This window comes from Mycobacterium marinum (assembly GCF_003391395.1).
Classification (GTDB): Bacteria; Actinomycetota; Actinomycetes; order Mycobacteriales; family Mycobacteriaceae; genus Mycobacterium; species Mycobacterium marinum.
Map to the genome: position 1 here is coordinate 4,891,607 of NZ_CP024190.1, position 56,689 is coordinate 4,948,295.

The window sequence follows — 56,689 nt, forward strand, 5'->3', positions numbered from 1 at the left end:
GACCCCAGAGACCTGGGCCGCCACAGCGCGGTGCCTCCGGCCGGCCGCGCCTAGGCTGACCAACCCCCGATCGGATCAGCGGGGGATCTTGGCGCTACCCAACCGGCGCCCAGTCGCTCCACGAGTTGCCGAAGTCGAGCGCGACCAACGATGACCGGTCCACGTTGACGATCTCGCGGAAATGGTCTTGCCACCCCCACCACGCGCTGACGAAGAACACATGATCAAACCAGCTGAGCTGGTAATCGGGGGGAATCACTTCGCCCTTGTTCTCCGGGGCAAACACCGCGATGGCCAACAGCCCCAGGATGGCAGTTTTCGGTAGCTGGATCTTCCCGTCACTGGCGACCCGTAGTGCCGCACTCCCGTTCACGTACGGAGATACTTCGAACCCGGTAGCCGATTCCTCATCGTGTCCGTGCAACCAACGGTGAATCCCGTACAGGACGTCCGCGATGTCAGGGCGCATCTCGGGCGTCAGGTCCGATCTCACCGCAACCGGAAAGCGCGTATTTTCCAGGTCGACCCCGGGGGTGGCCATCACACCGTAAATGTCGACCGCATCTCGGATCACCCGCCGAAAGCGCGTGCCGGCGCCGAGCGAGGGATAGCGCTTCCTGCTGGTGTCATCCACGGCGTTACATGCGTGAAGCATCGCCACATCCCACATTTTGCGGTCCCACTGTTCGAGCGACTGCTTGACTGATGCACCGACGGTCATGCCGAAAAGGGTATCGGCCGCCGGCAGTTACCCCGATATTGCACCCACCCCACGCCCATTACCGTGTCGCCGCTGGATGGCGAATCACTGCCACTCCGACGGGCAGCGACGTCCTCACGATCCAGCGGGAAGCGCCGCTACCGGCATTTGCACCGTGCCCTGGCATGGGCCGCCGACAATGTCGGTGTGCCAGGTGCCGCGCAGCGACCCGTCCGGCTGAGGCGCGTAATAGGCCCACGACCTCGCCGGTGCCCACACCTTGGCAGCGCCTTCACCCATGTAGCAGTCCCATTGAAAGTCGAAGCGCTCCACCCACTTGGCCCCATCCCAGGAGTAGCGGGACGGCTGGGGCAAGGTCGGATTCTTCGGGGTAGGCCCGTTGGTGGCGGTGGCAACGCACTGTTCGCCCGAACAGGCGGTGACAAAGACGTAGTCGGCGCTAAACGTTGGTTCCATCTGGCTGGCGGCCATGCTGGTGCCGGCTTTTTGTTCGGCGTAGCGCACGAGCGAGTATTTCCCGTTCCACACCGGCATGGCCCCGTGTGCCGGAGTGGCCGGGAGCGCGAACATCGCGGCCGCGATGCCGCCGAGCACCCCTAACACCTGAAGGCGAAGCCTCGATCGCGCACACATCGTGTCCATGGTGCGGTTTACAGGACGCGGTGCGATCTCAGCGGGGACACGATCGTGTGCAACAACTACGGCCGGATGGGTGGGGCACGCACGCGACAACTCCGATCGCGTTGGCGCAACGAGGTTGCGCCGCCAGCCAGACGCCGGCGGCAGGACTATCCCCGATGCAGCAGGAACATACCGTAGGCGGCGATCGACTGGGAGTCGACGATCCCTCCGGTGCGGATCATCTGCTCGACTTCGTCGCGCGCAAACCACGCACTGCGCATGTCCTGTTCTTCGTGCTCGCGTTCCGACTCCCCCTCGGTTATTCCGGTAGCCAGGAACACCCAACCGCGCTGGCTGGTCATTCCCGGGGCGGTATCGAGCTGACCGAGCGACACAAACGACGCCGCTCGTAGTCCGGTCTCCTCACGCAGTTCGCGCGCCGCCAGCTCGGCCGGCTCGACGTCCGACAAGTCGGGAGCGGTCCCTTGCGGAAACTCCCACCGCCGCGCACCGACGGGATAGCGGAACTGCTCGACCAATCGGAAGCGGTTCCCATCGTGCGCGATCACCAGCGCATAGGCCGGTTTGTCCACCACGCCGTAGATGCCGGGACTGCCGTCCGGGCGGCGAATGTCGTCCTCACGGAGCACCATCCAGCGGTTGCGGTAGATCTCGCGGGAAGCGACGGGTTCGATGAAGGGCACACAGCCAGTATCTCTACCGACACTCGTGGCGCCGGCAACCGCATCGGGTGGGACCCAGGCGGGGTCGAGAAGGCCCCCTCGTCGCCGATCCGGCGGCGCCGGCACGTTGCGCCCGTCTCTCAGCGACGGTTGCGGTTGCGGTTGCGCAAACCGTGCGGTCTGGTTGAAATCTGTACGGTGCGCATAAGTGAGCGCGAACAGCGAGCACCAACAAAGGTGGGTGTACCTATGCCGGACGATCCCGGACCACGGCGGGACCAGTGAGCATGCGCCGTCACATCATCGTCAGCGGCGACGACGCGCTAGCGAACACCATTGTCGAGGAGCTGAACAGCGCCGGCGTCACCATCCTCAAGCTGGCCAGCGACGAGCTCAATGACGCCCAGCTCGCCCAGGCCATCGCGGTCATCTGCGCCGGCGACGACGACGCGCGAAACCTCGAAATCGCATTGTTGGCAAGAAGAGCCGACCCACACGTACGAGTGGTGGCCCGATTGGCCAACGATGTGCTGCGTGAAGCGATGGCCGCTGACAACGGTCCGGGTGCGATCCTTGACGTTGCCGACCTTGCCGCGCCATCGGTCGTCGAGGCATGTCTGGCCCGCACCGTGCACCCGTTCGAGGCCGCCGGCATCGAGTTCGTCGTCTGGCGCGCGGAGGCACCGCGAGACGCGACCCTTCGTGAGATCTACGGCGATCTGGCCCCCGTGGCGGTGGTCCGGGGAAAAAGCGCGCCCACCCCCGGAGAGGTATTGACCTGCCCGGGGCGCGACCTGCGGGTCCATGCCGGCGACGAGACGGCGATGATCGGCACCGCAGCAGACCTGGCCGCCCACGGCATCAAGGTTCCCCGACCAACCTCGGCTCGCTTTCGGCTGCTGCGGTTACGACAAATCTCCGATGCGGCACGCACGCTGCGCAACGACGTCAACCCGATGTTCTTCAAGGCTTTGGCCGCGATGGTGACGCTGCTGGCCGTATCGACGACCTTGTTGCGCTTTGCCTACCGCCACCCACCGGGGATGACGTGGCTCGATGCGCTGTACTTCAGCACCGAGACCATCGCGACAGTAGGCTACGGCGACTTCAGCTTCTCCCACCAGCACCCCTGGCTGCGAGTATTCAGCATTACGTTGATGTTCGCCGGTGTGACCACCACCGCCATCCTGGTGGCATTCATCGCCGACCTGCTGCTGTCGCGCCGCTTCACCCGCTCAGCGGGCCGGCGGCGGGTACGCCAGCTGCGCAACCACGTGATCGTCGTCGGACTGGGTTCATTCGGCATCCGGGTGGTCAGGGATCTGATCGCCGCCGGTTACGACGTCGCGGTCATTGAGCTCGACGAAAACAGCCGCTTTCTGGAGTCTGCGGCCGAGCTGGACGTGCCCGTCATCTTCGGCGACGCAACGCTGCCGCAAACGCTGGAATCGGCTTGCATCGCCCACGCCCGCGCGATGGCGGTACTGACCCAAGATGACATGGTCAATATCGAGACCGGCATCGTGCTGCGGGAAATGTTGGGCACGGTGAAAGCCAAACGTCGCGATGTCCCGCTTGTCCTGCGCGTCTATGACCGTGAGCTGGGAGGCGCGGTTGCCCAGCGGTTTGACTTCGAGAGCGTGCGCTCCACCGTCGAATTAGCCGCGCCCTGGTTCATTGGCGCCGCGATGGGGTTGCAGGTGCTGGGCACGTTTTCGGTAGGACAAAGCTCATTCATGGTGGGTGGGATGCACGTGTCAGCGCAAAGCGAACTCGATGGTCTGTCAATGCGTGAGCTTGTCACCGGAACCCGCGTCATTGCGATCACCCGTCCGGACGAGCCGCCACAGTTGCATCCGCGCCGCGACACCCGGCTGCGGGCCGGAGACACCGCCTATCTCGTCGGCCCGTATCGCGAACTGTTGGCGACGTTGCGCAAGGGACAGCCTCCCCAGCCGCCCGCCAGCGGCGATGGGCACTGGCCAGAAGTGGCGACGGTCGACAACGTTGGCCCGCTGGACCGACCGAACTGAACCGGCTCTCACCCCGATGCGCCGGTAGCGCCGGGAGTACCGGACAGCGTTCCGCCGGCACCGCCAACCCCGCCGTCGCCGGGCGGCGCGCTGTTGCCGCCGGGCGCCCCGGCTCCACCGTCGCCACCGTGGCCGATCAGCCTGGCATCACCACCGCGCCCGCCGGACCCGCCAGTGCCACCGATCGTCCCGAATCCGTCCGCACCGGATCCGCCGGCACCGCCGCCGCCGCCGTCGCCATAGAGCCACCCACCCGTGCCACCCGCCCCGCCATCGCCGCCGAACCCACCTGGCCCCACGGAAATGCTGAGGTGGCGCCCGCCGTCGCCACCAGCGCCTCCAGCCCCGCCGGCACCCACCAGCAGACCGCCCGCGCCTCCGCCGCCACCGTTGCCGCCGTCCTCACCCAAGACGCCCAGACCGGCCCCGCCGTTCCCGCCGGCGCCTCCGGCGCCCACCAGTCCGGCCGCCCCGCCGCCACCACCAGCTCCGCCGGCGCCGCCCACCCCGCCGTCCCCACCGAATCCGCCGGTCCCGCCGGCGCCATAGAGCAGCCCACCGTGGCCTCCGGCGCCGCCAGCGCCACCGGCGAAGTGCGAACTGGCAGGACCGCTCGTCGCACCCGCACCACCGGTCCCAGCAGATCCGCCGGCGCCGAGCAGCCCGGCGTCCCCGCCTGCGCCACCGGCTCCGCCGTTGCCGCCTTTGGCGAACCCGCCGTCACCGCCCGTGCCGCCACTGCCGTACAGCCAGCCGCCATGGCCACCAGCGCCACCGGCGCCACCGGGACCGAGACCGGTGGCGGCTCCTCCGAGGCCGCCGTTGCCACCGGCGCCGAACAACCAGCCCCCGTTGCCTCCGGCGCCCCCGGCCGCACCGCCGCCGCCGGCGCCACCGGAGCCGCCGTTGCCGATCAGCCCGGCGTCCCCGCCGGCTCCCCCGGCCACCCCGGTGTTTGTGCCCGCCGCCCCGCTACCGCCGTTGCCGTACAACAGTCCCCCAGCGCCGCCGCCTTGCCCGGGTGCCGTCCCATCGGCGCCGGCGCCGATCAGAGGACGTCCCAGTAGCGCCTGGGTGGGCGCATTGAGCACGCCAAGCAGGTCTTGCTCGAGGGTTTGCAGTGGCGAGGCATTGGCCGCATCGGCGGCCGCATAGGCGCCGCCGGAAAGGTTCAGCGCCCGCACGAACTGGGTATGAAACGTGCTCGCCGCGGTGCTGAGCGCCTGATAGGCCTGCGCATGGCCGGCAAACAACGCCGCGATTGCCATGGACACGTCATCTGCGCCGGCGGCCGGTATCCCCGTCGTCGGGAGCACCGCGGCCACGTTGGCAGCGCTGAGGGTCGTGCCGATGCTGTCCAATTCCGTTGCCGCCAGCGCCAACTCGTCCGGTACAGCAATGAAATAAGACATCGCTAGCCTCCTGGCTGGGCCGCCGCGAGCAAAAACAGCGTATCCCCGCGCACCCGCCACAGCCAGGGTCTACCTGACGCTCGCCGACCCGGGACTCAGGCCGCGCCGAACCCCGCTACCACATCGATTGCCCGTCGAAGTTGCTCGACGTCCGAGGACGTCGGGATGAGCTGGACTTCGTCGGTGCCGACCTCTTCGAACCGTCGCAGCACGGCAAGCAGCTCGTCTTCGCTGCCCGCCCAGCCTGTCGTGGGCGCCATCGCATCGACGTACTCGGCCGGGATCCAATTCATGTAGCGCCGCAGATGCCGATGCACCTGTGCGCGCGCGTCGGCCTGCGGCCCGAAGGCGAACCAGAACGACGTCGCCAGGTGCGGTTTGGGCTTGCCGGCCTGCGCCCATGCGGCCCGCGCGACGTCGAATAGCTCATTTTGCTTGGCGACATCGAGGTCCAGGGTGGTACCCGCCAGACCGTCGGACCAGGGTGCGGCACTGCGCAGGGTCTTGGGCCCGATGGTGCCGACAAGCAGTGGCGGGCCTCCCGGCTGGACCGGCAAGGGTCCGACGGGCCGCACCGACTCGCTGATCTGCTCGCCCGCCCACACCCGCTTCATGACTGCCACCCGCGTTGCCATTGCGCCCATCGTCTGGGTCTTGGGGTCAGCCCCGACAGCGAGGTAGTCCTCACGCCTACCACCCACCCCGATTCCCACGGTCAACCTCCCACCGCTCAACATGTCGCCGGTGGCCAGCGCTTTGGCCAGCATGACCGGGTCATGCAACTGCGGCACGATAACGGTCGTCACCAACCGCACCCGATCGGTCCAGGCAGCCAATGCCCCGAGCAGGGTCGAGCTGTCGGGGTTGTCGAATGCGATCCGCTCGCCCCAGCACAGCGACGAGAACGGGCCTTCGTCGACGGCACGCGCCCAGTTCTTCAGCACATTCGCATCCAGATCGGGCTCCATTACGGGCATCGTCATAGCTATCTGCACAATCGCGATTCTGGCAGCATGGGCTGGATGGGTGTATCGAGCACATCAATTGGGCACGTCCGGCTCACCGTTACCGACATCGAGCGATCGCGGCAGTTTTACGAGAGCGTCTTCGAGTGGCCCGTGCTGATCGAGCTTCCCGCGAACGCCGACGAGGCAACACGGCGTCAGCTGGCGTTTCTGTACGGCGGGGTGATCTACGACCTCGGCGGGGCACTACTGGGGTTGCGCCCGGTCGCCAATGACAGCTTCAACGAGGATCGAGCCGGCCTGGACCACATCGCCTTCCGCGTAGGCGGCATCGACGAACTAAATAGTGCGGCAGCGCATCTGGATGACCTCGGCATTGCCCACGAGCCGGTCAAGGACATTGGTCCGTCCTACATCCTGGAGTTCCGCGATCCCGACAACATCGCTCTGGAACTCACCGCACCCAAGTAGCCGGCCGGGCGGCTTGCGAGCGTGCGCGAAATGACAGCGTTGACGGCGTGTCGATGTGCCGACACGCACGCTCGGTACGGACAGGGGTAACGATGGCCATCAGCTTCAACCACACCATTGTCGCGTCACACGACAAGCGAAAATCCGCGGAGTTTCTGGCAGAACTGTTGGACCTGCCGAGTCCAGTGGCATTCGGCCCCTTCCTGGTGGTCGCGCTCGAGCACGACGCCAGCCTCGATTTCGCGGATGTGCCCGAGGACGTGGAGATTCACCCCCAGCACTATGCGTTCCTCGTCTCCGAGCAGGAATTCACTGAGATCTACGGCAAGATCTCCTCGCGCGGCTTGCCGCACTGGGCCGACCCGGGTGCCCGACGTCCCGGCGAAATCAACCACCGCGATGGGGGTCGTGGGGTGTATTTCCCCGACCCGGCCGGGCACTCGATGGAGATCCTCACCCGACCGTACGGCTCAGGCTCCTAGTCGCCGCTGCGCGCCGAGCCGTGCCGCTCTAGCTCCTGCGCCCGGTAGGCGTCGGCGAGTTTCGCGACGTGTCCGGGCAGCGCCCCCGTGGCGACATCGGCCAGCGTCGTCTCTTCCAACACTGATCGCATGCTGGCGCGCAGGGCCCGCCAGACATCGGTCAGCGCCGTGGTGGGTCCGGAGTAGGGCAGGTCGCCCAGCCCGATGTCACGAACGCTGGCCAGGGGCCCGTCGATGCAGCGCAGCACGTCGGCGATGCTGATGTCGGTCCCGGGACGCGCCAGTTCATAGCCACCGTCGCGCCCGCGGTGGCTGCGCACCAGGCGGTCGGTCCGCAGGTTGGTCAGGATGTCGACGAGGAACTGCGGCGGTATGCCTTGAGCCTGCGCCAGGTCCTCGGTCTTGATCACCGTCCCGCTGTCGGCTGTCGCAAGTTGAACCATCGCGCGCACCGCATATTCCGCTTTGGCCGACATCCGCATGCTCAGGATTGTGCCATCCACCCCCCGCTACCAGACGCGACGCCAGATGTTGCTGCAAAGAGCCGGGGAATCCGGCGCGCCGAGGCGACCGAACTAGGACCGCAGCTCGAGCAAGTCGATGACGTCTTGCGCTTGCTGGTCGAGGCTACGTGCCGGCGTGAGGCGCAGGTCAGGATGCTTCGGGCGCTGGTAGGGGCTGTCTATCCCGGTGAAATGGGTGATCTCACCCGCGCGCGCCTTCGCATACAGACCTTTGGGATCGCGCCGCTCGCAGTCGGCCAGCGGGGTGTCACAGAACACCTCGACGAAGTCGAATCCGGCATCGGTGTGCACCTTGCGAGCTAACTCACGATGCTCGGCCAGCGGACTGATCGCCGGAACCAAGACGACATGACCACAATCCGCGAGCAGCACCGCGACATGGGCCAGCCGGCGCAGGTTCTCCGCGCGATCGGCCATGCTGAAGCCCAAGTCCGCGTTCAATCCGTGCCGTAGGTTGTCGCCGTCCAGGACATACGCGGCGACGCCTTCTTCTAGCAGCTTGCGCTCGACAAGCATGGCCACCGACGACTTGCCCGCACCCGACAGGCCGGTGAACCACACGGTCCTACCCCGCGGCCGCTCCGTCGTGGTGACCAGCGACTGGTGGCGCACCGTGTTCGGACTCGGTGTGTGAGTCGAGACGTCGCGCAACACCATGCCCGCCGCGACCGTACCGTTGGTGTCCGGGTCAATGAGAATGAAAGAACCCGTGCTCGAGTTTCGGGTGTATTCGTCGAGCAACAGCGGCACCTGGGTACGCAGCGAAATGCGACCAAGTTCGTTGAGCTTCAGTGCTGTTGCCGTCTTGTCGCGATGCAGGGTGTTGACATCAAGCCGGTAGTCCAGCGCGGTGACCCTTGCGCGGGTGGTTCGGGTGGTGTGCTTGATGACGTAGTCACGCCCTGGCTCCAACACCCCCGAATCCGCCATCCAACACACGGTTGCGTCGAAGTCCTGCGCGATTCTGGGCTGGTTGTTGGTTCGGGCAATCATGTCGCCACGCGAGATGTCGATCTCGTCGGCCAGGCTCAGCGAGACGGCCATCGGCGGAAATGCTTCTGGCACCGGACCGTTGGGGCCGTCGATCGCGATGATCCGGGTCGTCTTGCCGATCGGCAGGACAGCGACCTCATCCCCTGGGCGCATCACCCCACTGGCCACGGTGCCCGCATAGCTGCGATGGTCCTGGTGCTCCAAGGTGTGCGGCCGGATGACGTACTGAACCGGGAATCGCACGTCGACCAGATTGCGGTCACCGGCGATGTAGACCTCTTCGAGATGGGACAGCAGCGAGGGCCCCTCATACCACGGCGTCTTATCCGATTTGGTCACCACGTTGTCGCCATGCAGCGCCGACATCGGGATGGAGGTGACGTCTTGCACATCCAGGCGGGCGGCAAAGGCGTGGAACTCGTCGCGAATCGCCTCGAATTTTGCCTTATCCCAACCGATCAGGTCCATTTTGTTGACGGCGAGGACAAGGTGGCGAATGCCCAGCAGCGATGCCAGGAAGGCGTGCCGGCGTGATTGTTCCAGCAGGCCGTGCCGGGCATCGACCAGCACGATCACCAACTGCGCGGTGGACGCACCGGTAACCATGTTGCGGGTGTATTGGATGTGCCCCGGTGTGTCGGCGATAATGAATTTCCGCTTGGGAGTGGCGAAATAGCGGTAGGCGACATCGATGGTGATGCCTTGCTCACGCTCGGCCCGCAAGCCATCGGTGACCAGCGCAAGGTCGGTGTATTCGTGACCACGTTCCTTTGAGGTCTGTTCCACCGAGGCCCATTGGTCTTCCATCACGGCCTTGGAGTCATACAGCAGGCGCCCGATCAGCGTGGACTTACCGTCGTCGACGGAGCCGGCGGTTGCCAAGCGCAACAGCGTGGTGGATGCGGACATCAGAAATACCCCTGCCGTTTGCGGTCTTCCATTCCAGACTCGGAAATGCGGTCGTCGGCCCTGGTCGCCCCCCGCTCGGTGAGCCGCGCCACGGCGGTCTCAGCGATGACCTCCGCAACGGTTGCGGCCTCCGATTCCACACATCCGGTGCACGTCACGTCCCCGACGGTGCGGAATCGCACCGTCGCCTCGAACACCGGCTCGTCCGCGCCGGGCTGCATGTGCCGATCGACGGCCAACAGCATGCCGTCTCGCTTGAACACCTTGCGCCGATGCGCAAAGTAGATCGACGGCAACGTGATGTGCTCGGCGCCGATGTAGGACCAGATGTCGAACTCGGTCCAGTTGGACAGCGGGAACACCCGGATGTGCTCGCCTTTGTGGTGGCGTCCGTTGTAGAGATTCCACAGCTCCGGCCGCTGCGCCTTGGGGTCCCACTGGCCGAACTCGTCGCGGAAACTGAACACCCGCTCCTTCGCGCGCGCCTTCTCCTCGTCACGCCGGGCGCCCCCGAACGCCGCGTCGAACTTGTTCTCCCGGATGGCACGCAGCAGCGTCACGGTCTGCATCGGGTTGCGCGACGGGAAGGTCTCGACGACCCGTCCGGCGTCGATGTCGTCCTGCACCGATGCCACCACCAACCGCACTCCTGACGCTGCGACCAGCTCGTCGCGGGTCGCGATGACCTCGTCAAAGTTGTGGCCGGTATCCACGTGCATCACCGGGAACGGCAGCCGCCCAGGACGAAACGCCTTGATGGCCAGGTGCAGCATCACGATGGAGTCCTTGCCGCCGGAAAACAGCAGCACCGGACGTTCGAACTCGGCGGCCACCTCACGAATGATGTGCATCGCCTCGGCTTCCAACGAGCGCAGATGACTCAATTCGTACTGGCCGACGGCGGGGCCCGTTGTTACACCACTGGTGGTCATGACTTCACCTAACATGCAGAATCAGAAACTCAATACCTGATAATTCTGGTAGAACTGACCATATTTATTGCTATTGTTACCTATGGAACCAGTCCTGCCCTGCCGCTGTCAATGAAACTTTTGGGAAGCGCGTGGGCAGCTTTGGGAACTTCTTTTCCAGCCGTCGTCGATACGCCAGCATGGACGGATGTCCATTGCTTCAGGTTCAGCCGATAATGCCAGCGGTCGCGACGTCATCGCGCAGTTTCTGCCGCAGTCGCCGTTCGTCACGAAACTGGGAATCGTCGCAGATCACCTCGGTGCCGATGAGGTGCGGCTTCGGCTGCCCTGGGACCCGTCCAACGTCACGATCGGCGACATGGTGCACGGCGGGGCCATCGCTACCCTTGCCGACCTGACGGTCATGGCCGCCGCTTGGTGCAGCGGGCAGGCGCCGCCCGAGCTGCGCGGCGTCACGGTGTCGCTGGCGCTGGACTTCATGGCGCCGGCACGGGCCACCGACGTGATCGGGGTGGGTCGGGTGCTGCGGCGCGGGCGCTCCTTGGTCAACTGCGAGGCCGAGATCGTCGACCCCGAAGGCACGCTGCTCGCCAAGGCCCTGGCGACCTACAAGGTGGGTTGATGTCGCGCTAGAGCGTGACCTCGTTGAGTTTGCCGGTGGCGACGTCGAAAACAAACCCGCGCAATGAGACGTGCTTGGTGACAAACGGGCTGTTCTCGATGCGGCGCAACGACTGCTTGACGTCCTCCACCGCATCCGGGAACGCCTCGGCCGCCCACGGGGGTTTGACTCCGGTCTCGTCCTGGATTCCACGCTTGAAGTCGTCGTCGGTGAAAGTGAGCATGCCGCAGTCGGTGTGGTGGATCAGCACGACTTCTCGGGTCCCCAGCAGCCGCTGACTGATCGCCAATGAGCGAATGGCGTCGTCGGTGGCCACGCCGCCTGCGTTGCGAATGACGTGCGCTTCGCCTTCGTTGATGCCGAGCAGGCGATAAACGTCCAGGCGCGCATCCATGCAGGCCAAGATCGCGATGTGTTTACTCGGCGGCATCGGCAGCGGACCTTCGAAGCCGCTCGCGTAATCCGCGTTGTTAGCCAGGTAGTCGTCGGTAACCGTCACGCACGTCTCCTTATATGTCCCGGCAGAAAATTTGCTGCACAAAGCGAAGCCGCGCAGGAGTTTAACAACCGAATGCCGGAATTTCACCGGTGAAAATCAGCAGGATCGCAAAGCGATCGACCCATCTCCGGCGTTGCCGTACCGGCCGCCGCCCGCATCACACGAACCCATCCCACCGGAATTGAGCGGCAACGCATGCAGTTGCTGCCAACACCGAAATCATCGAGGCCCGCCGACATCGGGGGCCGTCTGGTCGGCGTTGTCAGCGGCGCGACACACCCGCTTCTCGCTACCCTGTCCCAATGCAACACGGTGGATGGGCATGACACGATTTCTGGCGCGCCGGTTGCTCAACTACGTTGTCCTCCTCGCGCTGGCCTCGTTCTTGACCTACTGCCTGACCTCGCTGGCCTTCTCGCCGCTGGAGAGCCTGATGCAGCGCAGCCCACGCCCACCTCAAGCGGTGATCGACGCGAAGGCCGCCGAGCTCGGATTGAACAAGCCCATACCGGTGCGCTACGCCCACTGGGTCACCCATGCCGTTCGCGGCGACTTCGGTGTCACCATCAGCGGTCAGCCGGTCTCCGCGGAACTGGGCCGTCGCATCGGAACCAGCTTGCGGCTGCTGCTCATCGGATCGGTAGTCGGCACAGCGCTCGGCGTGGCCATCGGCGCATGGGGCGCCATCCGCCAATACCGGTTCAGTGACCGGGTGATCACCATGCTGGCATTGCTGGTGCTGAGCACCCCGACCTTCGTCGTGGCCAACCTGCTGATTCTGGGCGCACTGCGGGTGAATTGGGCGCTGGGATTTCAGCTGTTCGACTACACCGGCGAGACCTCACCGGGCGTGGACGGTGGAACCTGGGCAGCATTCGGTGACCGCCTCAAACATTTGGTCCTGCCATCGTTGACGCTGGCGTTGGGCGCCGCGGCGGGCTACAGCCGATACCAGCGCAATGCGATGCTCGACGTGCTGGGCCAGGACTTCATTCGCACCGCCCGCGCCAAGGGCCTCACCCGCCGGCGCGCGCTCATCAAACATGGGCTGCGAACCGCACTGATTCCGATGGCAACGCTGTTCGCCTACGGGGTTGCCGGACTGGTCACCGGCGCGGTGTTTGTCGAAAAGATCTTCGGCTGGCACGGCATGGGTGAATGGGCGGTCCGGGGCATCGCGACCCAGGACACCAACATCGTCGCAGCGATCACGGTGTTCTCCGGGGCCGTGGTCTTGCTGGCCGGCCTGCTCTCCGACATCTTCTATGCGGCGCTTGACCCGAGGGTCCGGGTTTCATGACCGATCAAGCCACGCAAGTCGAGTTCACCTCACGCCGCACGCTGGTGCTGCGCCGGTTCCTGCGTAACCGGGCCGCGGTGGCATCGCTGGCGGTGCTGGTGGTGCTGTTCGTGGGGTGCTATGCGCTGCCCTCGGTGCTGCCCTACTCCTACGAGGACCTCGATTTCGACGCGCTGCTACAGCCACCGAGCACCCGTCATTGGCTGGGCACCAATGCGCTCGGTCAGGACTTGCTCGCGCAGACGTTGCGGGGCATGCAGAAATCCATGCTCATCGGCGTCTTTGTGGCGGTGATCTCCACCGGAATCGCCGCCACCGTCGGTGCCGTCTCCGGCTATTTCGGCGGGTGGCGAGACCGAGCCCTGATGTGGTTGGTGGACCTGCTGTTGGTGGTGCCCAGCTTCATCCTGATTGCGATCGTCACTCCGCGTACCAAGAACTCGACCAACATGATGTTCCTGGTGCTACTGCTGGCCGGATTCGGCTGGATGATCAGCTCCCGCATGGTGCGTGGTATGACCATGAGCCTGCGCGAGCGCGAGTTCATCAGAGCGGCAAGGTATATGGGCGTTTCCAGCCGGCGGATCATCACCGGCCACGTGATACCCAACGTGGCATCGATTCTGATCATCGACGCCGCACTCAACGTCGCGGCCGCCATCCTGGCCGAAACAGGCTTGAGCTTCCTCGGTTTCGGCATCCAGCCCCCGGACGTATCGTTGGGCACCCTGATCGCCGATGGCACCCAGTCGGCAACCACGTTCCCGTGGGTGTTCCTGTTCCCGGCCGGGGTCCTGGTGTTGATTCTGGTCTGCGCCAACCTGACCGGTGATGGTTTGCGCGACGCACTGGACCCGGCCAGCAAGACGCTGCGAAGTGGTGACCGATGAACCCGCTGCTCGAGGTGACCGATCTGGCCGTCACCTTCCCCACCGAGAACGATCCGGTCACCGCCGTGCGCGGCATCAGCTACCAGGTAGCCCCCGGCGAAGTGGTCGCGATGGTGGGCGAATCCGGGTCGGGCAAGTCCGCGGCGGCTATGGCCGTAGTGGGTCTGCTACCCGAGTACGCCAAGGTCCGTGGCTCGGTCCGGTTGCAGGGCACCGAGCTACTGGGGCTGGCCGACGACGCGATGTCGCGGTTCCGCGGCAAGGTGATCGGCACCGTGTTCCAGGATCCGATGTCCGCTTTGACCCCGGTCTACACCGTCGGCGATCAAATCGCCGAAACCATCGAGATACATCAGCCCACTTTCAGCAAGAAGGCGGCGCGGCGGCGTGCGGTGGAGCTGCTTGAACTGGTTGGTATCGCACAACCCGAGCGACGCGCCCGCGCGTTTCCGCATGAGCTTTCCGGCGGTGAACGCCAACGGGTGGTCATCGCCATCGCGATCGCCAACGATCCCGACCTGTTGATCTGTGACGAACCCACCACCGCTCTGGACGTGACCGTGCAGGCCCAGATCCTCGACGTGCTCAAGACGGCTCGCGATGTGACCGGGGCCGGAGTGCTCATCATCACCCACGACCTGGGTGTGGTTGCCGAGTTCGCCGATCGAGCGCTGGTCATGTACGCCGGGCGAGTTGTGGAAAAGGCTACGGTCAACGACCTCTACCACAATCGCCGAATGCCTTACACCATCGGACTATTGGGTTCAGTCCCCAGGCTCGATGCCACGCAAGGCACCCGATTGGTGCCAATCCCGGGTGCCCCTCCGTCACTCGCCGGCCTCGATCGGGGTTGCCCGTTCGCACCCCGTTGTCCCTTGGTCATCGATGAATGCCGCTCCGACGAACCCGAGTTGATCGAGGTCGGCCAGAATCACCGGGCTGCCTGCATTCGCACCGATCAGGTGAACGGGCGCAGCGCCGCCGACATCTATGGCGTGCAGACCGAGGCCACCGAGCTGGCGCCCGCCGACTCATCGGTGGTCGTCCGGGTCAGCGACCTGGTCAAGACATATCCGCTGACCAAGGGCGTGCTGCTGCGGCGATCGATCGGCGAGGTGCGCGCGGTCGACGGCGTGAGTTTCGAGCTCCGCGAGGGCCACACGTTGGGCATCGTGGGTGAATCTGGATCAGGAAAATCCACTACCTTGCATCAGATTTTGGAGCTCGCCGCGCCACAATCGGGATCGATCGAAGTTCTGGGCACCGATGTCACCACTTTGACCGCGTCGAGTCGCAGAGCGCTGCGACGCGATATCCAGGTGGTCTTTCAAGATCCGGTCGCCTCACTGGACCCACGGCTGCCGATCTCCGATTTGTTGGCCGAACCACTGCAAGCCAACGGCTTCAACAAGACCGATACCCAGGACCGGGTTGCCGAACTGCTTGACATCGTCGGGCTGCGCCGTAGCGATGCCAGCCGCTATCCCGCCGAATTCTCCGGCGGACAGAAGCAACGGATCGGTATCGCACGAGCGCTGGCGCTGCAGCCCAAGATTCTGGCGCTCGACGAACCGGTGTCCGCCCTCGACGTCTCGATCCAGGCCGGAATCATCAACCTGCTCCTGGACCTGCAAGCGCGGTTCAAACTGTCGTACCTGTTTGTCTCCCATGACCTCTCAGTGGTCAAACACCTCGCCCATTCCGTGGTCGTCATGTTTGCCGGCAGCATCGTCGAGCAGGGCAACAGCCAGGAGGTTTTCAGCAATCCGCAACACGAGTACACACAGCGTCTGCTGGGCGCGGTGCCACAACCGATTCCGGGCAATGCTGACTAACGCAGATCGGTATGACGGCGTCCAGCCCGGTCCTGGCGCGAGGTCGCGGCGGCCGAATCGCCCCTGGGCACGGCGTCGAATGCGTTGTGCCGGTGCCGCATTGCTCACCGTGACGCTCCTGCTTGCCGGCTGTTCGGCCAGCACCCAACTCCCCGCCGCGACCAGCGGGTCCACCGCGGTCGGCAGCAGCAGCGATATCAACCCGCAAAATCCCGCCACCCTCGAAGACGGTGGTGACCTGAGGCTCTCGCTCACCGACTTCCCGCCCAATTTCAATATCTTGCATATCGACGGCAACTCGGCGGAGGTTGCGGCGATGGTCAAAGCCACTCTGCCGCGGGCCTTCATCATCGGTCCAGACGGTTCGACGACGGTCGACCACGACTACTTCACCAGCGTCGAACTCACCAAGACCAACCCGCAAGTGATCACCTACACCATCAATCCCAAAGCATTCTGGTCTGATGGCACGCCGATCACCTGGCATGACATCGCTAGTCAGATCCACGCGACCAGCGGCGCGGACAACAGATTCGAAATCGCCTCGAGCGGGGGCTCCGACCGTGTCGCGTCAGTGACCCCGGGAGTCGATGACCGTCAAGCCATCGTGACGTTTGCCAAACCCTACGCGGAGTGGCGTGGGATGTTTGCCGGCAACGGGATGCTGCTGCCCAGCAGCATGACCGCCACGCCCGAGGCGTTCAACAAAGGACAACTCGCCGGACCGGGCCCCTCCGCAGGCCCATTCATCGTCACCTCACTGGACCGCAGCGCACAGCGAATCGTATTGACTCGCAACCCTAAATGGTGGGGAAAGAAGCCGCGCCTGGACAGCATCACCTACCTGGTTCTCGATGACGCCGCGCGGATACCCGCCCTGCAGAACTTCACCATCGACGCGACCGGGATCGGTTCACTCGATCAACTCACCATCGCCGAGCGCACCAAGGGGATCTCGATCCGGCGCGCGCCGGCTCCCAGTTGGAGCCATTTCACCCTCAACGGTGCCCCGGGAGCGATCCTCTCCGACCCGGCGCTGCGGTTGGCCGTCTGCAAGGGGATCGACCGCCGGACGATAGCCAAAGTGGCACTATACGGCCTGACCAATGATCCGGCGCCGTTGAACAATCATGTTTTCGTCGCCGGGCAGGAGGGCTATCAGGACAACAGCAGTCCCTACGATCCGGAGCAGGCCAAGCGGGAGCTCGATGCCCTGGGCTGGAAGCTCAACGGCAAGTTCCGGGAGAAAGACGGCCATCAGCTCGTCGTCCGCTTGCTGTTCTACGAAGCTCAGAGCAGTCGCCAATTCGCGCAGGTCGCTCAGTACAGCCTGGCCCAGATCGGCGTCAAACTCGAACTGCAATCGAGGTCGGGCAGTGGCTTTTTCAGTAACTACGTCAATGTCGGGGCCTTCGACATTGCGCTGTTCGGCTGGGTCGGCGACGCTTTCCCCCTCTCCTCGCTCACCCAGATCTACATGTCCGACGGGGAAAGCAACTTTGGGAAGATCGGCAGCCCACAGATCGATGCGGCGATCGAGCGGACGCTGCAGGAGCTGGATCCGGCCAAGGCCCTCGCGCTAGCCAATGAGGTGGACAAGCTCATCTGGGCCGAGGGGTTCAGCCTGCCGTTGACCCAATCACCGGGAACGATTGCCGTCCGCAGCACGCTGGCAAATTTTGGCGCCAGGGGCCTCGCCGATCTGGATTACACCGCGATCGGATTCATGCGGAGCTGACCCGGCGATGCAGCAGCGGCGCCGCCGGTAGCGCGTGCTCCGCCATAGCCGCCAGTTCGATCGCTTTCCACAAGGCGCGGATCGGCAGCCGCGCCGGCATTGCGTCCAGCTCCTCCCCTCGACCGGTGAGCGCGCCGAACTCCCCCCGACATACCGCCCCAGCAATGGCCAGGGCCGCGGGCTCACGGAAGTCAAGGGCGCTGTGCGCCATGGTCGGTAGCTCTATCAGCACCGCGTTGGGCAGCAATGATGCGATATGTTCGGCGACCATGGCCGGGGTAGTGAGATCGTGCCCGCCCGAAACAACCACGGTTGGCCAGCCGAATCTGGGCATCTCGGCCACCAAGTCGTACGGCTCGGACTCGAACTGATCTGTCGCCGCAATAGTTTCGCGAATCGCCTGAGCGGGATCGAGCGGTAGGCCGTCGGGCTCGGCCGCGTAGTCCAGTTCGCGGAACGCGATGCGACCGACCAGGTCCATCTCGTAGCGGTACGGCACCTTGCGTGCATACATGGCAGAGAACCGGAAAAGCAAGTGCCACAAGATCATCCGGCCGCACAGCAGGAGATCCAATTGGCGTTCCAGAAGCCGCGCTCCGCCGTACCCGTAAACCGCCGCTGCGACCTGGGATGCGCGGGCCGTCATCACCCCGGCATCGACCAGCTGCCGAACCTTGGCCGCCAGCGCGGCGGTCTCCGGGCTATCCCCGTCGAGTAGCCGCCTACGAATGGTCTCGCGCGCAAGCGCAATGTCATCGCGAGACAGCAACGGCGAATCGAGAATCATCGACCGTACCCGGGCCGGGTGACGGACGCCGACTCCAGCGGCAATGTAGGTGCCGTATGACGTGCCGTAGATGACAGCCGAGTCGACATGGGCGTCATCGAGCACCGCGGCAATATCGTCGACGACCTGATCGATTGTGAAAGCTTCTGGCGGTAGGTCGGCTCCGGAGTCATCGTGGCGCGACATCCCCACTCCGCGGTGCTCGATCATGATGACATCCAGACCGGCAGCGGCGGCACGCCGGCGCAACCCCTTGTACACCAGCATCGACGCCACTCCCGGCCCTCCCGGGATGATGACCAGCGGATGCGCCGACTTTCGGCCGGCGCGCACGTAGTACAGATCAAACTCGCTGTCGTTGCCCGGCGACACCGGCCGGCGCACCGGCCGCACACCCGGCATTCCCGCGAGTTTCTCGTGCGCCCGGCGCCGTTTGTCGCTCATCGTCATCGGCGTCGGCCCATCATGGGCAGTATTCTGCCCAGACGGGCTGTCGTCGGCAGCTCAAGGGGCCGCCGGTTGGGCCCCTAGAGCCCGGCTCAATTGCGGATCAGGTCGGCAGCCTTGGCGCCTATCAGCACCGATGGGGCATGAGTGTGTCCACGCACCGTGCTCGGCATCACCGACGCGTCGGCGACGCGCAGGCCGTCGACCCCGCGCACCCGTAACTGCGGATCCACCACGCTCGCCTCGTCGCTGCCCATCCGACAGGTACCCAAGGGGTGATACAGGGTGTGCGAACAGGTGGTGAGGGCCAACTCGAGGGTTGCTTCATCGAGCTCGCTGCTGTTGTGCGGCCGCGCCACCGGCCCCAGCAGGCCGCGGAGCGCGGGCGCCTGGGCGATACGTGCGCAGATCCGCAGGCCTTCCATCATCGCGGCACGGTCCACACCGCCGGGGTCGGACAGGTAGCGGGCTTCGATTATCGGCTTGGCATGGGGATCGGCAGACCGAAGCGTGATCTGGCCCCGGCTCTGTGGGGCAACCAAGATCGGCCCGAAAACCACGCCGTGGCCCGGCGGGTGCGCGGGCAGTCCCTCGTCGTAGAACGGTGCCGGCGCGAAGATCAGCTCCAGGTCGGGTAGGTCCAGACCCGGCCGGCTGCGGACGAATCCGTATGCTTCGCCGACGTTGGAGGTCAGCATGCCCCGGCGCCGCAACAGATAGTTGATCAGCTGCATGGGCTTTTCGGCGGCGGCCAGACTGTCCCCGGCAACGTCGAAGCCCAGCGGCGTGATGAGGTGGTCCAGTAGATTCTGGCCCACTTCTGGCGCGTGGTAGACGGTTTCGATTCCGTGATCGGCGAGATGACTACGGTCTCCGATGCCCGAGAGCATCAGCAGCTGCGGGCTGTTGACCGCGCCGCCGCAGAGCACGACCTCCCGGCGGGCATGCACCGTGCAGTGTTGCCCCTCGCGCTGGTACTCGACGCCAGTCGCCCGGGTACCGTTGATGACGATTCGGGTCGCCGTCGCACCGGTGAGGATGCTCAGGTTCCTGCGCCCCATCGCCGGTCTGAGATACGCGTCGACGGTGCTCCACCGGGAGCCGCGGCGCTGAGTGACGATCGTTTCGCAAAAACCTTCCGGCTCTGCGGAATTCGGCTGCACCGGCGGAAACCCACAGTCGCGTGTGGCGGCCAGCCAGGCCGCAGTCAGCGGACTCGGACTCCGTTGACGGGAGATCTGTAGTGGACCTGTCACACCGCTGTCGTCACCATTGACGAAGTGCCAGGCGGCGGTGACGTCTTCAATCTGGCGGAAGTAGCCGAGCAGCTCGCCGTAGGACCAGTGCGAGCCGGCGAGCCGCGCCCATTCGTCATAGTCGGCGGCAAAGCCGCGCACCCACATCATCGCGTTCATCGAGGACGAGCCGCCGAGCACCTTGCCCCGGGGCCAGTAGATCTCGCGCCCGCCCAGCTGCGGCTCCGGTTCGGTCGTGTAATCCCAGTCGACTTCGCTGCGGAACAGCTTGGGAAACGCCGCCGGAATCCCGATGAAGCGATTCTTGTCGCTCGGCCCGGCCTCGAGCGCCACCACCGAGGTGCCCGAATCGGCGCTAAGCCGATTGACCACCGCCGCCCCAGCTGAGCCCGTACCGACCACTACGTAATCGCACTCAATGTCCACCGCTCATCCCCGTTTTGGGATCAGTGTATGACGCGGGGCGGCCCGATCACTAAAGATTCAGATCGATCCGGTGCGCGCCGGCGACACCGTCGTATCGGTCAGGGCTGCACGTCAGCACGATCACCTGACCATGGGTTCCCACGGTATCGAACACTCCCCCCATCTTGGCCAGGCGGTCTGGATCGGTGAATCCCAGCGCATCGTCTACCACCACCGGAACGGTGTCCTCCTTGGCCACCAGCGCCGCGCCCGCAAACCGGGCCAATATGCCGAGCTGCTCTTTGGCGCCGCCGGACAACGACTCGTAAGGCACCGTGACATCGTCGAGAGTCCGGCTGCGGATCCGTAGATCGCTACCGACATCGACCTCGAACGTGGGCCCGAACACCGGGCGCCCGAGTCGCTGTAGCTCCATTCGATAGGGCTCGACGTAGCGCTGTCGGGTGGCATCGCGATGCCGTGTCATCACCGATCGCAACAGCTGGGCGGCTCTGGCGCGGCGTCCGATGCGGGCGTGCTGACTAGCGGCATGCTCACGTTCGGTCTCTGCCGCATCAAGCTTGCTCTGCCGACCTTCGCTGCCGAACACCGAGAGTTCGACGCTGATGTCGCGCAGCGCGGCGACAACGGCATCGTGGCGCTCATCCAGTGACTGCGCGATCTCGGCGGCTTCCCGTAGCTCGGCGGCTACCGCCTCGGGCTCGGCCGCGTCCAGCACTTCGGCCAGTTCGGCGAGTCGACGCTGCGACGCCTGCAGCACGTGCAGATCGGCATCGGCCGCCGACGCGAGGTCGGCATCGCTAACCGCGGCCCGCGCGGTAGCCAGCCGCGAGGTGGCCGCTTCGACTTCGGCCCGCCCGTTTTCCAGCCTGCTCTGCAAAACCGTGGCCGAAGTAGAGGTTTCGGCGAGACGCCGGCTTGCCGCGAGAGCAAGCTTGCGCTGATCCTCGCACTGCTTGCCGGCCGTTATCCCGGCGGCCTCGGCCGCCTCGAGTTCGGCGCGGGCAGCCGTGGCATCGGTCGCAAACAGATCGGGCTCAGCGGGCTGGCTGGCCTGCAGCTGTGCAAGCCGGCAGCGGAGTTGGTCTACCTGCTCGTCACCACACAGCCCGGCCAGGGTGGCGCTCAACTGGTCGCGGCGCCCCAACAGTTCGCGGCGGCGCTGTTCGACCGATCGGGCCTCCGCCAAGGTTGCCACGCCGCCCGCGGCCAATGCCACCGCAAGTTCTTCTTGTGCTGCAACATATTTGGCCTGCGCCTCCAGCGCGGTCGCCCCCTGGGTGATCCGCGCCGTCAGGACCCCGGGGACCTCGACCTCCGCGGGGCCGGTGGCCGTCATCGACCAACTCGAACCCGCCGACAACTGCACCCGTTGACCGCCAACCACCAGCTCGATGTCGGCGGCCGCAGTGAACTCCACCGCCGCGGAAATCAACGCGAGTTGCCCGTCCACCCGATCCACGCTCGCCGCAGCGGATTCGATTCGTTTCAGCAGCGCCTCGGTAAGTGTCACCTCGGATAGCTGGGCGCAGACCCGGTCATGGTCACACTGGACCTCTCCGATCCTGGCCAGTCGGGCGCTCAACCGTTGCGCCTGTTCGCGGTCGGCGATCTGGTCGAGAGAGCGCCGGGCGGCTTCGGCACGGCGTTGAACCGCCGTCAGGCTAGCCGTGGCTTCCTCGACCGCGACGTCGCACCGCTGCGCATCGGCGCTCGCCATCGCCCGCTGGTCGGCGGCGTGCTGCGCATCGATTTGCAGGGCCTCGAGCGCCTTGGCGCGATTGTCGATTTCCTCGCACAGGGCACGCCGTTCAGCATGAGCGGCCGCCGAAGCCGAGCTGGTTGCGGCCTTCGCAGCGGTGACGAGCTTGGCCTCATGCGCTTCTGCCTTCAGCCCCGCGACCTTGTCGGCGGCCTGCCGCGCAGCCGCCAGCCGGGAACCGGCTGCAGCCAACTGCGGCGCCAATTCGGCTGCCTGCCTAGTTAGTTCACCATGGCGACTGATGCGCTCGTCGACCTCGGATACCGCCGCGGCGCACTCCGCTACCGCAGTCTCGGCTCCGCTCAGCCGAGCGAGGGTTGCCGCCCATTCGCCGGTGGGACGTCCGGTTGGGGTGAAGTAGCGCGAATACTCGGCATCGATGCGTTCAATCAGCACTGGCTCGGCACCCGAGAGCGCCACGTCGGTGGCCGAATGGGCGGCGGCGATATCGAGCGCGCGGGAAAGCGCATCACAGCTGGACAGATCCACCGCCGTGGTCGAAGCGGCCTGCAGCACCCGCTGGGCACGCCACAACTCGGTGTCCACCGTCTCCGCCAAGATCGCCCGGACCCGCTCATGGGCTTCGTCGCCGGTCAACTGTTCGCGACGAGGCGCCAGCACCGTCAGCTGTGTTTCACACTTCTTGTGAAAACGCTTCCGGTAGACGAAACGATAAGGACCACTGCTTATTTCGGCAGTGACCTCGGATCCGACGTCGGCATTGGTCGGTTTGACCTGCTTGATTTCCTTTTTCGCCGAGCGATCCTTGAATTCCAGTAGGAGATCCAAAGCCTCGATCATCGAGGACTTTCCAATCTCGTTGGCGCCGCACACAACCACCACACCGTGGTCTGGGAACTCGATCTCCCGATGCGCGATCCCGCGGTAGTTGGTCAGTACCAGCCGGTGCAACTTCATGCCGCGCCCCGATCTGTGAGCCGCAGCAGCAGAGCCAACGCCGCCTGAGCATCGACTGCGGATCCGTCGGCACCCGAACGCGCGGTTGCGACCAACTCGTCAACGGCGGCCGCAGCGAAACCGCCGATGCCGAGGTCGCTGAACTCACCATCCGCCGGAATCACGGCCAGGTCGGTGTGGCGTTCCCACAGGCCCAGCCAGGCGAACAACCGCGCATACCTGTCCAGGCACGCATCCAGCGCGGCACGGTCGGTGACGGTCAACGAACCGGTCAGGGCCAACCGCACCACGGTGCGGTCCTTGTCGGTCATCAGATCCAGATTCAGATCGAGGTCGGCAATGTCGCGGCTGGTGTCCACTTCCCGGCGCAGTGTGACAAACCGCCAGCAGCCGACCCGCCTGGCTGTCACCGAGACCGGGCGGCACGGGTCGGTTTCGTCAATGTCGACGACGAGGACGTGGCCGGGGTCAGATTCGACGTCGTCGAAGTTGGTGACTTCCGGCGATCCCGAGTACCACACCCTGCCGCTGCCACCAACCTGAGTCAGCGAATGCTTGTCCCCGAGCGCCACATAGTGCAACATTCCTCGCGCCACCGCGTCCTCGAGCCCAGCGAGCCGGATCAGCGAGGGCTTGCCGGGATCCGGGTCCAGCGCATCGACTCCCCCGTGGGCGACCAGCACCCGGGTGCCAGCCCCTTCGGACAGTCCCGCCAACACGTCGGCGACAAGATCGGTGGTGGGAGCCTTGGACCGCCACGGAGCGGCGACAAGCTCCACTCCCGGACGCACTTGGTGACTACCGCAGCGATCGAGAACGACAACGTTGTCTGGACATTCAGTACGAAACAGTGCGCCGGTGTATACCGAAGAAGCGTCCAGCGGGTCGTGATTGCCCGGAAGCAGGTAGACCGGAACACCGATGGCGCGCATGGCCTCCAAGGACTGGCTGATGACCTGGGGCGTGAGCTGATTGTGTTCGAAGACGTCACCGGCCACAACCACGAACTCGGCACCCACCTCGGCAGCCAGCGCCCCCAGACCGGCCACCGCATCGCGGCGCGCAGCCGAATAGCGCGGCTGCGCGTCACCGGCGAGAAAGTGGCGGGTCATGCCCAGCTGCCAGTCGGCGGTGTGCAGGAATCGCATCCTGGTGACCTCCTAGCGAAAAGCGTGTCTATCAGGGCAACGCGAGTGTAGGTCTGGGCACCGACAAGACGCGGGACCTCGCCCGGCAGGTTCGGCTCGCAAGCGGTCGGCCCGGGATCGAGGACCCACGCCGCCCGCCGTAGTCGAACATCCATTCGCATCGCGGCAGCGCAGGGCGGGTCGCCATCTGGTGCGCGGCGAAGTGCGCACGGTGTTCGCCGCCGAGCTGATGATTCGCACGCGCGTCGGTGCCGCCAACCCGGTTGGCCTTAGGGTGGGCCGAATGAGTGACCGGCACACGCTGTTGTTGATGCGGCATGCGAAATCCCAATATCCGCCGGGTGTGGCTGACCATGAGCGACCGTTGGCACCGCGCGGGCGTCGCGAGGCCGGATTGGCCGGAGACTGGCTGCGCGGCAATGCGCCAACGGTCGACGAGGTGTTGTGCTCCACCGCGATCCGTACCCGAGAGACGCTGGCACGCAGCGGCATCGATGCACCGGTGCACTATTCCCAGCGGCTCTATGGCGCCGTGCCCGGCACGCTGATCGGCGAGATCAACCGGATTGGCGAGGACGTCGCGACCCTGCTCGTCGTCGGGCATGAACCAACGATGTCCGAGGTGGCACTGGGCCTCGCCGGCGCCACCGGCACCGACGCTGCCGCCGCCGAACGGCTCTCGGCGAAATTCCCGACGTCGGCGATTGCGGTGCTGCAGGTGGGCGGCCGCTGGGAAGAACTCGAACTCGGTGGCGCTGCCCTCATCACGTTCCACGTGCCGCGCTAGCGAACCGTCGCCCGACGCGGATACCCCGGGGGGGGGGGGGGGTAGCACCATCCCCGGGGTATCCCGCCAGTCAGGAGTTGGTGGCCAGCGTCAGCTCCATCAGCTTGATGGCCTGCGAGCAGGCATCGATACCGGGGGCCTGAGGATTGACCCACCAGCCGACAACTCCGGCGGCGTCGCTTGCGACGCCGCATGCGCCGTTGGGGTCATTGGGTCGCATCACAATCGAGTCGACGCCCTGAATGGTGCGACTCTCGACCTGATACTTCAGTCCCTCGGCCACCTTGCGTTCGTTGCTCAAGCTGCCCTGCTCGAACCAGTACCGGGTGATGTCGATCAGCCCGGCCGGGTTGGCTGCCTGCCAGCGGCAGATCGCGCCGACGAACGTGCTCTGAATGTCGAGCGGATCGGCGCCCACCGTCTTGGCCAGGATGTCGGTGGTCAGCACTTCACATTCTTTGAGCAGGTTGGGGTACTGCTGCTCGGAATTGTTGTTGCGTGGGACCCCACCCCCGCCCGCTTTGATGGCGTTGCCCGAAATCGACCTCGAGCAGCCGGTTATCGACACCAGCACCGCCAGCAGCACGGCCGCCGCGCGCAGGCCTGCACCATTACCGCGCCGAGATCCACGACGCATCCAACCGCTCATTTCGAGTTCGCAATCGACTGACGAGTGAGTTCCCTGGCGACGTCACACGGCGGCGGGAATGGCTTCTGGTTGAAGCTCACCGACCATTCGATGAAGTCGTCCTGGAACTGGATCCCTACCTCACACAACGAGTCGCCCAGGGTGGGCTCGTTGCCGATGGCGATGAAGCCGCTGTGGCCGTCGATGTTGATGTCCTCGACACTCGCGCGGGAGAGCTCCTCGGTCTTGCGCTCACGACCGATTGGACTGCCGCGGTACCAGGAGAAGGAGAAGTGCGGGCCCATGATGCCGCCGCCCGCCAACCACTGGCACCCCACCGAGTTCTGAGCCGTGTTGATCAGGCCACTGATCCTGGTCAACTGTGTCACTGTCTGGTCGCTGACACCGCCGCACTGCGGAAAGAACGGTCCGTGACGGCCCTCGGAGCTGCCCGGGGTCGACGAAACCGTCGCACCGGGATTGTTGTCACCGGAATTGGAGCACCCTGCAACTGCGGGACTCAGAGCCATCAATGCCGCCGCAGCCAGGGCCAGCGTCGTCAAATTACGCCGCACCGCTTACCTCTCTACTGCTGGTCACAGCATGCACTGTAGCCGCAGCCCCGCGGGTCAACCACCGACACGCCACCTGATCAGGCATTTCGTCCTGACCGATGCGGCCGGCCCCAGCACCGGGCCGACACGGTATGCAACAGTTACCCCATGCTCCTGGCACTGCTGCGCCAGTACATCCGGCCGTACCGTCGGCTGGTCGCCGCGCTGATGGCGCTGCAGCTGATCAGCACCCTGGCCTCGCTGTACCTGCCCACGGTCAACGCCGCGATCATCGATGACGGAGTCGCCAAGGGCGATACCAACACCATCATCCGGCTGGGTGTGGTGATGCTCGGCGTGACCGGACTACAGGTGCTGTGCGCGGTGGGTGCCGTCTACTTCGGAGCCCGCACCGGGACCGGCTTCGGCCGCGACCTGCGCGCCGCGATGTTCGAGCATGTGATCACCTTTTCCGAACGCGAGACGGCCAGATTCGGCGCGTCGACGCTGTTGACCCGCAGCACCAACGACGTCCGCCAGATCGTGTTCCTGGTGCAGACGACTGCCACCGTGCTGGTGGCCGCGCCGATAATGAGCATCGGCGGCATCATCATGGCGGTTCATCAAGAGGCCGCGCTGACCTGGCTGCTGCTGGTCAGCGTTCCGATCTTGGCGCTGGCGAACTACTGGATCATGACCCACATGCTGCCGTTGTTTCGCAGCATGCAGGCGTTGATCGACGGCATCAACCGGGTGCTGCGCGACCAGCTGTCCGGCGTCCGGGTGGTTCGCGCGTTCACTCGGGAGCCCTTCGAGCGGGACAGGTTCGCCCAGGCGAACACCGCGTTGGCGAGCACCGCGTTGCGGGCCGGCAATTGGCAGGCGCTGATGCTGCCGGTGACCACGCTGACGATCAACGTGTCCAGCGTCGCGGTGATCTGGTTCGGCGGCCTGCTGATCGACCAAGGCCGGATGCAGGTCGGCTCGCTGAGCGCATTTCTGTCGTACTTCGCCCAGATTCTGATGGCGGTGCTGATGGCAACGATGACCTTGGTGGTGCTGCCGCGAGCCGCCGTGTGCGCGGAGCGCATCACCGAGGTGCTCTCGACTCCCGCCGCACTGAACAACCCGCAACACCCCAGATTCCCCGCTGCCGGCATCACCGGCGCGGTCCGGTTGGAAAACATCACCTTCAGCTATCCCGGCGCCGACTGCCCGGTGCTGCAAGACATCTCCTTGTCAGCACCGCCGGGAGCCACCACCGCGATTGTCGGCAGCACCGGTTCGGGCAAGTCGACGCTGATATCGCTGATCTGCCGGCTCTACGACGTTACCGGCGGCGCCGTGCTGCTGGACGGGATTGATGTCCGCGACTACCAGACCGAGCGGTTGTGGGCGGCGATCGGGCTGGTGCCCCAGCGCGGTTACCTGTTCTCCGGCACCGTCGCCGACAACCTGCGCTACGGCAAATCCGACGCAACCGACGAAGAGATGTGGGAGGCGCTGCGGGTCGCGGCCGCAGAGGAATTCGTCCGGGCGCACGGCCTGCAGATGCGTGTCGCGCAGGGCGGGATCAACTTCTCCGGTGGGCAGCGTCAACGACTCGCGATCGCCCGGGCGATCATCGGCCGACCCGCGGTCTATCTGTTCGACGACGCATTCTCCGCCCTTGATGTGCACACCGATGCGCGGGTCCGCGCAGCGCTGCGAGAACTTGCCACAAAGTCGACCATTATTATTGTCACACAACGCGTTTCGACTGCCGCACAGGCCGATCAAGTGATCGTGATCGACGATGGCAGAGTTGTCGGGGCGGGCACCCACGATTCCCTGCTGATCGATTGCCCCACCTATGCCGAATTTGCCGTCTCGCAGTCGGTGACCACCGACATCAGGGGCGTCTCGTGACCGCGGCACTCAACCAGCGCCCCCGAGGCGGCGCCCCGGCGCCAACCCGATCGCGCGACTTCTGGGGTTCGGCGACGCGGCTGGTGAAACGGCTCGCCCCACAACGACGGCGCAGTCTTGCGGTGATCGCCCTGGGCATCGTCGGCACCGCGATCGGGGTGGCCGTTCCCCGAATCCTCGGCCACGCCACCGATCTGCTGTTCAACGGCGTGATCGGACGCCAGTTGCCCGCCGGAATCACCAAGGCGCAAGCGATTGCCGGCGCCCGGGCCCGCGGTGACAATACCTTCGCCGAACTGCTGTCGGGAATGAAGGTAACCCCCGGCCAAGGCGTGGACTTCGGTGCGGTGGTACGAACCCTCGCCCTGGCGTTGGCCCTCTATCTCATTGCTTCCCTGCTAATTTGGGGGCAAGCCCGGTTGCTCAACGTCACCGTGCAGCGCACCGTGGCAGCGTTGCGCGCCGATGTCGAGCACAAGCTGCACCGGCTGCCACTGTCCTACTTCGACGGACGTCAGCGTGGCGAACTGCTGAGCCGGGTCACCAACGACATCGACAACATTCAGTCGTCGCTATCGATGACGATCAGCCAACTGGTGACCGCGATCCTGACCGTGGTCGCGGTGCTGTCGATGATGGTGTGGATCTCGCCGCTGCTGGCACTGATCACCCTGCTGACCGTGCCGTTGTCGTTGCTGGTGACGCGAGCGATCACCCGACGTTCACAACGGCTGTTCGTTGCGCATTGGACCAGTACCGGACGCCTCAACGCACACATCGAAGAGACCTACAGCGGCTTCACGGTCGTCAAGACCTTCGGCCACCAGGCCGCAGCACGCGAGCAGTTTCACAACCTCAACGATGACGTCTACCAGGCCAGTTTCGGCGCCCAACTGCTCTCTGGCCTGGTGCAGCCGGCGACCACGTTCATTGGCAACCTGGGCTATGTAGCGGTCGCGGTGATGGGGGGCCTGCAGGTGGCCACCGGTCAAATCACATTGGGCAGCGTGCAGGCGTTCATTCAATATGTCCGGCAATTCAACACACCGGTGTCGCAGGTGGCGGCCATGTACAACAGCCTGCAGTCCGGTGTGGCCAGCGCAGAGCGGGTGTTCGAGCTGCTCGACGAACCCGAAGAAGCCGCCGACCCCGCGTCGGCGCTGCAACCGGCGGTCAGCCGGACCGGCCGCGCCCCGGCCCTGACCGGTCGCGTGGAGTTCGAGCGGGTGAACTTTGCCTATCACCCGGGCCATCCGGTGATCCACGACTTGTCACTGGTGGCCGAACCGGGCAGCACGGTGGCGATCGTCGGACCGACAGGTGCCGGCAAGACCACGCTGGTCAACCTGCTGATGCGGTTCTATGAGGTCGATTCCGGCCGCATCCTGGTCGACGGAATCGACATCACCACGGTGAGCCGGCGGTCGCTGCGGTCGCACATCGGCATGGTGCTCCAGGACACCTGGTTGTTCGACGGGACGATCTCGGAGAACATCGCTTACGGGCGTCCGGAGGCCAGCCCGGACGACATCCTCCAAGCCGCCAAAGCGGCCTACGTCGACCGGTTCGTCCACATGCTGCCGGCCGGCTATCAGACCCGGATCAGCGGAGACGGCAGCAACATCAGCGCCGGCGAGAAGCAACTGATCACCATCGCCCGCGCATTTCTTGCCCGCCCGCAGTTGTTGATCCTGGACGAGGCCACCAGTTCGGTCGACACCCGCACCGAGCTGCTCATCGCGCGGGCAACCGCCGAACTTCGCCGGGATCGAACCAGCTTCATCATCGCCCATCGCCTTTCGACGATTCGTGACGCCGACCAGATTCTGGTGGTGCAGGCGGGCCAGATCGTCGAACACGGCACCCACGCGGAGCTGCTGGCCAACCGGGGCGCCTACTACGCCATGACGCGGGCCTAGAACGATTCTGGCGATGCAGCCCCGCTGGCGGTGGTGGCGCCAAAGCGCGCGGTAACCGTACCGGGTCAGCCCGCTGCGCCGTCGGCGCCGGTACCGCCCTGCACGCCGTTATGGCCGCTGATTCCGTTGTAGGTTGTCCCGACGCCTGGATCGCCACCCACGCCACCGTCGCCACCGACAGCGCCGGCGCCGCCCGCACCGCCAGTCCCACCGATGCCGTTGGTACCCGAGTGACCGATCAACCACCCGCCAGTGCCACCGGCACCGCCGGTGCCGAACCCGCCGCCGGAGCCGCCGTCGCCCCCGGTTCCGCCGTCGGTGGCGCCGCCGCCGGAGCCGCCGGCCCCGGTGCCAGACGAACTGCCGTCACCGCCAACTCCGCCATTCCCCCCGGCGCCGCCGATGCCGCCGGTACCGCCGGCGCCGCCGTCGCCACCCACACCACCGCCGCCGCCGTTGCCGATCAGCAGCCCACCGTCACCACCTTTGCCGCCAACCCCGCCAGTCCCGCCGGTCCCGCCATCGCCGCCGGTGCCCGCAATGCCGCCGTCGCCGCCAATATTGGCGTCTGCCACGCCGCCGTCAGTCGAGCCGGCGGAACCACCAACCCCGCCGGTCCCCCCGGCGCCCCCGGTGGCGCCGGTGCCGCCGGTGCCCCCGGTGCCCCCGGTACCGCCGATGCCGCCGTCGCCGACCAATATCCCGCCACGACCACCGTTACCCCCGCCGCCGCCGGTCCCGCCGGTGCCACCGGAAGCGCCGCTGGCTCCATTGCCGCCGGTCCCGCCAATACCCGCATAGGCGCTGCCGCTGGAAGTGACGGCAGGCCCGCCCTGTCCACCATCGCCGCCCGAAGCTCCGGGAGCCCCGCCGTTGCCGCCGGTCCCGCCGAAACCTCCATAGGCGTCACCGCTGCCGTCATTGATGGCGAACCCGCCGACCCCACCGGTGCCTCCGGTCACCCCCGAGCCCCCATCGGCACCGCTGCCACCGTTACCGCCGTTGGCATCACCGGTCGAGGTCGTAATGCCGTTGCCCCACGTGCCGAGGGCGGCTGTGCCGTTGGAGGTGTTCACGCCGTCCGCGCCGGCCAGGCCGGTGCCACCTTGCCCGCCGCTGCCGCCGTTGCCGAACAGGTAGGCGTTGCCACCGTTGCCCCCTTGCCCGGGGTCGCCGCCACCGATACCCGCCGCGGCCGCCCCACCCTGCCCGCCGGCGCCGCCATCGCCGTAGAGCCACCCGCCGTTGCCGCCGGCACCCCCGGCCGCACCGCTACCGCCGATCCCACCGGCCCCGCCCTGGCCGAACAGCCAGCCACCGTTGCCACCGGCACCCCCGGCCGCGCCAAGCCCCCCGGCCCCACCTGTTCCGCCGGCGCCGATCAACCCCGCGCTTCCACCGGTACCGCCGATCTGGCCGGACGCTCCGGAGCCGCCGTCGCCCCCATTGCCGTACAAGATCCCGCCGTCGCCTCCACTCTGTCCAGTCCCCGCCACCCCATCGTCGCCGTTGCCGATCAACGGGCGCCCCAACAGCGCCTGGGTGGGCGCATTGACCACGTCGAGCGCTGCCTGCAACGGCGAGGCGTTGGCGACCTCCGCGCTTGCATACTTCCCCGCAGCCGCGTCAAGGGCGGTTACCAACTGGTCGTGAAACGCCGCCACTTGGGCGCCGAGCGCTTGATAGGCCTGGGCATGTCCGGAAAACACTGCGGCGACCGCCGCCGACACCTCATCGGCACCCGCGGCCAGCGCGCCCATGGTCGGCGCCGCGGCGGCGACGTTAGCCTGACTGATCGCCGAGCCGATGCTTGCTAGATCCCTGCCCGCCACCGCCAATACCTCTGGCGAGACAACGACAAACGACATCACAACCCTCCCACCTGCTCGTGTTCACCCCAGCAGCCGCGCTGTCTTCTTCGCACGATGCGCCGAAGCGGATCGTATCGTCTTCCTACGCAACATATGTCGCATTTTGGTTAACTTGTCATCGCCACACAAAATGTGAAAAGCATTCACGTTCAGCAACATTGGCCACGATAGCCATCCAGGCAGTGACCAGCAGATACTTCGCAGTCCAACCGCCAAACTCGAAAACCACTCGCATTGCGCCACACTGACCGCCAACCGCAGTCGACACCGAAGACAGCCCAACTTCGCTGCCTAGCCATCAAACGCGAAAATTGCTCGCATTGAGCCACACTGACGTCCACTATCGTCCACCCCGAAGCCAGACTAACTGTGCCGAGCACCGCAACTATCACGGTCGGACACAACGCCTACCACCAGAATTCGGTTGCTCTCCTTGCTTATAGATCCATCAGGGCATTTGCCGGGAGGAACCACGCAGGAGCGGCCGCGAAGTCGTGATCCAGGTCAACGATGCAGCGCTACAGCCCAATGCCGGCAACGGGAGCGGCATATGGCCAATGGCGCGGATCGAGCTCGCGCGGGCTAGCCACGGTGCCGGCGCGCAGCCGCCGCGACGCCACCACTGGAGTGCGCCAAGAAGTTGTTGAGAATCCTTGGAGCGGCCGGCCCGATGCTGGGGTCATCCAGCCAGGGAAACCAGAGCAAAGGACCTCAGCAATGTTCTCAACCCGCATCACCGCAGCCATCACCACCGCAATCGGCGCAGCCGCCGTCGGGCTAGCCATCGCGACCGCAGGCAGCGCTGCGGCCAGCACCGACGACACCGCCTTCATCTCACAGATGGAGTCGGTCGGGGTCACCTTCTCCTCACCTCAGGCGGCCGACCGGGAAGGTCACCAGGTTTGCACCGAATTGGCCAGCGGCAAGACGGGCACCGACATCGCCGAGGAAATCCTCAGCCAGACCGACCTGACCTCCAAGCAAGCGGCCTACTTCGTGGTCTACGCCACCAAGGACTACTGCCCGCAGTACGCCAGCCAGCTCGCCTAGCCCTTCGCCAACCACGCGGGGATCCCGGCCCGGGATCCCCGCTTCGGCCTGCTATCGGCGAGTTCAATTATGCGACAGTGCTTTTCAAATCAATCTCAGTGTGCCGATCATCGCCGAGGCGGGTTGGCGGACGGGCGCCAAGAACTTGCCAAGAACTTATTTAGAATCCGCCAAGGCGCCGGCCTCAAGGTGAAATCACCAACGAAAATCACCGACAGAGGATCGCCACCATGTTCTCACCGCGCATCACCGCAGCCATCACCACCGCAATCGGCGCCGCCGCAATCGGCCTCGCCATCGCCGGCGCCGGCGCCGCGAACGCCAGCACCGGTGACGAGACCTTCATCGCCCAGATGAAGGGAGTCGGCGTCACCTTCTCCTCAACTCAGTCGGCCGTGCGCCAGGGCCACCAGGTCTGCCAGGAATTGGCCAGCGGAAAGACGGGCACCGACATCGCCGAGGAGATCCTCAGCCAGACCAACCTGACCACCAAGCAAGCGGCCTACTTCGTCGTGGACGCTACCAAGGTCTACTGCCCCGAATACGCCAGCCAGCTGACCTAGGACCAACCGACCGGGCGTGCGGGGATCCTGATTTCCGGATCCCCGCATCCGTCGTTTCCGGTCCGAAAGCGGAGCTTGGGGACTTGCCGGCGGATCCGCAATCCCAGTGCCCGCAAGGATCTGCACCCAAAGCTTTCACACCCACTCGGGCCCTTCGAGTTCGGTGGTGGATTGTTGACTGTGCTGCTCACAGATTGCTAAGCAGGACAATGCCGTGGGCCAACATAAGGAGAATTCCGATGAAGCATCCGCCTCGTTCCGTTGTCGCCACCGCCGTCACATTGGCAGTCGTGCTCGCGATCGGGGGCTGCTCGAGCAACGGTGGTTCCGGCGGACCCGGGACGGCCACCGGCACCACCGTCACCACCAGTAGCGCCGAGGCGGCCACCATCCTCAAGCAGGCCGCCGAGGCCATGCGCAAGGTCACCGGAATGCATGTGAACCTCACGGTGGACGGCGACGTGCCGAACTTGCGCGTGACCAAGCTCGAGGGCGACATTTCCAACTCACCGCAGACCGTGGCCACCGGAAGCGCGACGATGCTCGTCGGCAACAAACAAGAGGACGCGAAGTTCGTCTATGTCGACGGTCATCTGTATTCGGACCTCGGACAGCCCGGCACATATACCGATTTTGGTGACGGGGCATCCATCTACAACGTTTCGGTGTTGCTTGACCCCAACCAGGGGTTGGCCAACCTGCTGGCCAACCTCAAGGAAGCATCCGTCACCGGCAGCGAGCAGGTGAACGGTGTGGCCACCACCAAGATCACCGGGAACTCGGCCGCGGACGACATCGCCACGCTTGCCGGCTCGCGGCTTACCTCCGCGGACGTCACCACGGTGCCCACCACCGTCTGGATAGCTACCGACGGCTCCTCTCACCTGGTGCAGATCAAGATCCTGCCGACCCCGGCCACATCGGTGACGCTGACCATGTCCGACTGGGGCAAGCAGGTCACCGCAACCAAGCCGGTCTAGCCATTGTCGTGAGCGCAGTTCATCGCAGTTCATCGCAAGCCGTTGAAACCGCCGGAGCACCGGCACTTGGAAAGGACTCACCAATGACGACGATCTCCCGTCGGCGGCGGTTAGCGGTGGCCGTCGCCAGTGTGGCTACCGCCACGGCAACTACCCTGACGCTCGCACCCGTCGCTGATGCCGCCGACCAATACGGCGCGATCGCCTACTCCGGCGACGGCTCCTGGGGACGAGCGTCGCACTACCCGACCCGAGCGGCCGCCGAAGCAACCGCCGTCAAACTATGTGGCTACTCCGACTGCAAAGTGCTCACCACCTTCACTGCGTGTGGGGCGGTGGCTGCCGACGGCAAGACTTTCGAAGGCGGTGTCGGGCCCACCCTGAGCGCCGCGATGAAAGACGCGCTGAGCAAGCTCGGGGGCGGCTACATCGACACCTGGGCATGCAACTGAACCTGCCCGACCCATGCGATGACCACCGTCGACCGGCGGGCAGCAGATCACCCCAAGAATTCGTGGAGATAACAAAAAGGCCTACATAAGAACCTTTTCTCAACGCCCACTCCGCACCCGCGGAACTGAGAAAAGGACAGACGATGAAGATCAACAAGATCGCCACCGCCCTCAAGACAGCCACCTTCGCGATCGCCGCCGGTGCCGTTGCACTGGGACTGGCCAGCCCGGCCGGTGCAGCGTCCGGCACGATGTACGGCGACCCAGCGGCTGCCGCCAAGTACTGGCGCTACCAGAAATACGACGACTGCCTCATCATGGCCGTCGCCGACGTGGTCGGTCAGGTGACCGGCAGGGAGCCCTCGGAGCAGGCCATCATCAAGGTGGCCCAGACGACCCCCAGCGCCGTGCACCCCGGGTCGATCTACACCAAGCCGGCCGACACCAAGAACCCGAACTCGGGCCAGGGCACCAGCCAGGCCGACATCGCGACGTTGCTGGCGCACTACGGCATCGACGCTGTTCTTACCGACCTGGACAACGCCCCGAGCAACGGAGTCCTCACCGGCATGGAGGCCCTCGAGCACCACCTGGGCAACGGTCGCGCGGTGATCGTCAGTGTCAACGCCGAAATGATCTGGGGCGTGACCATCGACAACAAGGACGAGGCCGGCAACCCGGTTTCTGACCACGCGGTGGTCGTGACCGGTGTCGACACCGCCAACGGGGTCGTGCACCTCAACGACAGCGGCAGCGACGAGGGGCGCGACGAGCAGGTCCCGATGGCCCTGTTCATGCAGGCATGGGCCACCAGCCAAGACTTCATGGCCGTGACCACCCAAGCCAGCAATTGACCATCGATCACCACCGCGGGCGGCCCGCCCGGTGCACACGCACCGGACCGGCCGCCCGCACTGGCATGTTCGCAAGCACACCAAGACAATTCGCATGCAACACCAGTGATCGTCTTGGCAGCGCGGGCATTTCAACGGCCATCGTGGTAACCATCTGCGGCCAGAACCAACGGCCGACACCGATGCCGGACGGCCCCGACACCTCGCCGACGTGCCGGGATCCCCGGTTCTCACCGCATCGGCGAACTTGGTACCACAATAACCAGTAACGACAAACCAGTAATGACACCCGACTGCTAGGGATGCGAACGCGAGTGAAGCCGCGGAGGACCCGGAATGGCTGGTAGCGCAATGGTGGACAAACGTCTCGAATTCGGTCTGCTCGGACCGTTGGAGATGACTATCGACGGCGAGCTGGTGCCGCTGGGCACACCCAAGCAGCGCGCGGTTCTGGCCATGCTGGTGATCAACCGCAACCGGCCGGTCGGGGTCGACTCACTGATCACCGCCCTGTGGGAGGAGTGGCCGCCGGCGGGGGCGCGGGCCAGCATTCACTCCTACGTGTCCAATCTGCGCAAGCTTCTCAGTGGCGCCGGGGTCGATCCACGGGCCATGCTGGCCGCCGCCCCGCCGGGCTACCGGCTCAGCATCCCGGATAGCACGTGCGATCTGGGGAGGTTCATCGCCGAGAAGACCGCCGGCGTGCATGCGGCCGCGGCCGGCAAATTCGAGCAGGCCAGCGGGCACTTGTCGAGGGCGTTGGCCCAATGGCGTGGACCCGTACTCGACGACCTGCGAGACTTTCAGTTCGTCGACGCGTTCGCCACCGCACTGGTCGAGGATAAGATCCTTGCCCATACCGCGAAGGCGGAAGCCGAAATCGCCTGCGGCCGGGCGGCCGCGGTGATCACCGAACTTGAAGCGCTGACCGCCGAGCATCCCTACCGCGAGCCGCTGTGGACGCAGTTGATCACCGCCTACTACCTCACCGATCGCCAATCCGACGCGCTAGGTGCCTATCGCCGGGTAAAGACGACCCTCGCCGAAGACCTCGGCATCGATCCCGGCCCGACCCTGCGGGCCCTCAATGAACGAATCCTGCGTCAGGAACCACTCGACGCCAAGATGAACGCCAAGTCCACCGCCGTTGGCACCGTCACGGTGCTCGACCAGCGCACAATGGTGTCGGGCCAGCAGGCCGTCGCCTACTTGCACACCATCGCGTCGGGTCACGACTACCCGATTCGGACCGCGGCAACCCGAATCGGGCGGCTCAGCGACAACGACATCGTCCTGGACAGCGCGAACGTCAGCCGCCACCACGCCGTCATCATCGACACCGGAACCAACTACATCATCAACGACCTACGGTCATCCAACGGAGTGCATGTACAGCACCAGCGGATCCGCGGCGCCGTCACGCTCAACGATGGCGACCACATCCGTATCTGCGACCACGAATTCACCTTCCAGCTCACCGCACGAAACCCCCGGTGAGCCAGCTCATCCAACCGGTTTGTTTAGCAATGCTTTTCGGCGCGCAACGCTTGCCCGACGGGCTAGCCTGCGACGCAATCCGAGATCGCGACAAGGCTTTTGGCCAAAGCTACCTCCGTCTCCGCAGCCGTTCCGGCCGGCCGCACCAGCCCGGCTGCCCCACTGACGCCGTCCCACCTTTTGACCGCGTCCGGTCGGCACCCGCGAACCCGGGCGATGTGGCCGTTTTCATGCGAGCCGACTAGCGAGGGCTTACCGTCAATGGTTGCTGGGCCGGTGATTGGACTCGGGACGACACGTCGGGCCTGTTGATAAAGTCGGCAGGATTCGGGTTGGGTTGAGGAGGTCAGCGATGGGCGAGGCGCCAGACTCGCGTGTGGGGTCGATGTTCGGCCCTTACCACCTCAAACGGCTCCTCGGCCGGGGCGGCATGGGCGAGGTCTACGAGGCCGAGCACACCGTCAAAGAGTGGACAGTGGCGGTCAAGCTGATGACCACCGAATTCAGCAAAGACCCGGTGTTTCGCGAGCGGATGAAGCGCGAAGCGCGCATCGCCGGACGTTTGCAGGAACCCCACGTGGTGCCGATCCACGACTACGGCGAAATCGACGGGCAGATGTTCCTGGAGATGCGCCTGATCGAGGGCACCGACCTGGACAGCATCCTCAAGCGCTTCGGCCCCCTGACCCCGCCACGTGCGGTGGCCATCATCACCCAGATCGCCTCGGCGCTGGACGCCGCGCACGCCGACGGGGTCATGCACCGCGATGTCAAACCGCCCAACATCCTGATCACCCGCGACGATTTCGCCTACCTGGTCGACTTCGGGATCGCCAGCGCCACCGGCGACGAGAAACTGACCCAGTTGGGCACCGCGGTGGGCACCTGGAAATACATGGCGCCCGAGCGGTTCGCCAACGAAGAGGTCACCTACCGCGCCGACATCTATGCGCTGGCATGTGTGCTGTTCGAGTGCCTTACCGGATCCCCGCCCTACCGGTCGGACAGCGCAGGCACGCTGGTCACCGCCCACTTGATGGATCCTGTCCCGCAAGTAAGCACGGTGCGCTCGGGGATCCCCAAGGCCTTCGACGCGGTAATCGCCCGCGGCATGGCAAAAAAGCCCGAGGAACGCTATGCGAGCGCCGGGGATCTGGCCCGCGCCGCCCATGACGCACTCAGCAACCCCGATCAGGACCACGCGGCCGACATCCTGCGGCGCAGTCGGGAATCCACGCTGCCCGGCACCGCCGCGATCACCCCCCAACCGCCGACCATGCCCGCCGTCACCCCGCCACCGGCCATGCCGTATGCCGATCCGGCCAGTTCGGGGCCGTTGCCGCAGTCCGCACCGACCGGGCAGCCCGGGTGGGCGCCCGCGAGCGGTCCCATCCCGGCCGCACACCAACCGGCCCAAGTCCCGCAGTACTACCAAAGCGGCAGCTGGGCAAGCACGCCGCCAGGCACGCCACCGCAACAACCCGTCGGGCCGACGCCGTGGAACCAGCCGCCACCCAAACGCAATCCCTGGCCGATCGTTGCCGGCGTTGCCGCACTGGTGTTTGTCCTCATCGTTGGCGGGATCGGCGTCTGGCTGGTGACCAATTCCGACTCCACCCCCAAAGCGGGCCCCGGCACTACGGGCAGCACCACCACTACTTCCCCCAAACCGGAGACCACCAGCCCCGAGACGACGACCACCCCGGCCGGTGACCCTCAGGCCCGGTTGCTGAGTTACCTGCCGTCGGGCTACGCCAGTGGTGTCTGCACCGCAACCACGCCCAAACCCAACAGCGTTTGGACGGGGGCGGTGGCGATGTACAACTGTGGGCAGAACACCAACGATGGCGGACCAAGTCGCGCTGTGTATGGGCTGTTCCCGAGTCTGGAAGCACTCAAGCAGGCCTTCAACGACGACATTGCCGCGGTGGATCTGGCCAATTGTCCGGGCGAGGGCCCGTCTCCCGACGGGTGGCACTATGACCGGACACCGGACGTGACGGCCGGAATGATCGCCTGCGGGACCTACAAGAACCACCCGAACGTGATCTGGAGCAACGACGACAAGCTGATGCTCAGCGACGCCTTCGGAGACCCGGCCACCCTCGACGAACTCCACACCTGGTGGGCGAAGTACGGGTGAACCACGCCTCGCCGGTGCGCCGATCGGCGCTGCGGTCACCGGGTGGCGTTCCGGAACAGACGGCCGTGGCCCACTAGTGGGGCAGGCGACCGCCGAGCATCCTCGTGGCTTGCGCCACGGCGCTTAGCACGTCGGCGAGCAACCCTTGGGCCCGCTGCGGGGCAGCCGGAAGCTGGGTCCGCTGATCATCGAACACCGGCGCGGACAGTCCGGCGGCACCTTCGTCACGCTTACCGGCGGTAAACGAGAAACCGCTCCGGCAGGTCTGCCAGGTTCGCCGCCAGTCGGTGCACGGTAGACGCGGGAAAGCCGGTGCGAGAATGGATTTCGGCGAGAGTCAGTGCCGGCTCGGCAGGGGTCAATGCATCGAGAACCCCGCGGATCTTCGACCTAATCTCCCGCCGCAGAAACCCGGTGACCGTAGCAGCCAAGGGCTGTCTCGCGGAATGCGACCGCCGACGAAGGCAGACATCTGTCCGCGATCCACCCGATCGCGATGGGCCTGACCAGTTGCGCATCATCAATCGCGATTTCGACGATGTCAGTGGGCCTTGCCGTCGCCTGCGGCAGCACCCCGACCCCGAGATTCGCTCCGATCAAGCCACGCAGCGTCCCGACGTCGGTCCCTTCGAACGCCAGGGTCGGATCTATGCCGTGGCGGGCGCACGCCGCATCAACGATGCGACGCAAAGTGTGGTCACGGTCGAGCACCACGAACGGATAGGCGGCCAGTTCGGGAAATCTGATCAGCCGGCGACCGGCGAGTGGATGATCGGTGCTGACCACCGCATAAAGTTGCTGAGTGAATAGCGTCTGCCACGCTATCTCGCCGTAGCCTTCGAAGGCGGCCGGAAAACTCAAGCTCACATCGGTAACACCGCTGACCAGGTCGCTGAGCACACCTTGACCGGAACGTTGATGCAGTTCGAACCGCGCCTGCGGAAACCGGCTGTGATGCAGGCGAATCAGGTGCGGCACCGTCTGCATCCCCAGGGAGTGAAGAAAGCCCAGTGCTACCGTCCCGCCGCTGACACCGGCGAGCTCACGCACGTTGTCGATTGCCGAAGAGACGCTGCGTTGGGCCAGCCGGCTGCCCACCAGTAGAGCCTGTCCATATCGATTGAGCTCGTTGGTGCGGCCTCGCCGGGTGAACAGTTGCACGCCGATCTCAGCCTCGAGCAGCGTGATGGCACGACTCACCGCAGACTGCGACACCAAGAGCTGCTCGGAGGCGCCCCGAAGCGTGCCGCATTCCGCAACGGCCTGAAAGTAGCGCAATTGATAGAGCTCCACCGGCCCAGGATACTTGCGCAAAACTGAACAGTTCTTCGAAACCTTGTGCTAGACGCAAACCTGGTTGGTTCCTAGCGTGTTCGTAGACCCCGAGGAGACCACAAGATGAAACCCATTCCGCGCAGTTTGTTGTTCACACCGGCAACCAATACCCAGCACTACCCGACCGCGGCAGCGGTGCATGCCGAGGCACTCATCCTCGATCTCGAGGACTCGGTGGCCCCCCGCGACAAGGCGCAGGCTCGCCGGGACGCGCTGAATTTTCTTTGCACCACAACGCCGGCGAAGACGATGGCGGCCATCCGGGTCAATGCCCCCGATACCCTGGATGGCTGGCGGGACCTCACCGCGTTGCTCGACTCTGCGGCCGACCCAGATTTTCTGATGCTCCCAAAGGTGCAGTCCGCGGCCGAGATCGGCCTGGTCAAACGCCTGCTTCGGCAGTCACAGAAGACAACTCGACTCATCGCGACCGCCGAAAGCGCTGTTGTGGCGGCAAATCCGGACTGCGCGCTCGACCCGCGCCTGGTCGACGCAGTCATCTTCGGCAGCGCCGACATGGCAGCCGACCTAGGCGCAGAACCGTCCGCCGCCGTTGTGCGACATGCTCGCAGCACCATCCTCAGCTACGCCGCCGCCGCAAAGATACCGGTCATCGATGCCCCGTTCTTCGACATCGACGACACACCCGGACTGCGCCAGGCCGTCCGCGAGGCCGTCGCAGAAGGATTCGCCGGGAAGGCGGCAATCCATCCCGATCACGTAGCGCTCATCAATTCCGGATTTCTTCCCGGTCAATCCGAAATCAATTGGGCACGTGAGGTATTGAAGTCTGCTCAGGCAGGCGCCGGGTCCGTTGGCGGTCGAATGGTGGACGAGGCGATGGCCCGCCGCGCGCGCGGCATCCTTGCCAGAGCTCAGGGTGTGAACGAGGAGGAACCATGCATGAGCTGATTTCGGCCTATCGGGAAGTCGCACCCGGCGTGTACCGGGAAACCGCGGGCTTGTACTACGAAGATTTCGTCGTCGGCGACACTTTCGAGCATCGACCAGGCCGAACGATCACCGACACCGACAACATCTGGATGACCCTGCTGACCATGAATACCCAGCCCGTGCATTTCGATGCACGCTATGCGGCAGCTACCGAGTGGCAGAAGATGCTTGTCGATTCCACGTTGACCATCGCGATGCTGACGGGGATGAGTGTTCGGACCGTCAGCGCCAAGGTGGTTGCCAATCTGGGGTGGGACAACGTTCGCGCCTGCCACCCCGTTTTCGCAGGCGACACGCTTTACGCCAGCTCCACCGTGCTCGCCAAACGCGAGTCGAAAAGTCGTCCGAGCCAAGGCATTGTGTCGGTTCAAACCCAAGGGACCAACCAGGACGGAGTCGTCGTGATGACCTTTGAACGCACCATGCTGATCTACAAACGTGCCGGTTCACCCGCGGGTGAGGCGAATTACTGATGGAAAATTGCGTAGCAGTCAAGGACCACGCCGCCCTATACCGTGCCAAGCTAACCGATCCCGACACCGCCATACTGGCGGTCACCTCTGGATCGGCGGTGGCAATCGGCCAAGCCGCCTGCCAGCCACCCGCGCTGCTCCAGGCTCTCGCGGCCCGCGCCGAACGCCGCGAGATCGATCGCGTCCGGCTCTTCTACTACCACGCCGAGCGGCCGATGGCCGATACCGTACTGCGTTACAAATTGATGGGGCGGCTCCTGCCCAACTCGATGTTCCTGCAAGCCGCCGAGCGAGACTTGATCGCCCACGGCGAACACGACGGACGCAAAGTTGTGCATTTCATTCCGAATTCGTTCAGCGATGCGGTACGGCTATTCACCGAAACCATCTCTGTCGATACAACTATCGTGACGGTCTCCCCGATGGATGAGCAAGGCTACTTCACGTTCGGAACCAACAACGACTACACCAGTTCGGTGGCCCGGCAGGCCCGCCACCTCATCGTCGAGGTGAACCCCAACATGCCACGAGTCTTCGGACACTCGATGCTGCACGTCGATGAGGTCGACGCCATCGTCGAAAACGACGCCCCCTTACCCGAGCTGCCGCAACGCCCCATCAGCGAGCTCGATCGGGTCATCGCAACCCATGTCGCCGCGCTAGTGCCCGAGCAAGCCTGCCTGCAGATCGGCGTGGGTGGACTGCCTCAAGCGGTATGCGAACAGCTAAGAGACCGTAACGATCTTGGTATCCACTCCGAGGTATTCACCCCTGCGCTGGCCGACCTGGTGCGCCGAGGAGTTGTCACCGGGCGACACAAAGCGATCAATCGGGGAGCAGCCGTCTTCACTTTCGCGCTCGGCGATCGCAAGACCTACGAATTCATGGACAACAACCCCAAGTTGGAGAGCTACCCCGTCGACTATGTCAACGATCCTGCGGTGATCGCCCGCAACGACAACGTTGTCTCGGTGAACTCGACGATCGAGATGGACCTAACCGGCGCGTGCAACTCCGAGCATGTCAATGGGCACCAGTTCACCGGCGCGGGCGGTCAACTGGACTTCGTGCGTGGTGCCTATGCCTCGCGCGGGGGCAAGTCGATCATCGCATTCGCATCGACCACCCGCGGCGGGACGATCAGCAAGATCGTTCCGCGACTTTCCGGACCTGTAACCACGCCGCGCAACGAAACACACTATGTGGCTACCGAGTTCGGAACCGTCAATCTGAAGGGCCTGTCGAGTTCCGCCCGCGCCGAGGCGCTGATCGGGCTCGCGCATCCCGACTACCGACCGTGGCTAGCCGAGTGCGCACAACACATGCACCTCATCTAGAAGGGAACCTTGCACCGATGATGAACAACGACAGCCCGGACAGCCAGCTTGATGAGGACGAGGCCATGCTGGTGGCTACCGTGCGGGCCTTCATCGACCGCGACGTGAAGCCCAGCGTGCGCGAGGTCGAACACGCCAACACCTACCCGCAGGCCTGGATCGAACAGATGAAGCGCATCGGCATCTACGGGCTGGCCATCGGGGAAGCCTACGGCGGATCGCCGGTGTCGATGCCGTGCTACGTCCAGGTCACCCAGGAGCTGGCCCGCGGATGGATGAGCCTGGCCGGCGCCATGGGCGGACACACCGTGGTGGCCAAGCTGCTGATGCTCTTTGGCACCGACGAACAAAAGTCCACCTACCTACCAGCCATGGCCACCGGCGAACTGCGCGCCACCATGGCCCTGACCGAACCCGGCGGCGGTTCAGACCTCCAGAACATGTCCACCACCGCGATGGCTGACGGACCCGACCAGCTGCTGATCACCGGCGCCAAGACCTGGATCAGCAACGCCCGCCGCAGCGGGCTGATCGCCCTGCTGTGCAAGACCGATCCCCACGCCGCACCCCGCCACCACGGCATCTCGATCGTGCTCGTCGAACCGGGCCCCGGCCTGAACATCTCAGCTGACCTGCCCAAACTGGGATACAAGGGCGTGGAAGCCTGCGAACTGTCCTTCGACAACTACCGGGCACCGACCTCTGCGATATTGGGAGGCCAACCAGGTCAAGGGTTTTCACAAATGATGAAAGGACTCGAAACCGGCCGCATCCAGGTCGCCGCCCGCGCCCTGGGCGTGGCCAGCGCAGCACTCGACGACGCCCTGGCCTACGCCCAGCAACGGCACAGCTTCGGCCAACCGATCTGGAAACACCAAGCCATCGGAAACTACTTGGCCGACATGGCAACCAAACTCACCGCCGCCCGCCAACTCACCCACTACGCCGCCCAACGCTACGACAGCGGCCAGCGATGCGACATGGAGGCCGGCATGGCCAAACTCTTCGCCTCCGAAACCGCCATGGAAATCGCGCTCAACGCCGTCCGAATCCACGGCGGCTATGGCTATTCCACCGAATACGACGTCGAACGCTACTTCCGCGACGCACCCCTGATGATCGTCGGCGAAGGCACCAACGAAATCCAGCGCAACGTGATCGCCAGACAACTGATAGCCCGCGGCGGAATCTAACCGCCGCCGGGCGTCATCAGCGGCCCGTTGTTCATCGCGCCCAGTGTTGGGCTTCCCGAGGCGAGTCGACCAGCACGGCGTCGAGTCCGACCTTCTTGGCGAGCTGGTAGTCGTCGGCAGTCTTGACGGCGAAGCCCATGACGTTCATTGGGGATCCCGACTTGAAGCACTCGACGGCGGCCGGGTCCCATAGCTGCGCGTCCACCTTTGAGGTCCCAACGCCCAACGTGAATTCTTCGGTGATCGTGATGCTCCGGTGCAACTCAAAGCCGGCCCACTTGCCAGGATCCGGCGCTGGGTCACAGTGATGGTTCAGCGCCATGGCGAGAAGTCGCTGGCGGGTGATGTCACGGCTTTCGGCAACTCGCAGATGCTGGTGAGCCGCTGCCTCGGTGATGGTCGCATCGGTGGAGTAGACGGTCGCCCGTTCTGCCGCGCCGGTCTGGTTCAGCACCCGCGCGACCGCCGATACCACCGGCTGTGCGGGAGTCTGCTTGAGATCCAGAAACAGCGCGATGTCTGGCGGGACCGCGGAGATTGCCTGTTCGAGCGTGGGTATGGGCGTAGGCCGCTGCCGGTAGGGATAGCCGTCGACGCCCGGCTCGGTGAAATTCCAGCCCGCGTTGAGCTGCTGTAACTGCCCGGCGGTCTTGGAATTCACTGGTCCCGCTCCGTCGGTCAACGTCGCCAGATCACTCGGCCGGTACAACACCGCCACCTCATCCTCGCTGGCCTGCACGGTCAGCCACACACCGTCGACACCGGATGAAACCGCGTTCGTTATCGCTAGCAGGGTGTTTTCCGGGAAGTCGGCCGCGCCCGCGCGATGGGCGATGATCATCGGCCCAGAGGCCGCAGTGGACGGCGCCGCCCCTGCCACGCAGCAAGCGCCTCCCAGCACGGCAACCGCCGCGACCGCACCCAAAATTGCCGATCTCAATCGTCGAATCCCTTCACGAGTCCCCGCCCTACAGCGCCACATCGCTGCGCAGCGAGGGTCAACCATGCGCGGTCATTGTGACCAAAGTAACTGCCCGACAGCGCATCTGCCCGGACCGGACCGCTCTTCGAGCCATACCCTAGCTGCCGGATGGAAACGGTGACACAGTCCGCTCCCGCAATGGGTTTGGGTTCAGTGCTGTTATCGCAGTGCGATGCGTGTTTGGGTTTGGGCCACCCCTGCGGCGGCTTTCAGCCTGCGCAGGAGGCGATCTAGGTCGGCGGTGTCGCGAACCCGGATGTGCAGGAGGTAGTCATAAGGCCCGGTTACGTGGACAGCGTCGCTGATGGTGGGGTCCTTGGCCGCCCATGCCAGAAACTGGTCGCCGTCCTGTTCTGATCGAAGACGCACGTCGACGAATGCCTCGATTCCTCCGCTCGGAGCCTTTTCTGCGGCGAGCACTGCCCGGTAGCCGAGGATGACGCCGGTGGTCTCTAGCCGTCGGACTCTTGCCCCGACGGCGTTCGTGCTCAGTCCGATGACGCGCCCCATGGCACTGAAAGATGCTCTGCCATCCCGGCCCAGGATCTCGACAATTTCACTGTCAATGTCGTCCATACTGAGAATTTACTGGCTGAGCTGAGACATTTGTCATCGCAAGGTTGGACTCGGCGCGATAGTGGGTAGCCATGTCAGCTGTTGCGGGGATCGCCTCGGCGTTCGGAGTCGGACTGGCCGCCGGGCTTGGCGTCGCGGTGCCGTTAGGCGCGATTGGCGTGCTGCTGCTACGAGAGGGAGTCGAGCGAGGAGTTCGTCGCGCCGCGGTGGCGGCGGCCGCGGTGTCGTGTGTCGATGTGACGTATTGCGCCGCAGCGATGCTGGTCGGACGTTTTGCGGGGCCGGCGGTCGAAGGCTTGGGCTCCTGGCCCGAAGTCATCGGCGCACTCCTGCTGGTTGTGGTGGCCGCGGCGGGAATCGCGCGGGGGTTGCGGCGTTGCGAGCCGGCGGCTCAGCACTGGCAATCACCGCGCTCTGGCAATCGATTCGCGTTCTTTTTTGGCCTGACCGCGATCAACCCCGTGACGTTGGTCTATTTCACCGCGATAGCCGCCACGCTGGAACAGTCGCTGGGGGGCGGCGCGGCGATCGCCGTTGTCGCCGGCGTCGGGCTGGCGTCACTGCTGTGGCAGTTGTTGCTGGTCTGGATCGGTGCGGTCGTTGGCGCTGGTAGCACCGCGCGCACCCGGCGCCTGACCATCCTGGTGGGTAACGTCGTCGTCGGCGCCCTCGGGGTAGTCATGCTGGCCTCCGCGGCCCGGTAATGCCTCACCGGCCGGCGCCACACGGACAAACCGACCGACGATGTCCACTGATGTCCACGGATGTCCACGGACGAATCGTCAAACGCCAGTGAGCCGTTGGTCCGGCCCGCCATCAGCGTCCAGGTAGTTCGACAGTTCGACGAGGTTATTGTCGGGGTCGCGCACATACACACTGATGATCGGCCCACAGGCGCCGGTTCGCTGCACCGGCCCGTCCACGATCGGCACTCCCGCCGCGTGCAGTTGCGCCGCGACCGCGTCCATCGGATCCTCCACGATCAGACAGAGATCGGCGCTTCCGGGGGTGGGACGCTGGGCTTTCGGCTCGAACTCGGCGCCCCGCTGGTGCAGGTTGATCTTCGACCAGCCAAATCGCAGCGCTCTACGCCCGCCGCCAAACGTTTCCTGCTCCATGCCGAGCACCCGCGTGTAAAACCTGATGGTGGCGTCGATGTCGGCAACCGTGAGCACTAGGTGGTCGAGGCGGTGAATCTTCATGGCTTCCCTATCCGTCTGTGCCGACTGTTACTCGGCAGGCCCCGAGGGGGGACGGGACACGGCGCACGGAGCACGGCTGGCGGCGCGGTGCGGGTGCGATGTGACGGCCCAACTCGAGGGCGCGCCTAGCACCCGGTGCAACGCCGACGATGTCGCCCGCAATCGGCCCTGTCGACCACATTGGGTAATGCAACCCACAGTATGGCAACGGACTCCTCCGGCCACCCGCCCGTCTGGCCGGCATGTCCGGCACGCCCCCGGCATCGTTTGGGCACCGGGTAGCCCGCAGAGGCCGCGAACTCACCCGCCAGCGAGCCACGGCCGGCACGGAGCAAAGCTGCACCCCAACCCTTTTCGGCACGACGACGCGGCGCAGCGGCGACAGCCCGGATGGGTTTGCTGCATTCATATCATTCACACATACATCGCTAGCAGCTCTCAGGATCTGTGTCCCATGGCAACATTTGCCTGCGAGTCACGCCGCACCGCCTAATGTGATCTTGATCGCTGATCTTCTGGCCAGCAGCGACGGTAACTGCACCTGGGTGAAACCCAGGCCTCGCGCGAGGCCCGCAAGGCCGGGACTCCATTGCAGCCCAGCACGTCGCAAACCCGTCCCACCATGCAGAACTGCCGCAATGGCTTGGTGGCAAACCGCCACGGATATCGGGCACCTCGGCACGTACACTCCAAAGCCTTTCGAGTTTCCGGTTGCTCGCGGAACCCGCTAAACGCGAACCACAGCTGCAGCAATTCGCAATGGTATTCGCCGCGAGAATTCGCGACATTTATACACCAGAGATCGATAATCGTTAATAGTTCGATGCCATTAATAGTGTGCCGCGAAACTCTGTCGACCCAAATACCGAGACGGACGTCAGCCGCGGACACTTTCCCCATCCACAAAGGTATTGCGGACCATTCCGGCATCGGCCGAGTCGCCCAGCGCACGCGACGCCCGGGTAACTGGGACGGTCGTACAGCGCAACTCCGCCACCGGCCGCTAGCGTGACGCCGAGGCGGCTCGGCCGAGGACGCTTCCCCAGGCCGCTGCGCCGGCCCCACGAACGCACGCTGGCCGTGAAGCCGCCGCGAGAAGCGGCCCCACCAGCGCCTAAATCAACTCTATAGCAACATATCTCGCGCGCGCGACGGCCATAGCTGATGTATCGCCTCGAGGCGGATACCGATTCCGATACGCCCGCCAATGCCCCGCGGAGCGGTTGCCAGCGCCCGGGTCCAGCAAATCCGACACGACACTCAGCGAAGTCACAGCAAGGCACCTGGCAACCGAAGCCCATCGAGTTGATCACCAAGCCGAGGACGATGCCAGCTTCAGGATCGTCAACAAAAAAATCGTTGACATCTGCCGGAATCAGGATTACTAAGAAAGGCCAAGCCTGTAATTCAATCCGCGCATGCGGTGTGCGCGGAATCGACAACCGTTGGGCAGGTAGTAGCCATGAGCAGAGCCTTCATCATCGATCCCACGATTAGCGCGATCAACGGTTTGCACGCCCTCCTTGGGATTGGATTGCCCGAAGACGGCGGCATCATCGACTCCGCACTGTCGTTCTTTGGCAAGGCCCTAGATGACCTAGGGTCGGCGTTTCCCGGCGATGGTTGGCTGGGTTCGGCCGCCGATCACTACTCCGGCAAGAACCGCAAGCACGTCAATTTCTTCAAAGAGCTGGCGGAGCTGGATCGTGAGCTTCAGAAGCTGATCGCCGATCAGGCCAGCGCGGTCAAGACAACGCGCGAGATCCTCGAGGACGCGAAGAAGGGCCTCGAGTTCGTCCGTCCGGTCGCCGTGGACCTGACCTACATCCCGATTGTCGGGTGGGCCATGTCGGCCGCGTTCCAGGCACCGGTGTGCGCGACGGCGATGGCCGTCGTCGGCGGAGCGCTTGCCTATCTGGTCGTGAAAACCCTGATCAACTCGATGAAGTTGGTCAGCCTGCTGGCCCAACTCGCCAAGTTGTTAGCGGAGGCCGTGGCGGACGTCGTTTCGGACGTGGTCGACATCATCAAAGGCATCCTCGAAGAGGTGTGGGAATTCTTGACCCACCCGTTCGAATTCCTCAAGGACCTGCTGAACAAGCTCGTCTCCTGGGCTTCCTCACTGCTGTCGCAATGGGGATCAAAACTGCAGTCCTTCTTTGGCGGCATCCCCGGCTTGAGCGGTATGGGCGGCGGCTTGTCCCAATTGACCAGCTTCTTCAGCTCAGCCGGGGCAGCCGGTTCGGCCGGGTCGGTCGGCGCGGCGGATTCAGCCAGCCTGGTCAGCTCGGCCGGCTTGCCCGGAGGGCTCGGCCTTGGCGGCGGGTCCGGCTTCGGCTCCATGCCCAACGTGGCCCAGCTGCGTTCGGCCGCGACACGCCAGGATCCGCGTCTGACCAGCGAGGGCCCAACCCGAGTCTCCAGCGAACCGGTCGGCGAACATGCGCAAGCGGCTTCCGCGCAGGGGGGCCAGGGCATGGGCGGGATGCATCCCGCGGCGGCCGGATCGAAAGGCGCGACCAGCAAGAAGTACTCGGAAGGCGCCGCGGCGGGCACCGAAGATGCCGAACGCGCGCCAGTTGAAGTTGGGGTGGGTGCCGCTGCGCGGATCGCGGAGCGACGCGCCGGCTAGTCCCATCTGACCAGCCGCATCGACCGCGCAAAGCAACGCTAGACGGAAGGGATACCACCAATGACGGAGAACCTGAAAGTGCAGCCCGAGCTCCTCGGTGTGCTGGCGTCGCACCACGACAATGCGGCGGCCAGCGCCACCTCCGGGACCGAAGTCACCTCTGGGCTAAGCGAATCGGTGACGGTCACTCACGGTTCGTACTGCTCGCAGTTCAACACCACGTTGAAGATGTATGAAAGTACCCGTTCCGCCCTTGGCTCCTCGCTCAATAACGCCGGTATCGACCTCGCCAAGAATTTGCGCACGGCGGCACGCGTATACACCGAGGCCGACGAAACGTGGAGCAAGGCGCTCGGATCGTTATTCAGCTGAACAGCTTCGGTGCGTGCGTCGCGCTGCGGCGTACGCACCGGGCAGCTTTTCGATTTGGCCGACGCGTGCGCGCGAAGCCAACTTCGCCATGCTCGACACCAAGGTCAGAAGGGACGCGGTGGTGAACTTGCCCGGAAACGACTTCGACAGCGATGATTTCGATGCCGTAGATCTCTGGGACCCAGATGGAAAGCAGCGGTGGACAGCCGATCCGATTGTCGGCTTCGCCGGGGCAGGGGCCCAGGACAGCGAAGCCAGCGCGGATGACTCCCCCGCACCACAGGAGCAACCGGAAGAAGACGAGATCGCGGTATTCACCGTAACGAATCCTCAAGGAAGCGTAGCGGTTTCGGCGTTGATGGACGGCCGGACCGAAGATATAGAGCTGTCGAAGAAGGTGGCACGGATGAGCGAGTCGCAGCTCGCCTCCGAGATCCTGGTGCTGGCAGACTTGGCTCGCCAGAAGGCGCAGGCGGCGCAATATGCCTTCATCCTCAACAAGCTCACGCACGCCGCGGACGGAGATCAACAACGCGTCCAACAGTTGCAGGACTTCGTTGGCAACACGTGGAGCTTGCCATCGCCGGAGGAAGCGGCCGCCGCGGAGGCTGAGGTGTTCGCGACCCGCTACGGCGACGACCGCTCCGCCCACGACAGCGCCAGCGAGCAATGTGGTTTCGCCTGACCAACGAGGTTGACCGCCGCAACGGGTGCGGGCCCGCTCGCTGACCCGAGCACGGCGAACTCGAGCCCGCATGGTTGCCCCGACCGAGTAGCCACCGCGACCCGACACAATCCTGACACCCGTTTCCTGGGTCCAACGTTGATAGTGTCGGCTGGGTCGCGGTTGGTTTGGAGGGTCAACGATGAGCGAGGCGCCCAGTGCGCGCGCAGGGTCGATGTTCGGCCCCTACCGCCTCATCCGCCCTCTGGGCCGTGGCGGGATGGGTCAGGTCTACGAGGCCGAGCACACCGTTAAAGGGTGGGCCGTCGCGGTCAAGTTGATGTCGGAAACCTTCAGCAGCGATCCGGTGTTTCGGGAGCGCATGAAGCGCGAAGCCCGCATCACCGGCCGGTTGCAGGAACCCCACGTGGTGCCGATCCACGACTACGGCGAAATCGATGGGCAGATGTTCCTGGAGATGCGCCTGATCGAGGGCACCAACCTGGACAGTTTGCTCAAGCGCTTCGGCCCCCTGACCCCGCCACGCGCGGTAGCGATCATCACCCAGATCGCCTCGGCACTGGACGCCGCGCATGCCGACGAGGTGATGCACCGCGATGTCAAACCGCCCAACATCCTGATCACCCGCGACGATTTCGCCTATCTGGTCGACTTCGGCATCGCCAACGCGGCCACCGACGAGAAACTCACCCAGATGGGCACCGCGGTAGGCACCTGGAAATACATGGCCCCCGAACGGTTTACCAATGACAGGGTCACCCACCACGCCGACATCTACGCGCTGGCATGCGTGTTGCACGAATCCCTGACCGGGTCTGCGCCCTACCAGTCCAACAACGCCGGGTTGTTGATCAGCGCCCACATGATGGAGCCCATCCCCAAGCCCAGCGCGGTCCACCCGGAAATCCCCAAGGCCTTCGATGCGGTGATCGCGCGGGGCATGGCCAAGAAACCCGCAGACCGCTACGCCAGCGCCGGGGACCTGGCCCGCGCCGCCCACCAGGCGCTCAGCACCCCCGATCAGAACCAGGCAGAGACCATATTGCGGCGCAGCCAGCAATCCACCCTGCCGGGCCAGGTCGTCGAGCAACCTACCCTCGAACACCGGCGGGAGCCCCGTTCCGGGCCGGCCAACCCCCAGCACAGCTCTGGCCCAATGCCCGCCTACAGCTGCGAACCGATCCCCAGGTCGGGGCCCTCAGGGCCGACCCACCCGCCGTCGGGTGCCATCGGCCAGCCGGCCTGGTCCCCCGGCGCGCATCCCGCTGCCCCGGCACACTCCCCCGTTGCGCCCCCGCCCTGGGATGGCGGCATGTCCCCCGGCGCGGCGCCACGCGCGCTGGCGCCGCAACAGCTTGGCGGTACGCCGGCATGGAATCCGGGTGTCCCACAGCGGCCGCCGCGTGCTCGCAATCCCTGGGCGATTGTCTCCGGCGTCGCCGTAGCAATCCTGGTCATCATCCTCGTCGCGATCGTCATCTGGGCGGCCACCCACGATGACAACCCGCAACCAACCGGACAACGAACCACCTCCACCACGGCGCGAACCACAACCGGCAGCACGGCCACAACCACCCCCGCACCGTCGACCACATCGCGGCGCCCCGACGCCCAAACCCGCTTGATGGGCCTGCTGCCGTCGGGCTACCCCACTGGTGCGTGCACGCCGGAGACGCGGCCGATGCCGGGCGCAGTGGCATCGGTGAAGTGCAAGAAGAACACCGATGCCGACGGGCCTACCGTGGCCGCCTACGGGCTGTACGCCAACCTTTCGGCGCTCAAGAACGCATTCACCGCGTTCATCGGAACCTTTTCGATCCTCACCTGCCCCGATGGAAAGGCGTCACCAGGAACGTGGTGGCACACGCAGGACCCCAACACCGTCCTCGGCCAGGTCGCCTGCGGCATCTACAAGGGTGCCGAACCGCAGGTGATGTGGAGCAACGAGCGAACGCTGGTATTCGCACTCGTCGCCGCAAAGCCGCCCGGACCCAACCTCGACCAGCTCTACGACTGGTGGTCCTCACACTCATGAACAACCACGACAATCGGAGCTGGGTAGACGCACCGGAGGCGATGCATGCACGACAGGATCGGTGACGCGACGACGAATCCGCCCCGCCTGGAGCTCCGGGCCGCCGGACGCACCTGGCATGCCACACCGAACCGGGCATGGACCATCGGTCGGGCCGCCGAAGCCGATATCCGCCTGGACAATCCACGGGTCTCGCGACTGCACGCGGTCCTCGAGCCGACGCCGGCGGGATGGGTGCTGGTCAACCGCAGCCGCAACGGATCGTTCGTCGGCGGCACGCCGGTGCAGCGCGTGCCGATCCACCAGCCCGTCACGGTGCTGCTGGGGTCCGCGTCTTCCGGACAGGCGATCGAGCTCCACCCCGCGATCCAGGCACCCGATGCGCAGCCGGGGCGCAACGTCGCCGCTGCGCCAGACCCGCTGGACGGAACGACAGTCGCCCGGGCGCCGACCACGGTGCACGCCATCGACCAGCTCGTCGTCACGATCGGCCGCGGAGCAGACAACAACGTGGTGTTGAACGACCTGCTGGTGTCTCGGCGCCATGCCGTGTTGCGGCGCTCCGGTGACCAATGGGAGCTGGTCGACAACCACAGCGCCAACGGGACCTACGTCAACGGCAACCGCATTACCCGCGCGCTGATCGGGCCCAACGACATTGTCGGCATCGGGCACCAGCTGATGCACCTCTCCGGTGACCGGTTGGTGGAGTACGTCGACATCGGCGACGTCTCCTATGAAGCGTCCAACCTGCGGGTGGTAACCAAGAAGGGTCGGGTGTTGCTGTCCGACGTGAGCTTCGTGCTGCCACAGCGCAGCCTGTTGGCCGTGGTGGGGCCAAGTGGCGCGGGCAAATCCACGCTGCTGGGCGCCCTAACCGGATTCCACCCGGCGACCAGCGGCACAGTGCGATACGACGAACGCGACCTCTACAACAACTACGCGGAGCTGCGACACCGCATCGGATTCGTTCCCCAAGACGACATCCTGCACACCCCACTGACGGTGCGGCGGGCGCTGAATTATGCGGCGCAACTTAGGTTTCCCCAAGACGTCTCCGCTGAGGAGCGCCGACAGCGCATCGAAGAAGTCCTGGCCGAGCTCGGGCTCACGACCCAGGCCGACCAGCGCATCGACAGCCTGTCGGGGGGCCAGCGCAAGCGCACCAGCGTCGCACTGGAATTGCTGACCAAACCGTCGCTGCTGTTTCTGGACGAGCCCACCTCAGGGCTGGATCCCGGCTATGAGAAGTCGGTCATGCAGACCCTGCGCTCCCTAGCCGATGATGGTCGCTCCGTGGTGGTGGTCACCCACAACATCGCCCATCTCAACATGTGCGACCGGTTGCTGATCCTGGCTCCTGGCGGACGTCTGGCCTATTTCGGTCCGCCGCAGCAAGCGTTGAGCTACTTCAACTGCACAGACTTCGCCGACCTTTTCACCCTTCTCGAGCAGGACAAAGCCACCGACTGGACGGCCCGGTTCAATGCCTCACCCCTGCGCGCGGCGCTGACCCCGCACCCGGCCCAACGCCCGGCGCACCCCGCCGCCGCGCGCACCACCAAGCCGGTCGCACAGCAAAGCGCGTTCGCGCAATTCGCGATCCTGTGCCGGCGATACGTGGCAGTCATCGCTGCCGACCGTCAGTATGCGGTGTTCCTGCTGGTCCTGCCGTTGCTGCTGAGCCTGTTCGCCCATGCCGTGCCCGGCAAGGCCGGGCTCTCGCTGGCCAAGGCGATCGAGCTGCGGTCGACCCAGCCCGCGCAGTTGCTGGTGTTGCTGATCATCGGCGGCGCGCTCATGGGCTGCGCCGCGTCGATCCGCGAAATCGTCAAGGAGCAGGCAATATATCGCCGCGAACATGGCATCGGCATGTCCGGCGGCGCCTACCTGGCCTCCAAGCTGGTTGTCCTCACCGCGCTGACCACCGCGCAGGGCCTGATCCTCGGGTTCCTGGGCCCGGCGTTTCTACCCGCGCCCGACCAGTCCATCGTCATGCCCTGGCCGACGGTCGAAGTGGCCGTGGCGGTCGTCGCGGTCACCGTCGTGTCGATGATGATCGGCCTGCTGATTTCGGCGATGATCGGCAACGCCGATCGGGGCATGCCGCTGCTGGTGCTCGTGGTGATGGCCCAGCTGGTGCTGTGCGGCGGAATGTTCGGCGTCAAGGGCCGGATCCCGCTGGAGCAGTTGGCCTGGCTGTCGCCGTCGCGCTGGGCCTACGCGATGGCCGCTTCCACCGTCGACCTCAACGACCTGCGCCGCGCTGCGGGCGGCGACCAGGATCCGTTGTGGGATTACGAGGTCAGCAGCTGGCTGATCGCGGCCGGCGCGTGTGTGGTGCAGGCGGCGGTACTGGTGACCCTGATCGCCTGGCGACTCAGGCAGCTCGATCCGCAACGAAAAGCCCGCAGGTGAAACCGGGCTGTCTCAGACGTGCTTCACGACGAATGGGACTGCGCACACGGCCAGCGACCCGCACGACAGTTGCAGCGACAACAGCCGATACCCGACGTTGTAGACAACGTATGACCAACCGCGCCCGCCAAGGCCACCCCACCGCAGCGACAGCATCGTCTTTCCTTCCAATAGCGGGTCCGCCAACAGGGTCGGCGGGGTTCGGCGTTCGGGAAAGCATGTGCCGCAGCGCTTGCCGCATTCTTGACGGATCCTTGCCAGCCCATCGGTCAGCCGAGGCCAGGGATTTCGGGCGCGGCGCTGCCCGTCTTGCGCGGGTCGAACGGTCGCCGCTCGCCGCCGGCGGCTTCCCCCTTGGTGATTTGCGAGTGACGCCGCCGTTCCCAGGAAATTGGTAGGGTCGCGACATTGCGAGTTGATTGGGAGGATCAACGATGAGCGACGCGCAGGGCTCGCGAGTGGGGTCCACGTTCGGGCCCTACCGCCTGACGCGGCTGCTGGGCCGTGGCGGGATGGGCGAAGTCTACGAGGCCGAGCACACCGTCAAAGAGTGGACCGTCGCGGTCAAGTTGATGTCGGAAACCTTCAGCAAGGACCCGGTGTTTCGGGAACGCATGAAGCGCGAAGCCCGCATCACCGGCCGGTTGCAGGAACCCCACGTGGTGCCGATCCACGACTACGGCGAAATCGACGGGCAGATGTACCTGGAGATGCGCCTGATCGAGGGCACCGACCTGGACAATTTACTCAAGCGCTTTGGCCCCCTGACCCCGCCACGCGCGGTAGCGATCATCACCCAGGTTGCCTCCGCGCTGGACGCGGCCCACGCCGCGGGCGTGATGCATCGCGATGTGAAACCGCAAAACATCCTGGTTACCCGCGAGGATTTTGCCTACCTGGTCGACTTCGGCATCG

52 protein-coding genes and 1 pseudogene (2 of these 53 cut by a window edge) are annotated in these 56,689 nt (G+C 65.2%); 30 read left to right on the forward strand and 23 right to left on the reverse strand.

The features are described 5' to 3' along the window. Positions 1 to 54, forward strand: partial view of a DUF2254 domain-containing protein gene (locus CCUG20998_RS20450; protein ID WP_373145600.1) — the final stretch only. 1,449 nt of this gene lie to the left of the window's left edge; only the last 54 of its 1,503 coding nucleotides appear in the window; its start codon lies off the left edge, out of view; the stop codon is at positions 52 to 54. Positions 55 to 94: 40 nt separating this feature from the next. On the opposite strand, the gene CCUG20998_RS20455 is transcribed toward CCUG20998_RS20450, so the two are convergent. The 3 genes from CCUG20998_RS20455 to CCUG20998_RS20465 form a co-directional block, all read right to left on the reverse strand. After that, complete coding sequence (locus tag CCUG20998_RS20455; RefSeq protein WP_012395703.1) at positions 95 to 721, reverse strand: hypothetical protein; 627 nt, start codon at positions 719 to 721, stop codon at positions 95 to 97. Between the two features lie 114 nt (positions 722 to 835). Further along, the gene (locus CCUG20998_RS20460; protein ID WP_050674602.1) at positions 836 to 1,363 is read right to left on the reverse strand and encodes an Rv2253 family sensor-like surface protein; all 528 of its coding nucleotides are present in this window, start codon (positions 1,361 to 1,363) and stop codon (positions 836 to 838) included. 146 nt (positions 1,364 to 1,509) lie between these two features. Beyond that, the gene (locus CCUG20998_RS20465; protein ID WP_020730017.1) at positions 1,510 to 2,046 is read right to left on the reverse strand and encodes an NUDIX domain-containing protein; all 537 of its coding nucleotides are present in this window, start codon (positions 2,044 to 2,046) and stop codon (positions 1,510 to 1,512) included. Positions 2,047 to 2,312: 266 nt separating this feature from the next. Here CCUG20998_RS20465 and CCUG20998_RS20470 point away from each other — a divergent pair, with 266 nt between their 5' ends. Next, complete coding sequence (locus CCUG20998_RS20470) at positions 2,313 to 4,058, forward strand: NAD-binding protein (RefSeq protein ID WP_020730016.1); 1,746 nt, start codon at positions 2,313 to 2,315, stop codon at positions 4,056 to 4,058. A gap of 8 nt (positions 4,059 to 4,066) precedes the next feature. Here CCUG20998_RS20470 and CCUG20998_RS20475 read toward each other — a convergent pair whose 3' ends face one another. After that, on the reverse strand, positions 4,067 to 5,470 hold the full coding sequence (locus CCUG20998_RS20475; protein WP_116268055.1) for a PE family protein: 1,404 nt from the start codon (positions 5,468 to 5,470) through the stop codon (positions 4,067 to 4,069). A 95-nt stretch (positions 5,471 to 5,565) separates the two neighbouring features. Further along, positions 5,566 to 6,453 (reverse strand): LLM class flavin-dependent oxidoreductase, encoded by an 888-nt coding sequence (locus tag CCUG20998_RS20480; protein ID WP_036456202.1) that lies wholly within the window; start codon positions 6,451 to 6,453, stop codon positions 5,566 to 5,568. A gap of 39 nt (positions 6,454 to 6,492) precedes the next feature. On the opposite strand from CCUG20998_RS20480, the gene CCUG20998_RS20485 reads away from it, so the two are divergent. Further along, entirely contained in the window at positions 6,493 to 6,906 is a 414-nt protein-coding gene (locus CCUG20998_RS20485; RefSeq protein WP_020730013.1) for a VOC family protein, read from the forward strand. Between the two features lie 92 nt (positions 6,907 to 6,998). Next, on the forward strand, positions 6,999 to 7,388 hold the full coding sequence (locus CCUG20998_RS20490; protein WP_020730012.1) for a VOC family protein: 390 nt from the start codon (positions 6,999 to 7,001) through the stop codon (positions 7,386 to 7,388). Here the strand turns inward: CCUG20998_RS20490 and CCUG20998_RS20495 are convergent. The 3 genes from CCUG20998_RS20495 to cysD all read right to left on the reverse strand — a co-directional run bounded on the left by CCUG20998_RS20495 (position 7,385) and on the right by cysD (position 10,761). Continuing rightward, on the reverse strand, positions 7,385 to 7,870 hold the full coding sequence (locus CCUG20998_RS20495; RefSeq protein WP_036456521.1) for an Rrf2 family transcriptional regulator: 486 nt from the start codon (positions 7,868 to 7,870) through the stop codon (positions 7,385 to 7,387). The genes CCUG20998_RS20490 and CCUG20998_RS20495 overlap by 4 nt on opposite strands. Positions 7,871 to 7,963: 93 nt before the next feature. Next, positions 7,964 to 9,814 carry an adenylyl-sulfate kinase gene (gene cysC / locus CCUG20998_RS20500; RefSeq protein ID WP_020730010.1) on the reverse strand — a complete coding sequence of 617 codons (1,851 nt, stop codon included), beginning with the start codon at positions 9,812 to 9,814 and terminating at the stop codon, positions 7,964 to 7,966. Beyond that, a complete protein-coding gene (gene cysD, locus CCUG20998_RS20505; RefSeq protein WP_373145593.1) occupies positions 9,814 to 10,761 on the reverse strand; it encodes a sulfate adenylyltransferase subunit CysD in 948 nt (315 codons plus the stop codon). The genes cysC and cysD overlap by 1 nt, the downstream gene beginning before the upstream one ends. Before the next feature lie 172 nt (positions 10,762 to 10,933). On the opposite strand from cysD, the gene CCUG20998_RS20510 reads away from it, so the two are divergent. Continuing rightward, entirely contained in the window at positions 10,934 to 11,368 is a 435-nt protein-coding gene (locus CCUG20998_RS20510; protein ID WP_020730008.1) for a PaaI family thioesterase, read from the forward strand. Positions 11,369 to 11,375: 7 nt separating this feature from the next. Here CCUG20998_RS20510 and CCUG20998_RS20515 read toward each other — a convergent pair whose 3' ends face one another. Further along, positions 11,376 to 11,867: a beta-class carbonic anhydrase gene (locus CCUG20998_RS20515; protein WP_020730007.1), complete on the reverse strand. Its 492-nt coding sequence runs from the start codon at positions 11,865 to 11,867 to the stop codon at positions 11,376 to 11,378. Between the two features lie 322 nt (positions 11,868 to 12,189). On the opposite strand from CCUG20998_RS20515, the gene CCUG20998_RS20520 reads away from it, so the two are divergent. The 4 genes from CCUG20998_RS20520 (at position 12,190) to CCUG20998_RS20535 (ending at position 17,630) form a co-directional block, all read left to right on the forward strand. Further along, positions 12,190 to 13,167, forward strand: a complete 978-nt coding sequence (locus CCUG20998_RS20520) for an ABC transporter permease (protein WP_012395714.1) — start codon at positions 12,190 to 12,192, stop codon at positions 13,165 to 13,167. After that, on the forward strand, positions 13,164 to 14,057 hold the full coding sequence (locus tag CCUG20998_RS20525) for an ABC transporter permease (RefSeq protein ID WP_011741667.1): 894 nt from the start codon (positions 13,164 to 13,166) through the stop codon (positions 14,055 to 14,057). Before CCUG20998_RS20520 ends, CCUG20998_RS20525 begins: the two co-directional genes overlap by 4 nt. Beyond that, the gene (locus CCUG20998_RS20530) at positions 14,054 to 15,892 is read left to right on the forward strand and encodes a dipeptide ABC transporter ATP-binding protein (RefSeq protein ID WP_020730006.1); all 1,839 of its coding nucleotides are present in this window, start codon (positions 14,054 to 14,056) and stop codon (positions 15,890 to 15,892) included. Before CCUG20998_RS20525 ends, CCUG20998_RS20530 begins: the two co-directional genes overlap by 4 nt. 79 nt (positions 15,893 to 15,971) lie before the next feature. Then, positions 15,972 to 17,630 (forward strand): ABC transporter family substrate-binding protein, encoded by a 1,659-nt coding sequence (locus tag CCUG20998_RS20535; protein WP_020730005.1) that lies wholly within the window; start codon positions 15,972 to 15,974, stop codon positions 17,628 to 17,630. On the opposite strand, the gene CCUG20998_RS20540 is transcribed toward CCUG20998_RS20535, so the two are convergent. From CCUG20998_RS20540 to CCUG20998_RS20555, 4 genes are all read right to left on the reverse strand, one after another. After that, positions 17,617 to 18,867 carry an alpha/beta hydrolase gene (locus tag CCUG20998_RS20540; protein WP_020730004.1) on the reverse strand — a complete coding sequence of 417 codons (1,251 nt, stop codon included), beginning with the start codon at positions 18,865 to 18,867 and terminating at the stop codon, positions 17,617 to 17,619. The two genes, CCUG20998_RS20535 and CCUG20998_RS20540, sit on opposite strands and share 14 nt — an antisense overlap. Before the next feature lie 89 nt (positions 18,868 to 18,956). Beyond that, positions 18,957 to 20,546, reverse strand: a complete 1,590-nt coding sequence (locus CCUG20998_RS20545) for a GMC family oxidoreductase (protein WP_020730003.1) — start codon at positions 20,544 to 20,546, stop codon at positions 18,957 to 18,959. A gap of 49 nt (positions 20,547 to 20,595) precedes the next feature. Continuing rightward, positions 20,596 to 23,226: an AAA family ATPase gene (locus CCUG20998_RS20550; RefSeq protein ID WP_020730002.1), complete on the reverse strand. Its 2,631-nt coding sequence runs from the start codon at positions 23,224 to 23,226 to the stop codon at positions 20,596 to 20,598. Next, the gene (locus CCUG20998_RS20555; RefSeq protein ID WP_020730001.1) at positions 23,223 to 24,374 is read right to left on the reverse strand and encodes a metallophosphoesterase family protein; all 1,152 of its coding nucleotides are present in this window, start codon (positions 24,372 to 24,374) and stop codon (positions 23,223 to 23,225) included. Before CCUG20998_RS20555 ends, CCUG20998_RS20550 begins: the two co-directional genes overlap by 4 nt. Before the next feature lie 283 nt (positions 24,375 to 24,657). Here CCUG20998_RS20555 and CCUG20998_RS20560 point away from each other — a divergent pair, with 283 nt between their 5' ends. Then, positions 24,658 to 25,161 (forward strand): SixA phosphatase family protein, encoded by a 504-nt coding sequence (locus tag CCUG20998_RS20560; protein WP_036456519.1) that lies wholly within the window; start codon positions 24,658 to 24,660, stop codon positions 25,159 to 25,161. Positions 25,162 to 25,231: 70 nt separating this feature from the next. Here the strand turns inward: CCUG20998_RS20560 and CCUG20998_RS20565 are convergent, their stop codons facing one another. Continuing rightward, a complete protein-coding gene (locus CCUG20998_RS20565) occupies positions 25,232 to 25,810 on the reverse strand; it encodes a DUF3558 domain-containing protein (protein ID WP_036456199.1) in 579 nt (192 codons plus the stop codon). Then, positions 25,807 to 26,319, reverse strand: a complete 513-nt coding sequence (locus tag CCUG20998_RS20570; protein ID WP_373142739.1) for a DUF3558 domain-containing protein — start codon at positions 26,317 to 26,319, stop codon at positions 25,807 to 25,809. Before CCUG20998_RS20570 ends, CCUG20998_RS20565 begins: the two co-directional genes overlap by 4 nt. Positions 26,320 to 26,511: 192 nt before the next feature. On the opposite strand from CCUG20998_RS20570, the gene CCUG20998_RS20575 reads away from it, so the two are divergent. Continuing rightward, positions 26,512 to 28,251 (forward strand): ABC transporter ATP-binding protein, encoded by a 1,740-nt coding sequence (locus tag CCUG20998_RS20575; protein WP_020729998.1) that lies wholly within the window; start codon positions 26,512 to 26,514, stop codon positions 28,249 to 28,251. Beyond that, positions 28,248 to 30,170: an ABC transporter ATP-binding protein gene (locus CCUG20998_RS20580; protein ID WP_036456197.1), complete on the forward strand. Its 1,923-nt coding sequence runs from the start codon at positions 28,248 to 28,250 to the stop codon at positions 30,168 to 30,170. Before CCUG20998_RS20575 ends, CCUG20998_RS20580 begins: the two co-directional genes overlap by 4 nt. Positions 30,171 to 30,235: 65 nt before the next feature. Here the strand turns inward: CCUG20998_RS20580 and CCUG20998_RS20585 are convergent, their stop codons facing one another. Next, positions 30,236 to 32,038, reverse strand: a complete 1,803-nt coding sequence (locus CCUG20998_RS20585) for a PE family protein (protein WP_116268056.1) — start codon at positions 32,036 to 32,038, stop codon at positions 30,236 to 30,238. A gap of 720 nt (positions 32,039 to 32,758) precedes the next feature. On the opposite strand from CCUG20998_RS20585, the gene CCUG20998_RS20590 reads away from it, so the two are divergent. From CCUG20998_RS20590 to CCUG20998_RS20625, 7 genes are all read left to right on the forward strand, one after another. Beyond that, positions 32,759 to 33,091 carry a DUF732 domain-containing protein gene (locus CCUG20998_RS20590; protein WP_020729994.1) on the forward strand — a complete coding sequence of 111 codons (333 nt, stop codon included), beginning with the start codon at positions 32,759 to 32,761 and terminating at the stop codon, positions 33,089 to 33,091. A 230-nt stretch (positions 33,092 to 33,321) separates the two neighbouring features. Continuing rightward, on the forward strand, positions 33,322 to 33,654 hold the full coding sequence (locus CCUG20998_RS20595; RefSeq protein ID WP_012395726.1) for a DUF732 domain-containing protein: 333 nt from the start codon (positions 33,322 to 33,324) through the stop codon (positions 33,652 to 33,654). Positions 33,655 to 33,893: 239 nt separating this feature from the next. Continuing rightward, positions 33,894 to 34,634 (forward strand): LppX_LprAFG lipoprotein, encoded by a 741-nt coding sequence (locus CCUG20998_RS20600; protein ID WP_015356739.1) that lies wholly within the window; start codon positions 33,894 to 33,896, stop codon positions 34,632 to 34,634. An 83-nt stretch (positions 34,635 to 34,717) separates the two neighbouring features. Beyond that, positions 34,718 to 35,086 carry a DUF4189 domain-containing protein gene (locus CCUG20998_RS20605; protein ID WP_015356740.1) on the forward strand — a complete coding sequence of 123 codons (369 nt, stop codon included), beginning with the start codon at positions 34,718 to 34,720 and terminating at the stop codon, positions 35,084 to 35,086. Positions 35,087 to 35,229: 143 nt separating this feature from the next. After that, entirely contained in the window at positions 35,230 to 35,940 is a 711-nt protein-coding gene (locus CCUG20998_RS20610; protein ID WP_020729993.1) for a C39 family peptidase, read from the forward strand. 336 nt (positions 35,941 to 36,276) lie between these two features. Continuing rightward, positions 36,277 to 37,437, forward strand: coding sequence for an ATPase/transcriptional regulator EmbR (gene embR, locus CCUG20998_RS20620; protein ID WP_020729991.1), 1,161 nt, complete (start codon positions 36,277 to 36,279; stop codon positions 37,435 to 37,437). 352 nt (positions 37,438 to 37,789) lie between these two features. Further along, on the forward strand, positions 37,790 to 39,580 hold the full coding sequence (locus CCUG20998_RS20625) for a serine/threonine-protein kinase (RefSeq protein WP_012395731.1): 1,791 nt from the start codon (positions 37,790 to 37,792) through the stop codon (positions 39,578 to 39,580). A 230-nt stretch (positions 39,581 to 39,810) separates the two neighbouring features. On the opposite strand, the gene CCUG20998_RS29015 is transcribed toward CCUG20998_RS20625, so the two are convergent. Both CCUG20998_RS29015 and CCUG20998_RS20635 read right to left on the reverse strand, forming a co-directional pair. Further along, entirely contained in the window at positions 39,811 to 40,011 is a 201-nt protein-coding gene (locus CCUG20998_RS29015; RefSeq protein WP_081651057.1) for a helix-turn-helix domain-containing protein, read from the reverse strand. Beyond that, the gene (locus CCUG20998_RS20635; protein ID WP_020729989.1) at positions 39,971 to 40,873 is read right to left on the reverse strand and encodes a LysR family transcriptional regulator; all 903 of its coding nucleotides are present in this window, start codon (positions 40,871 to 40,873) and stop codon (positions 39,971 to 39,973) included. Before CCUG20998_RS20635 ends, CCUG20998_RS29015 begins: the two co-directional genes overlap by 41 nt. Before the next feature lie 105 nt (positions 40,874 to 40,978). Here CCUG20998_RS20635 and CCUG20998_RS20640 point away from each other — a divergent pair, with 105 nt between their 5' ends. From CCUG20998_RS20640 to CCUG20998_RS20655, 4 genes are read left to right on the forward strand one after another with little or no spacing between them, the layout of a single operon-like run. Then, positions 40,979 to 41,827: an aldolase/citrate lyase family protein gene (locus tag CCUG20998_RS20640; RefSeq protein ID WP_020729988.1), complete on the forward strand. Its 849-nt coding sequence runs from the start codon at positions 40,979 to 40,981 to the stop codon at positions 41,825 to 41,827. Then, entirely contained in the window at positions 41,815 to 42,342 is a 528-nt protein-coding gene (locus tag CCUG20998_RS20645) for a MaoC/PaaZ C-terminal domain-containing protein (RefSeq protein WP_012395734.1), read from the forward strand. Before CCUG20998_RS20640 ends, CCUG20998_RS20645 begins: the two co-directional genes overlap by 13 nt. Beyond that, entirely contained in the window at positions 42,342 to 43,679 is a 1,338-nt protein-coding gene (locus CCUG20998_RS20650) for an acetyl-CoA hydrolase/transferase family protein (protein WP_020729987.1), read from the forward strand. The genes CCUG20998_RS20645 and CCUG20998_RS20650 overlap by 1 nt, the downstream gene beginning before the upstream one ends. Before the next feature lie 17 nt (positions 43,680 to 43,696). After that, on the forward strand, positions 43,697 to 44,872 hold the full coding sequence (locus CCUG20998_RS20655; RefSeq protein WP_038580403.1) for an acyl-CoA dehydrogenase family protein: 1,176 nt from the start codon (positions 43,697 to 43,699) through the stop codon (positions 44,870 to 44,872). A gap of 31 nt (positions 44,873 to 44,903) precedes the next feature. Here the strand turns inward: CCUG20998_RS20655 and CCUG20998_RS20660 are convergent, their stop codons facing one another. The 3 genes and pseudogenes from CCUG20998_RS20660 to CCUG20998_RS29020 form a co-directional block, all read right to left on the reverse strand. Further along, positions 44,904 to 45,800 carry a glycerophosphodiester phosphodiesterase family protein gene (locus CCUG20998_RS20660; RefSeq protein ID WP_081651081.1) on the reverse strand — a complete coding sequence of 299 codons (897 nt, stop codon included), beginning with the start codon at positions 45,798 to 45,800 and terminating at the stop codon, positions 44,904 to 44,906. A gap of 213 nt (positions 45,801 to 46,013) precedes the next feature. Beyond that, the gene (locus CCUG20998_RS28695; protein WP_231389774.1) at positions 46,014 to 46,223 is read right to left on the reverse strand and encodes an Lrp/AsnC ligand binding domain-containing protein; all 210 of its coding nucleotides are present in this window, start codon (positions 46,221 to 46,223) and stop codon (positions 46,014 to 46,016) included. A gap of 78 nt (positions 46,224 to 46,301) precedes the next feature. Beyond that, positions 46,302 to 46,430 (reverse strand): annotated as a pseudogene (locus tag CCUG20998_RS29020) (AsnC family protein); the annotation flags it as partial. A gap of 71 nt (positions 46,431 to 46,501) precedes the next feature. Between CCUG20998_RS29020 and CCUG20998_RS20670 the strand changes: the two are divergent. Further along, positions 46,502 to 47,134: a membrane protein gene (locus CCUG20998_RS20670; protein WP_020729984.1), complete on the forward strand. Its 633-nt coding sequence runs from the start codon at positions 46,502 to 46,504 to the stop codon at positions 47,132 to 47,134. 78 nt (positions 47,135 to 47,212) lie between these two features. Here CCUG20998_RS20670 and CCUG20998_RS20675 read toward each other — a convergent pair whose 3' ends face one another. Continuing rightward, entirely contained in the window at positions 47,213 to 47,632 is a 420-nt protein-coding gene (locus tag CCUG20998_RS20675; protein ID WP_015356750.1) for a VOC family protein, read from the reverse strand. Positions 47,633 to 49,094: 1,462 nt separating this feature from the next. Here CCUG20998_RS20675 and CCUG20998_RS20680 point away from each other — a divergent pair. From CCUG20998_RS20680 to CCUG20998_RS20700, 5 genes are all read left to right on the forward strand, one after another. Then, the gene (locus tag CCUG20998_RS20680) at positions 49,095 to 50,264 is read left to right on the forward strand and encodes an EspA/EspE family type VII secretion system effector (protein ID WP_020729981.1); all 1,170 of its coding nucleotides are present in this window, start codon (positions 49,095 to 49,097) and stop codon (positions 50,262 to 50,264) included. Positions 50,265 to 50,324: 60 nt separating this feature from the next. Beyond that, entirely contained in the window at positions 50,325 to 50,636 is a 312-nt protein-coding gene (locus CCUG20998_RS20685) for an ESX-1 secretion-associated protein (protein ID WP_020729980.1), read from the forward strand. A gap of 121 nt (positions 50,637 to 50,757) precedes the next feature. Beyond that, complete coding sequence (locus CCUG20998_RS20690; protein ID WP_172607302.1) at positions 50,758 to 51,321, forward strand: secretion protein EspD; 564 nt, start codon at positions 50,758 to 50,760, stop codon at positions 51,319 to 51,321. 181 nt (positions 51,322 to 51,502) lie between these two features. After that, positions 51,503 to 53,356 carry a serine/threonine-protein kinase gene (locus CCUG20998_RS20695; RefSeq protein WP_020729978.1) on the forward strand — a complete coding sequence of 618 codons (1,854 nt, stop codon included), beginning with the start codon at positions 51,503 to 51,505 and terminating at the stop codon, positions 53,354 to 53,356. Between the two features lie 45 nt (positions 53,357 to 53,401). Next, positions 53,402 to 55,774 carry an FHA domain-containing protein gene (locus tag CCUG20998_RS20700; protein ID WP_020729977.1) on the forward strand — a complete coding sequence of 791 codons (2,373 nt, stop codon included), beginning with the start codon at positions 53,402 to 53,404 and terminating at the stop codon, positions 55,772 to 55,774. A gap of 12 nt (positions 55,775 to 55,786) precedes the next feature. Here CCUG20998_RS20700 and CCUG20998_RS28010 read toward each other — a convergent pair whose 3' ends face one another. Continuing rightward, on the reverse strand, positions 55,787 to 55,930 hold the full coding sequence (locus CCUG20998_RS28010; protein WP_020729976.1) for a hypothetical protein: 144 nt from the start codon (positions 55,928 to 55,930) through the stop codon (positions 55,787 to 55,789). Between the two features lie 278 nt (positions 55,931 to 56,208). Here CCUG20998_RS28010 and CCUG20998_RS20710 point away from each other — a divergent pair, with 278 nt between their 5' ends. Further along, on the forward strand, positions 56,209 to 56,689 hold the 5' end (the start) of the coding sequence (locus CCUG20998_RS20710; protein WP_038580417.1) for a serine/threonine-protein kinase PknH/PknJ. The gene runs 1,523 nt beyond the window's last position; 481 of the gene's 2,004 nt are visible here — the first part of the coding sequence; its start codon is at positions 56,209 to 56,211; its stop codon lies off the right edge, out of view.

What these genes read in the sequence shown, in the direction of transcription:
- CCUG20998_RS20670 (WP_020729984.1), top strand. Translation starts at nt 46,502, where the DNA reads ATGTCAGCTGTTGCGGGGATCGCCTCGGCGTTCGGAGTCGGACTGGCC.
- CCUG20998_RS20495 (WP_036456521.1), bottom strand. Translation starts at nt 7,870, where the DNA reads ATGCGGATGTCGGCCAAAGCGGAATATGCGGTGCGCGCGATGGTTCAA.
- CCUG20998_RS20650 (WP_020729987.1), top strand. Translation starts at nt 42,342, where the DNA reads ATGGAAAATTGCGTAGCAGTCAAGGACCACGCCGCCCTATACCGTGCC.
- CCUG20998_RS20460 (WP_050674602.1), bottom strand. Translation starts at nt 1,363, where the DNA reads ATGGACACGATGTGTGCGCGATCGAGGCTTCGCCTTCAGGTGTTAGGG.
- CCUG20998_RS20625 (WP_012395731.1), top strand. Translation starts at nt 37,790, where the DNA reads ATGGGCGAGGCGCCAGACTCGCGTGTGGGGTCGATGTTCGGCCCTTAC.
- CCUG20998_RS20475 (WP_116268055.1), bottom strand. Translation starts at nt 5,470, where the DNA reads ATGTCTTATTTCATTGCTGTACCGGACGAGTTGGCGCTGGCGGCAACG.
- CCUG20998_RS20480 (WP_036456202.1), bottom strand. Translation starts at nt 6,453, where the DNA reads ATGACGATGCCCGTAATGGAGCCCGATCTGGATGCGAATGTGCTGAAG.
- CCUG20998_RS20510 (WP_020730008.1), top strand. Translation starts at nt 10,934, where the DNA reads ATGTCCATTGCTTCAGGTTCAGCCGATAATGCCAGCGGTCGCGACGTC.
- CCUG20998_RS20590 (WP_020729994.1), top strand. Translation starts at nt 32,759, where the DNA reads ATGTTCTCAACCCGCATCACCGCAGCCATCACCACCGCAATCGGCGCA.
- CCUG20998_RS20685 (WP_020729980.1), top strand. Translation starts at nt 50,325, where the DNA reads ATGACGGAGAACCTGAAAGTGCAGCCCGAGCTCCTCGGTGTGCTGGCG.
- CCUG20998_RS20530 (WP_020730006.1), top strand. Translation starts at nt 14,054, where the DNA reads ATGAACCCGCTGCTCGAGGTGACCGATCTGGCCGTCACCTTCCCCACC.
- CCUG20998_RS20605 (WP_015356740.1), top strand. Translation starts at nt 34,718, where the DNA reads ATGACGACGATCTCCCGTCGGCGGCGGTTAGCGGTGGCCGTCGCCAGT.
- embR (WP_020729991.1), top strand. Translation starts at nt 36,277, where the DNA reads ATGGCTGGTAGCGCAATGGTGGACAAACGTCTCGAATTCGGTCTGCTC.
- CCUG20998_RS20575 (WP_020729998.1), top strand. Translation starts at nt 26,512, where the DNA reads ATGCTCCTGGCACTGCTGCGCCAGTACATCCGGCCGTACCGTCGGCTG.
- CCUG20998_RS20485 (WP_020730013.1), top strand. Translation starts at nt 6,493, where the DNA reads ATGGGTGTATCGAGCACATCAATTGGGCACGTCCGGCTCACCGTTACC.
- CCUG20998_RS20525 (WP_011741667.1), top strand. Translation starts at nt 13,164, where the DNA reads ATGACCGATCAAGCCACGCAAGTCGAGTTCACCTCACGCCGCACGCTG.
- CCUG20998_RS20520 (WP_012395714.1), top strand. Translation starts at nt 12,190, where the DNA reads ATGACACGATTTCTGGCGCGCCGGTTGCTCAACTACGTTGTCCTCCTC.
- CCUG20998_RS20540 (WP_020730004.1), bottom strand. Translation starts at nt 18,867, where the DNA reads ATGACGATGAGCGACAAACGGCGCCGGGCGCACGAGAAACTCGCGGGA.
- CCUG20998_RS20680 (WP_020729981.1), top strand. Translation starts at nt 49,095, where the DNA reads ATGAGCAGAGCCTTCATCATCGATCCCACGATTAGCGCGATCAACGGT.
- CCUG20998_RS20570 (WP_373142739.1), bottom strand. Translation starts at nt 26,319, where the DNA reads ATGGCTCTGAGTCCCGCAGTTGCAGGGTGCTCCAATTCCGGTGACAAC.
- CCUG20998_RS20470 (WP_020730016.1), top strand. Translation starts at nt 2,313, where the DNA reads ATGCGCCGTCACATCATCGTCAGCGGCGACGACGCGCTAGCGAACACC.
- CCUG20998_RS20645 (WP_012395734.1), top strand. Translation starts at nt 41,815, where the DNA reads ATGCATGAGCTGATTTCGGCCTATCGGGAAGTCGCACCCGGCGTGTAC.
- CCUG20998_RS20600 (WP_015356739.1), top strand. Translation starts at nt 33,894, where the DNA reads ATGAAGCATCCGCCTCGTTCCGTTGTCGCCACCGCCGTCACATTGGCA.
- CCUG20998_RS20490 (WP_020730012.1), top strand. Translation starts at nt 6,999, where the DNA reads ATGGCCATCAGCTTCAACCACACCATTGTCGCGTCACACGACAAGCGA.
- CCUG20998_RS20555 (WP_020730001.1), bottom strand. Translation starts at nt 24,374, where the DNA reads ATGCGATTCCTGCACACCGCCGACTGGCAGCTGGGCATGACCCGCCAC.
- CCUG20998_RS20585 (WP_116268056.1), bottom strand. Translation starts at nt 32,038, where the DNA reads ATGTCGTTTGTCGTTGTCTCGCCAGAGGTATTGGCGGTGGCGGGCAGG.
- CCUG20998_RS20455 (WP_012395703.1), bottom strand. Translation starts at nt 721, where the DNA reads ATGACCGTCGGTGCATCAGTCAAGCAGTCGCTCGAACAGTGGGACCGC.
- CCUG20998_RS20610 (WP_020729993.1), top strand. Translation starts at nt 35,230, where the DNA reads ATGAAGATCAACAAGATCGCCACCGCCCTCAAGACAGCCACCTTCGCG.
- CCUG20998_RS20640 (WP_020729988.1), top strand. Translation starts at nt 40,979, where the DNA reads ATGAAACCCATTCCGCGCAGTTTGTTGTTCACACCGGCAACCAATACC.
- CCUG20998_RS20550 (WP_020730002.1), bottom strand. Translation starts at nt 23,226, where the DNA reads ATGAAGTTGCACCGGCTGGTACTGACCAACTACCGCGGGATCGCGCAT.
- CCUG20998_RS20535 (WP_020730005.1), top strand. Translation starts at nt 15,972, where the DNA reads ATGCGTTGTGCCGGTGCCGCATTGCTCACCGTGACGCTCCTGCTTGCC.
- CCUG20998_RS20700 (WP_020729977.1), top strand. Translation starts at nt 53,402, where the DNA reads ATGCACGACAGGATCGGTGACGCGACGACGAATCCGCCCCGCCTGGAG.
- CCUG20998_RS20695 (WP_020729978.1), top strand. Translation starts at nt 51,503, where the DNA reads ATGAGCGAGGCGCCCAGTGCGCGCGCAGGGTCGATGTTCGGCCCCTAC.
- CCUG20998_RS20560 (WP_036456519.1), top strand. Translation starts at nt 24,658, where the DNA reads ATGAGTGACCGGCACACGCTGTTGTTGATGCGGCATGCGAAATCCCAA.
- CCUG20998_RS20565 (WP_036456199.1), bottom strand. Translation starts at nt 25,810, where the DNA reads ATGAGCGGTTGGATGCGTCGTGGATCTCGGCGCGGTAATGGTGCAGGC.
- CCUG20998_RS20675 (WP_015356750.1), bottom strand. Translation starts at nt 47,632, where the DNA reads ATGAAGATTCACCGCCTCGACCACCTAGTGCTCACGGTTGCCGACATC.
- cysC (WP_020730010.1), bottom strand. Translation starts at nt 9,814, where the DNA reads ATGTCCGCATCCACCACGCTGTTGCGCTTGGCAACCGCCGGCTCCGTC.
- CCUG20998_RS28010 (WP_020729976.1), bottom strand. Translation starts at nt 55,930, where the DNA reads ATGCTGTCGCTGCGGTGGGGTGGCCTTGGCGGGCGCGGTTGGTCATAC.
- cysD (WP_373145593.1), bottom strand. Translation starts at nt 10,761, where the DNA reads ATGTTAGGTGAAGTCATGACCACCAGTGGTGTAACAACGGGCCCCGCC.
- CCUG20998_RS20595 (WP_012395726.1), top strand. Translation starts at nt 33,322, where the DNA reads ATGTTCTCACCGCGCATCACCGCAGCCATCACCACCGCAATCGGCGCC.
- CCUG20998_RS20655 (WP_038580403.1), top strand. Translation starts at nt 43,697, where the DNA reads ATGATGAACAACGACAGCCCGGACAGCCAGCTTGATGAGGACGAGGCC.